General features: G+C 40.3%; 50 protein-coding genes, 2 tRNA genes and 1 pseudogene (2 of these 53 cut by a window edge). 7 read left to right on the plus strand and 46 right to left on the minus strand.

Annotation, left to right across the window (positions count from 1 at the left end; translation table 11 throughout):
- From HMPREF1532_RS19340 to HMPREF1532_RS19360, 5 genes and pseudogenes are all read left to right on the plus strand, one after another.
- A protein-coding gene (locus HMPREF1532_RS19340; protein WP_244266451.1) for a glycosyl hydrolase family 28 protein crosses the window boundary here: on the plus strand, positions 1-1,378 show its 3' portion. The gene continues 1,334 nt to the left of window position 1, outside the view; the window shows 1,378 of its 2,712 coding nt (coding positions 1,335-2,712); the start codon falls outside the window, past its left edge; it ends in the stop codon at positions 1,376-1,378.
- Between the two features lie 647 nt (positions 1,379-2,025).
- Positions 2,026-2,811 (plus strand): annotated as a pseudogene (locus HMPREF1532_RS21875) (helix-turn-helix domain-containing protein); the annotation flags it as partial.
- 137 nt (positions 2,812-2,948) lie between these two features.
- Positions 2,949-3,314, plus strand: a complete 366-nt coding sequence (locus HMPREF1532_RS19350) for a BlaI/MecI/CopY family transcriptional regulator (RefSeq protein ID WP_005934028.1) — start codon at positions 2,949-2,951, stop codon at positions 3,312-3,314.
- Between the two features lie 18 nt (positions 3,315-3,332).
- On the plus strand, positions 3,333-5,369 hold the full coding sequence (locus HMPREF1532_RS19355) for a M56 family metallopeptidase (protein WP_005934032.1): 2,037 nt from the start codon (positions 3,333-3,335) through the stop codon (positions 5,367-5,369).
- Positions 5,370-5,513: 144 nt separating this feature from the next.
- Entirely contained in the window at positions 5,514-7,397 is a 1,884-nt protein-coding gene (locus tag HMPREF1532_RS19360; RefSeq protein WP_005934034.1) for a TlpA family protein disulfide reductase, read from the plus strand.
- A gap of 286 nt (positions 7,398-7,683) precedes the next feature.
- On the opposite strand, the gene HMPREF1532_RS19365 is transcribed toward HMPREF1532_RS19360, so the two are convergent.
- The 10 genes from HMPREF1532_RS19365 to HMPREF1532_RS19410 all read right to left on the minus strand — a co-directional run bounded on the left by HMPREF1532_RS19365 (position 7,684) and on the right by HMPREF1532_RS19410 (position 17,318).
- Positions 7,684-8,790: an Mrp/NBP35 family ATP-binding protein gene (locus HMPREF1532_RS19365; protein ID WP_005934037.1), complete on the minus strand. Its 1,107-nt coding sequence runs from the start codon at positions 8,788-8,790 to the stop codon at positions 7,684-7,686.
- A gap of 150 nt (positions 8,791-8,940) precedes the next feature.
- Positions 8,941-9,699: a tRNA (guanosine(46)-N7)-methyltransferase TrmB gene (gene trmB, locus HMPREF1532_RS19370; protein WP_005934039.1), complete on the minus strand. Its 759-nt coding sequence runs from the start codon at positions 9,697-9,699 to the stop codon at positions 8,941-8,943.
- 152 nt (positions 9,700-9,851) lie between these two features.
- On the minus strand, positions 9,852-10,466 hold the full coding sequence (locus tag HMPREF1532_RS19375; protein WP_005934041.1) for a DUF975 family protein: 615 nt from the start codon (positions 10,464-10,466) through the stop codon (positions 9,852-9,854).
- A gap of 31 nt (positions 10,467-10,497) precedes the next feature.
- Complete coding sequence (locus tag HMPREF1532_RS19380; RefSeq protein ID WP_005934043.1) at positions 10,498-11,517, minus strand: branched-chain amino acid aminotransferase; 1,020 nt, start codon at positions 11,515-11,517, stop codon at positions 10,498-10,500.
- A 49-nt stretch (positions 11,518-11,566) separates the two neighbouring features.
- On the minus strand, positions 11,567-11,776 hold the full coding sequence (gene xseB / locus HMPREF1532_RS19385; RefSeq protein WP_005934046.1) for an exodeoxyribonuclease VII small subunit: 210 nt from the start codon (positions 11,774-11,776) through the stop codon (positions 11,567-11,569).
- Positions 11,777-11,783: 7 nt separating this feature from the next.
- A complete protein-coding gene (xseA, locus tag HMPREF1532_RS19390) occupies positions 11,784-13,040 on the minus strand; it encodes an exodeoxyribonuclease VII large subunit (RefSeq protein WP_005934050.1) in 1,257 nt (418 codons plus the stop codon).
- A complete protein-coding gene (locus HMPREF1532_RS19395; RefSeq protein ID WP_005934052.1) occupies positions 13,037-14,389 on the minus strand; it encodes a S8 family peptidase in 1,353 nt (450 codons plus the stop codon). Before HMPREF1532_RS19395 ends, xseA begins: the two co-directional genes overlap by 4 nt.
- 22 nt (positions 14,390-14,411) lie before the next feature.
- Complete coding sequence (mnmA, locus tag HMPREF1532_RS19400) at positions 14,412-15,497, minus strand: tRNA 2-thiouridine(34) synthase MnmA (protein WP_005934054.1); 1,086 nt, start codon at positions 15,495-15,497, stop codon at positions 14,412-14,414.
- 101 nt (positions 15,498-15,598) lie between these two features.
- On the minus strand, positions 15,599-16,588 hold the full coding sequence (locus HMPREF1532_RS19405) for an agmatine deiminase family protein (RefSeq protein ID WP_005934057.1): 990 nt from the start codon (positions 16,586-16,588) through the stop codon (positions 15,599-15,601).
- Positions 16,589-16,601: 13 nt separating this feature from the next.
- Complete coding sequence (locus tag HMPREF1532_RS19410; protein WP_005934060.1) at positions 16,602-17,318, minus strand: hypothetical protein; 717 nt, start codon at positions 17,316-17,318, stop codon at positions 16,602-16,604.
- A gap of 586 nt (positions 17,319-17,904) precedes the next feature.
- Here HMPREF1532_RS19410 and HMPREF1532_RS19415 point away from each other — a divergent pair.
- Complete coding sequence (locus HMPREF1532_RS19415; protein WP_005934064.1) at positions 17,905-18,783, plus strand: exodeoxyribonuclease X C-terminal domain-containing protein; 879 nt, start codon at positions 17,905-17,907, stop codon at positions 18,781-18,783.
- Between the two features lie 114 nt (positions 18,784-18,897).
- Here HMPREF1532_RS19415 and ispF read toward each other — a convergent pair whose 3' ends face one another.
- From ispF to HMPREF1532_RS19445, 6 genes are all read right to left on the minus strand, one after another.
- The gene (gene ispF, locus HMPREF1532_RS19420; protein ID WP_005934067.1) at positions 18,898-19,377 is read right to left on the minus strand and encodes a 2-C-methyl-D-erythritol 2,4-cyclodiphosphate synthase; all 480 of its coding nucleotides are present in this window, start codon (positions 19,375-19,377) and stop codon (positions 18,898-18,900) included.
- Positions 19,378-19,455: 78 nt separating this feature from the next.
- Entirely contained in the window at positions 19,456-20,646 is a 1,191-nt protein-coding gene (porV, locus tag HMPREF1532_RS19425) for a type IX secretion system outer membrane channel protein PorV (protein ID WP_005934069.1), read from the minus strand.
- Positions 20,647-20,691: 45 nt separating this feature from the next.
- On the minus strand, positions 20,692-24,432 hold the full coding sequence (porU, locus tag HMPREF1532_RS19430; protein WP_005934071.1) for a type IX secretion system sortase PorU: 3,741 nt from the start codon (positions 24,430-24,432) through the stop codon (positions 20,692-20,694).
- Positions 24,433-24,513: 81 nt separating this feature from the next.
- Complete coding sequence (locus tag HMPREF1532_RS19435; protein ID WP_005934072.1) at positions 24,514-25,128, minus strand: fumarylacetoacetate hydrolase family protein; 615 nt, start codon at positions 25,126-25,128, stop codon at positions 24,514-24,516.
- Positions 25,128-25,790: a redox-sensing transcriptional repressor Rex gene (locus HMPREF1532_RS19440; protein WP_025819308.1), complete on the minus strand. Its 663-nt coding sequence runs from the start codon at positions 25,788-25,790 to the stop codon at positions 25,128-25,130. Before HMPREF1532_RS19440 ends, HMPREF1532_RS19435 begins: the two co-directional genes overlap by 1 nt.
- Positions 25,791-25,891: 101 nt before the next feature.
- The gene (locus tag HMPREF1532_RS19445) at positions 25,892-28,525 is read right to left on the minus strand and encodes a DUF5686 and carboxypeptidase regulatory-like domain-containing protein (protein WP_005934077.1); all 2,634 of its coding nucleotides are present in this window, start codon (positions 28,523-28,525) and stop codon (positions 25,892-25,894) included.
- 238 nt (positions 28,526-28,763) lie between these two features.
- Here HMPREF1532_RS19445 and HMPREF1532_RS19450 point away from each other — a divergent pair, with 238 nt between their 5' ends.
- Positions 28,764-29,114, plus strand: a complete 351-nt coding sequence (locus HMPREF1532_RS19450) for a translation initiation factor (protein WP_005934079.1) — start codon at positions 28,764-28,766, stop codon at positions 29,112-29,114.
- A 115-nt stretch (positions 29,115-29,229) separates the two neighbouring features.
- Here HMPREF1532_RS19450 and tsf read toward each other — a convergent pair whose 3' ends face one another.
- From tsf to HMPREF1532_RS19600, 30 genes are all read right to left on the minus strand, one after another.
- Positions 29,230-30,054 (minus strand): translation elongation factor Ts, encoded by an 825-nt coding sequence (gene tsf / locus HMPREF1532_RS19455; RefSeq protein ID WP_005934082.1) that lies wholly within the window; start codon positions 30,052-30,054, stop codon positions 29,230-29,232.
- 144 nt (positions 30,055-30,198) lie between these two features.
- Positions 30,199-31,035: a 30S ribosomal protein S2 gene (rpsB, locus tag HMPREF1532_RS19460; protein WP_005934084.1), complete on the minus strand. Its 837-nt coding sequence runs from the start codon at positions 31,033-31,035 to the stop codon at positions 30,199-30,201.
- A 123-nt stretch (positions 31,036-31,158) separates the two neighbouring features.
- Complete coding sequence (rpsI, locus tag HMPREF1532_RS19465; RefSeq protein ID WP_005934085.1) at positions 31,159-31,545, minus strand: 30S ribosomal protein S9; 387 nt, start codon at positions 31,543-31,545, stop codon at positions 31,159-31,161.
- Between the two features lie 6 nt (positions 31,546-31,551).
- Positions 31,552-32,013: a 50S ribosomal protein L13 gene (rplM, locus tag HMPREF1532_RS19470; RefSeq protein ID WP_005934089.1), complete on the minus strand. Its 462-nt coding sequence runs from the start codon at positions 32,011-32,013 to the stop codon at positions 31,552-31,554.
- 315 nt (positions 32,014-32,328) lie between these two features.
- Positions 32,329-32,820: a DUF4488 domain-containing protein gene (locus HMPREF1532_RS19475; RefSeq protein WP_005934092.1), complete on the minus strand. Its 492-nt coding sequence runs from the start codon at positions 32,818-32,820 to the stop codon at positions 32,329-32,331.
- 144 nt (positions 32,821-32,964) lie between these two features.
- Positions 32,965-34,368, minus strand: coding sequence for an asparagine--tRNA ligase (gene asnS, locus HMPREF1532_RS19480; protein ID WP_005934095.1), 1,404 nt, complete (start codon positions 34,366-34,368; stop codon positions 32,965-32,967).
- A 115-nt stretch (positions 34,369-34,483) separates the two neighbouring features.
- Positions 34,484-35,905: a pseudouridine synthase gene (locus HMPREF1532_RS19485; RefSeq protein ID WP_005934098.1), complete on the minus strand. Its 1,422-nt coding sequence runs from the start codon at positions 35,903-35,905 to the stop codon at positions 34,484-34,486.
- Between the two features lie 56 nt (positions 35,906-35,961).
- Positions 35,962-37,308 carry an adenylosuccinate lyase gene (gene purB / locus HMPREF1532_RS19490; RefSeq protein ID WP_005934100.1) on the minus strand — a complete coding sequence of 449 codons (1,347 nt, stop codon included), beginning with the start codon at positions 37,306-37,308 and terminating at the stop codon, positions 35,962-35,964.
- 150 nt (positions 37,309-37,458) lie between these two features.
- Positions 37,459-37,533: transfer RNA gene (locus tag HMPREF1532_RS19495), tRNA-Val, on the minus strand.
- A 32-nt stretch (positions 37,534-37,565) separates the two neighbouring features.
- Positions 37,566-37,640 (minus strand) — tRNA-Val (locus tag HMPREF1532_RS19500).
- 150 nt (positions 37,641-37,790) lie between these two features.
- Positions 37,791-38,669, minus strand: coding sequence for an N-acetylmuramoyl-L-alanine amidase (locus HMPREF1532_RS20600; protein WP_005934102.1), 879 nt, complete (start codon positions 38,667-38,669; stop codon positions 37,791-37,793).
- Positions 38,670-38,692: 23 nt separating this feature from the next.
- Complete coding sequence (locus HMPREF1532_RS19510; protein WP_005934104.1) at positions 38,693-39,043, minus strand: hypothetical protein; 351 nt, start codon at positions 39,041-39,043, stop codon at positions 38,693-38,695.
- Between the two features lie 9 nt (positions 39,044-39,052).
- Positions 39,053-39,532 carry an HU family DNA-binding protein gene (locus HMPREF1532_RS19515; RefSeq protein WP_005934105.1) on the minus strand — a complete coding sequence of 160 codons (480 nt, stop codon included), beginning with the start codon at positions 39,530-39,532 and terminating at the stop codon, positions 39,053-39,055.
- Between the two features lie 847 nt (positions 39,533-40,379).
- A complete protein-coding gene (locus HMPREF1532_RS19520) occupies positions 40,380-41,648 on the minus strand; it encodes a DegT/DnrJ/EryC1/StrS family aminotransferase (protein WP_005934109.1) in 1,269 nt (422 codons plus the stop codon).
- 12 nt (positions 41,649-41,660) lie between these two features.
- Positions 41,661-42,248: an acetyltransferase gene (locus HMPREF1532_RS19525; RefSeq protein WP_005934111.1), complete on the minus strand. Its 588-nt coding sequence runs from the start codon at positions 42,246-42,248 to the stop codon at positions 41,661-41,663.
- Complete coding sequence (locus HMPREF1532_RS19530) at positions 42,248-42,856, minus strand: sugar transferase (protein WP_005934114.1); 609 nt, start codon at positions 42,854-42,856, stop codon at positions 42,248-42,250. The genes HMPREF1532_RS19525 and HMPREF1532_RS19530 overlap by 1 nt, the downstream gene beginning before the upstream one ends.
- A 9-nt stretch (positions 42,857-42,865) precedes the next feature.
- Positions 42,866-44,020 carry a glycosyltransferase family 4 protein gene (locus HMPREF1532_RS19535; protein ID WP_005934117.1) on the minus strand — a complete coding sequence of 385 codons (1,155 nt, stop codon included), beginning with the start codon at positions 44,018-44,020 and terminating at the stop codon, positions 42,866-42,868.
- A gap of 102 nt (positions 44,021-44,122) precedes the next feature.
- Positions 44,123-45,100 (minus strand): acyltransferase family protein, encoded by a 978-nt coding sequence (locus HMPREF1532_RS19540; protein WP_005934120.1) that lies wholly within the window; start codon positions 45,098-45,100, stop codon positions 44,123-44,125.
- Between the two features lie 526 nt (positions 45,101-45,626).
- The gene (locus HMPREF1532_RS19545; RefSeq protein ID WP_005934122.1) at positions 45,627-46,568 is read right to left on the minus strand and encodes a glycosyltransferase family 2 protein; all 942 of its coding nucleotides are present in this window, start codon (positions 46,566-46,568) and stop codon (positions 45,627-45,629) included.
- Positions 46,569-47,111: an acyltransferase gene (locus HMPREF1532_RS19550; RefSeq protein WP_167556089.1), complete on the minus strand. Its 543-nt coding sequence runs from the start codon at positions 47,109-47,111 to the stop codon at positions 46,569-46,571.
- A gap of 44 nt (positions 47,112-47,155) precedes the next feature.
- Positions 47,156-48,145 carry a glycosyltransferase family 10 domain-containing protein gene (locus HMPREF1532_RS19555; protein ID WP_005934126.1) on the minus strand — a complete coding sequence of 330 codons (990 nt, stop codon included), beginning with the start codon at positions 48,143-48,145 and terminating at the stop codon, positions 47,156-47,158.
- Between the two features lie 201 nt (positions 48,146-48,346).
- Positions 48,347-49,450 (minus strand): EpsG family protein, encoded by a 1,104-nt coding sequence (locus tag HMPREF1532_RS19560; protein WP_005934129.1) that lies wholly within the window; start codon positions 49,448-49,450, stop codon positions 48,347-48,349.
- Entirely contained in the window at positions 49,450-50,355 is a 906-nt protein-coding gene (locus HMPREF1532_RS21945; RefSeq protein WP_005934131.1) for a DapH/DapD/GlmU-related protein, read from the minus strand. Before HMPREF1532_RS21945 ends, HMPREF1532_RS19560 begins: the two co-directional genes overlap by 1 nt.
- On the minus strand, positions 50,352-51,659 hold the full coding sequence (locus HMPREF1532_RS19570; protein ID WP_025820028.1) for a glycosyltransferase: 1,308 nt from the start codon (positions 51,657-51,659) through the stop codon (positions 50,352-50,354). Before HMPREF1532_RS19570 ends, HMPREF1532_RS21945 begins: the two co-directional genes overlap by 4 nt.
- Before the next feature lie 2 nt (positions 51,660-51,661).
- Positions 51,662-52,654 (minus strand): hypothetical protein, encoded by a 993-nt coding sequence (locus HMPREF1532_RS20610; protein ID WP_005934135.1) that lies wholly within the window; start codon positions 52,652-52,654, stop codon positions 51,662-51,664.
- Between the two features lie 4 nt (positions 52,655-52,658).
- Positions 52,659-54,164 (minus strand): oligosaccharide flippase family protein, encoded by a 1,506-nt coding sequence (locus HMPREF1532_RS19580; protein WP_005934137.1) that lies wholly within the window; start codon positions 54,162-54,164, stop codon positions 52,659-52,661.
- 112 nt (positions 54,165-54,276) lie between these two features.
- The gene (locus HMPREF1532_RS19585; RefSeq protein WP_025820021.1) at positions 54,277-55,041 is read right to left on the minus strand and encodes a polysaccharide deacetylase family protein; all 765 of its coding nucleotides are present in this window, start codon (positions 55,039-55,041) and stop codon (positions 54,277-54,279) included.
- Between the two features lies 1 nt (position 55,042).
- Positions 55,043-56,104, minus strand: coding sequence for a nucleotidyltransferase family protein (locus tag HMPREF1532_RS19590; protein WP_005934141.1), 1,062 nt, complete (start codon positions 56,102-56,104; stop codon positions 55,043-55,045).
- A 66-nt stretch (positions 56,105-56,170) separates the two neighbouring features.
- Complete coding sequence (locus HMPREF1532_RS19595) at positions 56,171-56,908, minus strand: DapH/DapD/GlmU-related protein (RefSeq protein WP_005934144.1); 738 nt, start codon at positions 56,906-56,908, stop codon at positions 56,171-56,173.
- Positions 56,905-57,671, minus strand: partial view of an ATP-grasp domain-containing protein gene (locus HMPREF1532_RS19600; protein ID WP_167556091.1) — the 3' portion only. 361 nt of this gene lie beyond the right edge of the window; 767 of the gene's 1,128 nt are visible here — the last part of the coding sequence; its start codon lies beyond the right edge, outside the window; its stop codon occupies positions 56,905-56,907. Before HMPREF1532_RS19600 ends, HMPREF1532_RS19595 begins: the two co-directional genes overlap by 4 nt.

The following is a 57,671-nucleotide window of genomic DNA, read 5'->3' on the forward strand; positions in this document are numbered from 1 at the left end:
GGAAGAGGGTGCACAATTATTAGGAAGCCGTACTATTCAAGACTATCGTGATGCATTCCCCGAAGCCGGTGCTATCGAAACCAGCGCTTTGGTATTCGGTAAAAATATTGAAAATGTAAAAGTAATAGGGCCGGGGTTAATTGACGGACGTGGAACTGCCCCCGACTTCCAATTCGGCAATAGCAAAGGCGATCGTCCTAAAGTACTTCATTTTGTTAATTGTAAAGACGTGGTTGTAGAGAATGTAACCTTACAAAACTCTGCTTTTTGGACAGCTCATTTCCTGCTATGTGACGGAGTAAAAATAAAAGGAGTAAAAATCTACAGCCATTCAAATTGGAATAATGACGGATTGGACATTGACTCCAGAAATGTAGAAATCGAAGATTGCTATATTGACTGTGACGATGACGGCATATGCATGAAAAGCGACCGAGGAATTTTCGTAGAAAATGTTACCGTAAAAAATTGTACAATACGGACTAATTGCAATGCAATAAAATTAGGAACTGCAGGAAAAACCGGATTCAAAAACATCACATATACCGATTGTGTAATAGAAAAAGCCAGTGAAGACAATTTCCGTAAACACTATGAAAGTGACAAGCTTGCCTGGTGCGGCATAACTCTCCAAGGACCTTCAACTATCTCCGGTATAGCCTTGGAATCAGTAAATGGAGGAGTATTAGACGGTGTCACGATATCAAATATCCAAATGAAAGATGTACATACGGCTATTTTCCTCCGATTAGGAAAACGTGAAGGTTCCGCAAAAATGAGTGAACTGAAAAACGTAGTAATTTCAGATATCAAAGCCACTTGCGTCAGTAAAGTAGCCAGTTCAATTGTAGGTGTACCGGGAGGAATTATCGATAATGTATTAATCAAAAATGTAGAGATCACCTTACCCGGTGGCGGTACAATAAACGATGCCAATGCAAGTATTCCGGAAATGATTGATGCCTATCCGGAATCCAACATGTTTGGAAAAGCATTGCCGGCTTATGGCTTTTATGTACGACATGCCAATAATGTGAAGTTCGAAAATGTAAAATTTAACTTGACAGGAGCTGATGTACGTCCGGATTATGTATTCGATGACGTAACCGGAGGAGAAATAACCGGCATATCTCCGATTGTTGAAGGTAAAGATTTCCAGATAACATTCCAAAACGGATCTTTGAATATTCTGCCTAATGTAGAAAATTATATAAAGGTAGACGTCATTGATATTTCCGGAAAAACAATTTATTCTACAAGACAGAACGGTAATACCACAAATAATAATATCAATATTGACCTGCCGGAACGCGGCATATATATCATCTCTATCCAAACCGATAAAGGTAATATTGTGCGCAAGGTAATATACCAATAAGCTATAAAGCTCCTTGTTAAAATCCTCATGAGAATAAAAGTCATGGTAAATTCTCATGAGGGTTTAAACTTTAAGTAAACAGAATACTCATGAAAAAATATATCCAAACTTTACTATTGCTATTTCTTTTATGCTCTGTAAAAGATATATTTGCCTCCCCGGCCAAACAGGTAAACAGTTGGAATAACTTATCCAGCAGTTCAACTACCGGTATCTTTCAAAACGGAACTCAAACACTTACAGACCTTAATCAAGCACTATACATCAACATCTCTTCCAGTAACTATACTCCAAAAGCAGCATACAGTTTCTTTCATAATAAAAAGTTACTGCATAGTTTTTATATCATGACTCTTCCCCTATGGTATCCGATAATGGCAGCATACATTATTTATACGTTATTCGTATTAAGTGTTATCATTGGAATACTTCGTTATGCCAAGCAAAAATACGAACCGAAAATGTCTATTGGCAAACTATCAGATATGCCTTATCAACAACCACAAGCTGCCATTATCTTACCGCAACCAACCATTACAGAAAAACCGTCTGCCTTTTTGGAGAAGGCTTCCGACCCTATGCTTAAAAGTAATATAACCATAAAAGAACCTATCAGCACAAACTTCAAAAGTGAATATCCAAAAGCCGAAATTACAGTTTTAATAATTAGCAGCAATAAGGGCATTCCAGACACACTAAAAAATATGCTATCCGATGAATACACAATTTTTACCGCCCCAAATAGCGAGGAAGGACTATCTATGGTGAAACAGGAACCCCCAAATCTGATAATTATAGACATTACAGTACCTAACATTAATGGAATTATCCTAACCGAACAAATAAAAAACAACAAGTACACAGTACATATTCCATTAATCGTTCTATCCGACCAGAATACAACCGATGAAAAGATAAAAGCCATCGAATCAGGAGCAGATGCTTATATCTCCACACCTTTCAATAACGAATACTTAAGAGTCTTAGTCAAACAACTTATCAAAAGACAAAAAGATCTGAAGCAATACTATACGAGTTCTGCCAGTGCGTTCGACTTCAGTCATGGGCAGTTACTATCCAAAGAAGACAAGGAGTATCTGCAAACTGCCACAGAAATAATTAATGATAATATGGACAACATATCGTTCGGTCCCACAGAATTGGCTGCCGCCATGCAGACAAGCAGCCGAAACATGTATCGCAAATTCAAAAACCTGAATCAGCTGCCTCCAAAAGATTTTATAAAAGAACAAAAAATCAATTATGCAGCCAAACTATTACTCACCACAACTTTAACAATACAAGAGGTTATGTATCAAACGGCTTTCACAAACCGCTCTCACTTTTATAGAGCATTTGCCAAACGCTACAACCAGACTCCAAAGGAATACAGGGAGACCAATAAGCAGAAAGACAACTCTTTATCTAACTGAAAAAGGAAACATTACACAAAAACAAACTTTCGTCCGGACATATACTTCTCCCCTATTTGCATTATTTAACCCATTGACTATTGTTTAATTACGAAACTTTCGTAGATTTGCATCATAATCGTAATTAAACAAACTCCATGGAAAAGCTAACTATACAAGAAGAAGAAGTGATGATTTACATCTGGGAACTGGAAAACTGTTTTGTAAAAGAGATAGTGGCCAAATTCGAACCACCTGCTCCTCCTTATACTACCATTGCATCGATAGTAAAAAACCTTGAGCGAAAAGGGTATGTAACGGCTCGGCGCGTAGGCAATACCTATCAATACACTCCCGCCATACGGGAAAGCGAATACAAACGAAGTTTTATGAGCGGAGTAGTACGGAATTACTTTGAGAATTCCTATAAAGAGATGGTTTCCTTTTTTGCCAAAGACCAGAAAATCTCGACCAGCGACTTGAAAGAGATCATCGACATGATTGAAAAAGGTAAAGAAGAATAACGAATAAACAGTAAAATCATGACTCCGGAACTTGCATATTTTCTGAAAATCAACGTAGGCATTGCACTATTCTACGCCTTTTACCGGTTGTTCTTGTACAAGGATACCTTTTTTCATTGGCGGCGGACGGCACTACTCTGCTTTTTCGGGGTTTCACTCCTCTACCCGATGCTCAATCTGCAAGAATGGGTGAAAGCACACGAGCCTATGGTAGCAATGGCCGACCTTTATGCCACGACACTGCTTCCGGAAATTGTATTTGATGAAGTGACGATAACCGCCGGTATCAATTGGCAAGACATAACGCTCACATCGCTAAAGGTGATTTATCTGTGTGGAGTAATCCTCTTCTCCATTCGTTTCATAGTACAGCTAATCAGTATCATCCGTTTAAGGATACGATGTAAAGCAATGCAAATACAAGGTGTACGTATATATGCCCTGAATAAAGCAAGCGGTCCATTCTCCTTTTTCCATTGGATCTTCATTCATCCGGAATCACATACGGAAGAAGAATTGGCCGAAGTACTGGTACACGAACTTACCCATGCCCGGCAAATACACTCGGCGGACGTAGTATTCGGAGAATGGATGTGCATCGCTTGTTGGTTCAATCCTTTTGCCTGGCTCATGAAACGCGAAATACGAAACAATCTGGAATACATGGCCGACCAGCATGTATTACAAACAGGATATGATCATAAAACATACCAGTATCACTTGTTGGGACTGGCTCATCATAAGGCTGCAGCAACTCTTTATAATAGTTTCAATGTTTTACCACTCAAAAACCGAATTACAATGATGAATAAAAAAAGAACGAAAGAGATAGGAAGAACCAAATATCTGATGTTTCTTCCACTGGCTGCCCTGCTGATGATAATCAGTAACATCGAGGCAGTGGCCCGGACAACAAAGGATTTTGCCAAAGATGTGATACAGGCTGTTGAAGAGAAAACAGGGCAAACAGGCGAAACGCTACAACCTGTTGCCGCAGAAACCTCCGAACCGACAACTCCGACAACAACTCCCCTCCAGGAAAAGAAAGTGGAATACAAAGGAGTAGTAGTTGACGACACTGGAAAAGGACTGGCTAACGCCACATTAGGAGCAGAAATTCTGAATGACGGGACTTTTCAGAAAATAAATATTCCGAATACAAAAACAGACGCCAATGGTAATTTTTCTTTCACTGCAATAGAGGGCATCACCACGATTACCATTGACAATAAAGACATTTCTGCTTCTATGAATATCAAAAACCAAGACCGTCTCAATCTGAAGATAGTGCTTCTAAGTGCAGCTGCCAGAAAGAAAATGGAGGAAAATTTGGAGGTATTCGACATTGTTGAAAAAATGCCTGTTTTTCCCGGAGGGCAAACGGCTCTGATGGAATATATAAGCCAAAACCTGCGTTATCCTGCAAAAGCACATCAGGAAAGAATCCAAGGACGGGTTATCGCCGGTTTTGTTGTAGAAAAAGACGGATCGATCAGTACGCCGACAATTGTACGATCTGTCAGTCCGGAAGTGGATGCAGAGGCCATACGGGTATTATCGACCATGCCTAAATGGACTCCCGGCACTCAAAGAGGAAAAGAAGTACGTGTCCGTTATACCGTTCCCATCCTCTTCAAACTGAGCGAACCGGAAGCGGAAGAAATAAAAAACAGCAAACTGGACGAAGTTGTCGTAGTAGCGTATGCCGCTGACGAAAACACAGCTACAGATGCATCGGATACTATTCTCGAGAATGCAGAAGAAATGCCTAAATACCCCGGTGGAACCGAAGGTCTGATGCGCTATCTGGCCAAAAACATCAAATACCCGGTCGATGCCCAGAAAAGTAAAACGCAAGGACGCGTGGTCGTACAGATCATAGTCGATAAGGAGGGCCGTGTTACCAGTCCGAGGATCGCGCAAAGCGTGTCACCCTCGTTGGACGCAGAAGCAATACGCGTAGTAACAGGCATGCCACGTTGGGAACCCGGGAAAAATAAAGGAGAAGCGGTAGCCGTGCAATACACGCTCCCTATCAACTTCAAACTCCAGTAAAAAACTCTCTCTTACACTACATTAATTGAAAAAGGAAGAAGGGCCCATTACTTTATGGCGCACTTCTTCTTTTTTTATACACAAAACACAGATTCTAACTATATAATTCTTATTTTTGTATATAACTCTATAAATGAATATACCATGAAACAATTAGCGCTCATTGCCTGCTTTCTACTAAATGTGGCATATACGCAAGCCCAAGAAAAAATGATTGAACAGCCTCCCTTTTCCGATTGGAGCTCTACAAGTATCGAAGTAGACAAAGTGGCACTGAGCGACACAGCCACCGTATTGCACATCAAAGCGTTCTACCGCCCCAAAAACTGGATAAGAATAGCATCCGGTAGTTTTCTGAAAGGAGATGACGGAGAATTATACCCTCTTCGCTACGGCATAGGCATTGCTCCCGACCAGGAATTCTGGATGCCGGAATCCGGACAGGCAGAATTTAAACTCGTCTTCCCACCCTTGCCCGAAACGGTCACCTCCATTGATTTCTCGGAAGGCGATACAGAAGGTGCTTTCAAAATCTGGGGTATCCGACTGGACGGTGAACTTCCCAAACTAAAGTTGCCGGCAGAAGCAACAGTACGCGTCAAGAAGTTATCGTCCCTCCCCATCCCTGCCATCCAAAAAGGAAAAGCCCTGTTAGAAGGTTGCTTCCTCAATTATCACCCAGGAGCATCCTCTGACTTTACCATTTACCTCTCCGGGGCCCTGAACCTGAATCAGAAAGTAAAGATAAAAATAAAAGATGACGGCAGTTTTTCTGAAGAGATACCGGTATTGACCACTACTCCTGCCATCATGTACACCGGATCCGGTGCCATCAGCCTCTTATTAGCTCCCGGAGAAAAAACAAATATCTTTATCAACCAACGTGAAATCTGTCGCCGCCAATCCAAGTTGCACAGAGAAAAGAAATCCGATGAAGCAAACGTTTACTACGGAGGATACTTAGCCGGATTATCGGCCGAAATCAATAAACTGAACTTCCAAACTGAAATAGATTCTGATTACCCGCTATTCATTCAAGAACTAAAAGATAAGAATGCAGAAGAAGTAAAGGCCTATATTCTAGAAAAACAGCAAAGCAAACTCCGGGAGATAGAAAATTTGAAAGCCACAAAAGCCTGTAAGGCAGTGCTTCACAATGCAGTGAATGCATCGGCAGCATCCCTCCTTATGTTCGTTCCTCAAATTGTACAACGTGTACATATCGTTAATTATAAGCTGGAAGGTGAAGCAAGTAAGGAGTATGTAAAGAACAATCCGGTGCAACTCCCGGATAATTTCTACGATCTATTAAAGGATTTCTCCAACCTCAACACTCCGGAAGCTCTCTATACCCCCCAATATGCACGCCTTACCGCAAGCCAGACATTCAGAAAAGCATTCGGCAAAGCACTCGGAACGGACAAAGGTATTTATTTCGACTTATCTATAGTAGCAAACGTACTCAACGGGATCAGTGAATTTACTCCCGCATCCGAGGAACAACTGGCACAGATTGCAGGTTTGGACAATCCGGCCTATCTGGAAACCGTGAAAGAGAAGAATACCGAACTTTTAGCTAAAATAGAACAGAATAAAAAGAAGACCGGATTCACCATCAATGAGGCGGGAGAAGTCAGTAATGAGGATTTGTTCGCTTCCATCATTTCCAAATATCGCGGACATACATTACTGGTGGATTTTTGGGCAACCTGGTGTGGTCCGTGCCGCACGGCAAATAAGGCAATGATCCCCATGAAAGAAGAGCTGAAAGACAAAGACATCGTTTATGTGTATCTCACGGGAGAGACCTCGCCAAAAGGGACATGGGAAAATATGATACCGGATATACACGGTGAGCACTTTCGGGTAACAGACGAACAGTGGAGTTATCTAATGGATTCATTCAGCATCAGAGGAGTGCCTACCTATCTTCTCGTCGACCGCGAAGGAAACATTACCTACAAAACAACCGGATTTCCCGGGACAGACAAGATGAAAGAAGAATTACTGAAAACACTTGATAAATAATAACGAAATTCCGCCTCTACAGGATGTATACTAATACAAACAGTAGAGGCGGAATTGTAAGTCTTCCATTAACGGACCACCGTCATAATGCCCGTGTCGGTTTGAATAACGCCCGCATTAGTTTCAATACGTTGAAACTAATTGTTCCATACAGACGAAACGGTTCGTTTCATACTATAGAAACCATCCGTTTCATACTGATGGAACCGAACGTTTCAATAAATTGAAACCATGCATTGCCTTACTCGCAAAAGTAACGGGAAAGCATCTCATTCCCTTTTCGGGATTACTTGTGCATTTCTACAATCTGAGTAGGAGCTTTCTCTACATTCCTGCGATCTACCTGCCGGACTACAGCAGCCGCCAATGATAGGAAAGCGCGACCGGTCATCGTATTTTCATCCAATGCAACAGGAGTACCCTTATCACCGTTTTCACAGATACTCTGTACGATAGGTATCTGCCCTAACAAAGGTACATTCATCTCTTCTGCCAACTTCTTGGCGCCCTCACGGCCGAAAATATAATATTTATTATCCGGCAGTTCGGCAGGAGTAAACCAAGCCATGTTCTCCACCAAACCCAAAATCGGTACATTTACCTTGTCATTGGTAAACATATTGATACCTTTGCGGGCATCTGCCAAAGCAACCGCCTGCGGAGTACTAACCACTACAGCACCGGTCATGGCCAATGTCTGTACCACAGTCAGATGGATATCACTCGTACCCGGCGGCAAATCGATAAGGAAATAATCCAGTTCTCCCCAGGCAGCATCGCCAATAAGCTGTTTCAATGCATTACTGGCCATCCCCCCACGCCACAAAGTAGCCTGATCCGGGTCGACAAAAAAGCCTATGGAAAGAAGTTTCACCCCATACTTTTCTACAGGAATGATCATATCACGCCCGTCTATCTTCTCGGCATACGGACGGGCGTCTTCCACCTGAAACATTTTCGGCATAGAAGGACCGAAAATATCGGCATCCAGCAATCCCACTTTATAGCCTAACTTGGCAAGAGCCACAGCCAGATTGGCCGCTACGGTAGATTTCCCCACCCCTCCTTTTCCGGAAGAAATACCAATAATATTTTTTACCTGCGGCAATAACTTCCCGACTTCCGGACGCGCCGCCTGAACTGTTTTCACACTGATATTACCTACGATTTCCACTTCTTTGCCTACATGAGTAAGGATAGCCGTTTCGGCAGCCTTAACCACCGACTTCATAAACGGATCGGTAGGTTTCTCAAAAATAAGGGAAAAAGAAACTTTCATTCCCTCGATACGGATGTCATCCTCCACCATACCGGCTTCAACAAGATTCTTTCCGGTACCGGGATAACGCACTGTTGCCAATGCATCTAATATTAACTTTGGATAAAGTGCCATAATTATTTACGATTTGACGATTTACAATTTGACGATTGATAAATGATGACCGATGATTTATGATTTGGCGATTGATGATTTGACGATTGATAACTTAGAGATCATCATTTATCAATCGCAAAACCGTAAATCGTCAAATCGTAAATCCCTTTACTTGCTGGTTTGCAATCCGCTCCGCTTGCTACGGTTATAGCTACGATACGAATCAAGCTCTATTTCAATGTCCGGCTCATGCAATTCTCCTGCTTGGGGAAGCCGGAACTTGATATACTTTATACTTAAACCACGATCGAGCCACTGTTGTTCATAATAAGTTTTAATGCCTAAGATATCATCTACAAGATCGGAATGATAAAGATCCTCCGTAATAAATTCTACCGGGAAACGGTTTTCCTCAATCATGTAGCGGGTATAAGTAAACATAAAGTTGCTGTCTGTTTTCAGATGAATAATGCCGTCCGGCTTAAGGAAGCGGCGATAGCGTTCCATGAAGTATGTGGAGGTCAATCGCTTGGTCGCTTTCTTCATCTGCGGATCAGAAAAAGTCAACCAAATTTCACTCACCTCTTCCGGAGCAAAGAAGCGGTCTATAATCTCGATATTTGTACGCAAAAAGGCTACATTCTTCATTCCCGATCGCAAGGCATCGGTGGCTCCGGTCCACATACGCGCCCCTTTAATATCGACACCGATGAAATTTTTATCGGGAAACATCTGTGCCAGTCCTACGGTATACTCTCCCCGACCACAGCCCAATTCAAGCACAATCGGACGGTCATTGCCGAAAAACTTTTCATGCCACTTGCCTTTCATATCAAAAGCCACATTGTCCGCCACCGAATAAGGATACTCAAACACATGCGGATAACTTGCCATATCGGCAAATTTCTCTAATTTCCCTTTTCCCATATAATAATTGCAATTAGATTGCAAAGTTACTTACTTTCGGCGGAAACGGCAAAAATAAATGGAGTACAGATTTCTCCATACTCCATTATTAAGGATATAAGAACCTGCTTTAGTTTCTCTCAGAACACAAAAACAGGTCGAAAAGTATTATCTTAGATTTCCACCGTACCCTCTACAATGACTTCTTCTACTGCCTGTGCTTTCAAATCTTCATAGAAAGCAGCATGAGCTGCCTGCATGTAAGGCTGCAAAAAGAAGTATCCGATACCCAATGTGAAAAGACACAGGATGGCCCAGCCGATAAAGCTAAGATCGAGCAAGAACAGCTTCATCTTGTTGCCTTCCATCATGGCCATACTTTTCTCAATAGCGCCATTATTAGCCAATTCGGGTTGATCTTTCAAGATAAAATCGGTCATTGCATACGAATAATACTTGATAATACCCGGAATAACCAGCAACAAGGTCCACAACACTGTATAAATGGCTTGAAGCAATTTTGTGCCGATGATACGTCCATAGTCGCTGAATCCATCAAACAGTCCTCCGATATTCACATCACTGCCTCTGAATACATCCAATATCACAATGGCATAACCATAAGCTATCGGCAACGTTAACAGAAGGATCAATATTCCGACTACCGGAATGGCAGACAATCCACCAACCACTGCACTGTAAATTAAGGTAGCAATCGCCGCCATCACCCATTTATCAGTAAGAGCAGCACGCGCTTCTGCACGTAATTCTGAATTTTGTTTCAACATAAGATATAAGATTAATAATGATTAATAAAAGTTATTCCACTACAGTTACCCAATTGTGTGTATCCGGCTCATCACCATACTGGATAGCACGCAGCTTATTATACAACTTCGTACAAACCGGGCCCGGCTTGCCATCCTTCGAGATAACATAAGAATGATCATTTTCCGGATCATCGATACGTTGTATCGGACTGATTACGGCAGCCGTACCGCAAGCACCCGCTTCTTCGAATGTCGCCAGCTCCTCTTCGGGCACCGGGCGGCGTTCCACTTTCAGCCCCATATCTTCCGCCAACTGCATCAAGCTCTTATTGGTAATGGAAGGCAGAATGGATGTAGACAACGGAGTGATATAGGTATTGTTCTTTATACCGAAGAAATTGGCCGCACCACACTCGTCCATATACTTCTTTTCTTTTGCATCCAAATAGAATTCAGCAGAATAACCGGCTTTGTGAGCCTCCTGGCTGGCACGCAGACTGGCAGCATAATTACCCCCCACCTTAAAAGTTCCTGTTCCCAACGGAGCAGCCCGGTCATATTTTCGGGTAATGACATACGGAGTAGTGGCAAATCCTCCTTTGAAATAAGGACCTACCGGAGTGACGAAAATAACAAAAAGATATTCGTCGGCAGGACGTACACCGACTTGTGCTCCGGTACCGATCAGTAACGGACGGATATAAAGAGAGGCCCCCGTCTCATAAGGCGGAATAAAACGCTCGTTCAGTTTTACCGCTTTCAGAACTGCCTCTTTGAAACGTTCGGTAGGAAGTTCCGGCATTAGAATTCCCCGGCAGGTAGATTGCAAACGCGCGGCGTTTTCTTCAAGACGGAAAATACGGACTTTACCATCTTTGCCACGAAAGGCTTTCAGCCCTTCAAAAGCTTCCTGACCATAGTGCAGACAGGTAGCTGCCATATGCAGATTAAGAATTTCGCTGCTGCTTATTTCCAGTTCGCCCCATGCGCCATCGCGGAAATTAATTCTCACGTTGTAATCTGTCTTCATATATCCGAATGACAAATTAGACCAATCTATTTCTTTCATATTATTAAGTAATTAGTTAAATTCTCCTATCAGACAACAAAAATAACTTTTATTCTTTAGATTGTTGCCTTTCCTGCAACAATTTTTCGACTTCATGATCAGCTTTCGTCAGTTTCTCTGTACAAAAGGCTATAATTTCATTGGCCTCCTTTATCTTTTCTGCCAACACATCTATTTCCAGTTCATTATTGTCAATCTGACGGACAATCTTTTCCAAGCGTTCCATTGCTTGAGAGTAGGTTTCTTTTTTTGCAGACATCTTTTTGTTATTTACGATTGGACGATTTACGATTTACGATTGAAGTCAGTTCTCCTTTGTGCAGACGGGTAACGATTTCATCCCCCGGAACAATCCCGGACAGGTCGGTTACGGGAACTCCGTTTTTCAAAGTGATGCTGTAACCGCGAGCCAGAAGCTTATCGGGCGATGCATCGGCAATACGTTGCTGCAACAACTCTAACTTATGCCGGTGGCGAGAAAGCATTGTCACCGAGCTTTGCATCAAATCTTTGTGTACAGTTAGTAAACGCAGGCGGGCATCCGACAATCTCCTGACAACAAGAGACGGAATGCGTGCCTGACAAGAAGAGATCCTCCGATACTCCCTTTCAAGAAAAGAAGAAACACCTTCTTGAATACGAGCGGACAAATATTCCAACCGGCCGGCAGCCTCCTCCATACAATTTATTAATAATTCGGCAGCAGCTGTCGGGGTTTTCACCCGGGTATGCGCCACAGAATCGAGCACAGTATCATCACGTTCGTGACCGATACCGGTAATGATAGGCAATGGAAATTGCGCACAGGCTGCAGCCAAAAGATAGGTATCGAAACCGGATAAATCGGACGTGGCCCCCCCTCCCCGGATGATAACAACCACATCGAAATCATTCAACCGCCTGTTGACACGATCGAGCGCATCCAAAACAGAGCTTTCTATCTGGGCACCTTGCATCAAGGCCGGAAATAACTCCGTATAAAAAAAGAATCCCCGGGAATTGTGTTGCAACTGATGGCAAAAGTCTCCATAACCGGCAGCAGTAGCCGAAGATATGACGGCTATACGCTGTGGCAATACAGGCATCTCGAGTTCTTTGTTCAGTGTCAGTACCCCTTCCGCTTCCAATTGCTGTAAAATCTCCCGCCGACGCAGAGCCATATCTCCCAATGTATATGTGGGGTCAATATCCTGTACAGTCAGGCTATATCCATACAATTCATGAAATTGCACGGTCACTTTCACCAACACCTTTATACCGGAAGTAAACAGTTGCCCGGTAGCCTCTTCAAAATAAGGTTTCAACAGGCGGTATACATTATTCCAGATAGTTCCCCGGGCTTTAGCTATCAGATTATTGCTGCGCGGATCTTTCTGCACGAATTCCAGATAACAATGTCCGGTAGCATTAGATCGTACATCACTCAACTCCGCCTGTATCCAATATTCATCGGGCAAGCATTGTTCCAGACTCCGCCGTACCAATGCATTGAGATCCAAAAGGGTCAGTGCTTCCTGTTTCATTTTGCCGATTGATAAGCCTTCCACATATCAGGAATCCCATATCCGTAAATATTATCGGGAGAATCGGCCCGATCACCCGAACGCCGTACCAGTTCTATCAGTTCTTTCGCCGTCAGATCAGGCAACGCTTGCCACAAGCAAGCCACCATGCCACACATGATCGGTGAAGAAAATGACGTACCGTTGGCCCCTCTCACTATTCCATCCGTCCCCATTACGTCCGAACCCAATCCGACTGCCATCACATCCGGTTTCACACGACCGTCCGCCGTATTTCCGATAGATGAAAAAGGAGCCAACACGCCTTGCTTGTTAATGGCACCTACGGTCAGCACATTTTCCGCATCACCCGGAGGAGTAGTCTTTTTCCAAGAACCGGAACCGGCATTCCCGGCACTGCATACTATAACCATGCCTTTATCCGCCGCTTTCGCAGCCTGACGGGACATCAAGGCAAATTTTCCATCCAAATCACAATAACGGTAATCTTTCGATGGATCATCAAAAGCATAATATCCTAATGAAGTATTCACTACATCCACTCCCACGCTATCTGCAAACTCGAGTGCGGCCGCCCAATAATCCTGTTCTACCAAATGCTCCGAATACTCATCTTCACTGCGCAGCAGCCAGAATGAAGCTTCAGGTGCCGTACCGACCATCACATGAGGCTGATTCATACCGATGCACGAAAGCACACTCATACCATGACTGCTTTCGGCATAAATGTCGGCATCAGGATTCACAAAATCTTTCACTCCTAACACACGGATATTTCTCATTGCCGCTATGCTGTCCGCATTATGAAAACCGGCATCGATGACGGCAATCGTCATGCCTTGCCCCTTAAATCCGGCATCATGTAACTTGTTTCCGTTACTAATCTCTATCTGACGCCGTGCGGGGCCATACACTTCTTCTATCCATAAAGGCGTATTGATCAATGAATCCCGTTTGGTAGCCATCGCCGGCTGCTCCGGATCAGGAGCAGTCCAGACCTTCTCCGTAGTACGGACAAAAGGCAGTTGGGCTATTTTATCTATCAATGTCGTATCATTGCACGACACAGTAACGAAATTGTCCCACTTGCCCGTGGTCACAATCTTCACTCCTTTTTTACGAATAGCGTCCACATATTTCCGACACACCGGTAAGTCTGTAGAGTCTATTGCCAGCCCTTGCTTCTGGCGACGCTCAATTGCTTTTTTCGAAAGAAACTCTTCAGGACGATCCAAAGCATAATCTGTAACAGCCTTGTCTGTCAGGTTAATACGATATTTCAACGTGTCCTGTTGCGCCGATGCCCCGATAGCAGAAAGCAGTAAAGCGGCAAATATTAATTTCTTCATATTGTTATATATCAGCTTTTTATTAAAAATCCTTATTCTCTTCCATAACCAGTCCGATTCCCCGTTGTGAAGCGATAAACGCTCCGCCAATCACCCGGCGATCGTCATAAAACACAGCCGACTGTCCCGGAGTAATGGCCGAAGCCTCTGTCCGGAACTTCACAAAAAGCCGTCCGTCCGTCAATCTTCTCACCCGGCAAGGAATAGGACGGCTGCGATAACGGATACGTACCGCCAAGTTTTCACAGGCCAAAACCTCCTGTTCATCAATCAAATGATCCTGCTCGACAATCATATATTCCGTGCGCAGTTGTTCTACATCCCCTAACATTACTGTATTTTTTTGCGGATTTATCTTCAGCACATACGCCGGTTTGCCCAGAGCAATCTCAAGTCCCTTGCGTTGCCCGATGGTATAATACGGGAAACCTTTGTGTTGCCCCAATTTCACCCCTTCGGCATTCACAAACCACCCCGGGCCGATTTCCGTATCCAATTCCGGACATTGTTCACGCAGGAAGTCCCGATAATCTCCTTTGATAAAACAGACTTCCATACTTTCTCCCTCTTTCGCCTTTGCTTCGTATCCCTTATCATGGAGGTAATCACGCACTTTCAGCTTTGTATAATTTCCCAATGGGAAAATGCAGCGCCTCAACACCTCTTGTCCCAGTCTCCAAAGAAAATAAGACTGGTCTTTCTTTTCATCATCCCCTGCCACAATGTATACATTCCCATTCCGTTCTTCCAAACGGGAATAATGCCCGGTAGCAATCCAACCGCAATTCAGCCGGTCTGCCCACTCCGTCAACACACGGAATTTGAACAACGGATTACACATGACACATGGATTGGGAGTCCGTCCCTGGCGATATTCATCAATGAAGTTTCTTACGATTGTATCTTTGAAAGGTATACGTTCATCAGCTACATAGTGTTCGATTCCCATCCGGGCCGCCAACTCTCTGGCATCCTGCGGTTCATCTCCCCAAACCCGCATGGTTACTCCCACTATCTCGTATCCCTGCTCTTGCAACATCAAGCAGGTGGCAGTGCTGTCTATGCCGCCACTCATGCCCACTAATACCCGCTTATTCGATTCTTTCATTCCACATCTGATTATTGCATTCGTGCAAATGTACAATATTCCCATCAGATAGCCATACGGAGTAGAAAAAAGAGTAAAAATGGCATTCACATATACTCTTATTAATCACTTAAACACTTCATATAGTATTCAACAACACCTGGATTTCTCTCTGCAAAACGAACAATGTCATATTTACACATGTATCTAATATCTTCATCCGTAAAAACAATCTCTTCTTCAAGTTCTGATCTATTAAGCAAATTTAGAAAACGGATATGGTTCTGATCTACTTTCCTGCACCAAGTAATACAATTTAACCCACCTCCATCAGCTACAAGAGCTTCTATATCCACCTGCTCTATATAACAATCGGGATAAAGCTGTTTTATCTGTGATAATGCCTGTTCATCTTCTTTTATATTCAATTTAGGAAGGATCATAAGTTTACCTACTGTGAGGAAGTTTATATATGCCCAGTTACGAGAATCTCCATCTTTTACTTCATAATGCAAAGACTCAACCTTAAACACCTTTGAAAGCCTTCTACTACATTCTTCATAATATTCAGTATCGTAGTCATCGTAATTAGTAATAAGCACAGAGTCACCGGATATTGGTTTTACTATTCCATCGGAATGCCCATATATTTCCGACCGGTCCCATGGAAGAAAAACAACCTCGCATTCAAATAATTTTTCAATTTTACTCCCAAGAGAAGATGGTGACATATCTGGATTTTCTTGAAAAACCTTTTCCGTCATGATTACTTTATCACCTACCTTTACAATATTTCCTCCATCCATGATTATATTCGTATTTGTAGTTTTCAAGCCCAAACGCATACAAACTTCCTGAGAATCTGTTATGAACCTCTTGTCTGATTTCCTTTTAAGAAGATAATCCGGATAGTAGCGATAACAAAGAAAACGATCCTCGTCTATCTGAACAGGCATATAATCTCTACACCATATATCATTAGTACATGGTATTATATCGTATGCTACATTATTTTTCTTAAGAACAGTAACCAAATCAATATATATTTTCGGATATTCTTTTTCCAGCCATGAAGAAAAATATACTACATTAGTTTCATAATCCGCTATCATCTTCTACTTTGTCTTAATTCGTTTTGATTTTAAATAACCATTTTCTTGTATCTTGATAATGACCAGACGGTGTTTTATCTTCAGCATTCTTATCATCACACACGTCCTTTATATACTTGCCATTCACTTCTATAAATCGTGCCACGTTTTTCCGGACATTTATTTCTATCTTCTCTAATTCTATCTCATCGCCGTCTTCCCATGATACATTAAATCCTCCGTCAAATATTGAAAACTGCGAATATATCGCTTCATAAAGATGTGTAGGATAAGTTATTATTTTATTTTTATCCATCCATTCTTTATTTTTATATCTCTCCTTTTTTTTACCACTATCATCCACTCTGAATTCTCTTACAAGAGCCGACAGTCTTACAGCATTCTTTTCATTTTCGCCTTTCTCAAAAGTGATATCTATGCCTGAAACATGATTGTGTAATACACCTAATGGAAAAATAGGCTTATCCTCCTTAAGACTGTTACGATGATAAACTATATAATCTTTTACCCCATTTTCTCGTTCCTCGTGACAGTAAATCTCCACACAAGTCGGATGTATCTTTACCATATCTTCCCCTTTCATTACCAAAAAGTAACCACTAAGTATGGCCTGAGCTATTTTCCAGAATTCTTTTGGAGCTAAATTTCCTGCGATATTTTCGTTCTCAATTACCTCCTGTCTAAAAACATCGTCAATGCTAAAATTTATAAGTTTTTCTTTTAATTCCATATTATAATCATATTATTTAATATATTAATTAATAACAATTTACGTACAAAAATACAACCTATTTTTGAAATTCAATACTCCATAACATTTTTATTCACTTCCAACTATTCAAGTGGTATGCGACACTCCAAGACAGGGTATGCCCGGTGCTCACCGCCCGTATGCCTAATGCTTACGCCCCGTATACCCGGTACTTGGGAGATATTTGCAAAAAGACCGAAAAGCGGGATGTGCCTTCACCCTATATCACCGATGAATAGGGAGCTTGATGAAAAAAGGTGAAGCCGGTGAAAGGGGCAAAAAATATACAGAAAAGACATTCTGAAGAATAAAAAACATTCACCGGAAAAAAGATGCTACATCTTTTTTTGAAACCTGCACATCTTCCTGTTGAAACCTGTTACATCTTTTTTTGAAAGGTGCTATGTGTTTTTGAAAAAGATGCTACGTCTTCAAGCAGACAGGAGTTACTAATTGATGGAGGTATATGGATTTTGATTGACACTGTCACAACTTATTTTTTCACGATTACAAAGTTGGATTATTCGAAAGAAAACCTTATATTTGAAAATAATAAATCTCATATATGGCCAATCCAAGACTACCGGGAATATCCGAAACCGAAGAAACCCTCTTGTACGCCAAACTAAATGAGTACAACCGGGGTAGAATATCCTTCAAAGAAGCAGGTGCTTATCTTATCGTGCTACCACGGTCCGGACATAGTAATTACTCCTTATGGGTTTATTCGCCGGAACCGGAAAAACAATCCATATTATTCATACACGATCTGTCTCCGGATATTTATGAGGCATTACGAATGGCCAGTACCATGTTTTATTTCTCAAAGCGTTGCCTGCTTATTGTGGATTATAACCTCAAAAGGATGCAGAGCAACGGAGACGATCTCATCCCATTCGGAAAATATCGCGGCCACTATCTGCACGAAATTTTGAAAGTAGATCCCGCCTATCTAAGTTGGATCGCTTATAAGTACACCCCAAAAATCCCCAAGCAGGAACGTTTTGTAGAAATTGCCAAAGTTTATCATTCGGTACATCTGGATCTGATGCAACGAAAAGCCAGACAGAAACAGGAAGCAGGACGATTTTTAGGAAATATAGGAGAGAAAGTAACAGATCTCACTTTGAAAGTTCTCAAAGTAAGGATAGAAGACGATCCGTACAAAACCCGGGTGAACGGAACTACCGTATTGTTCTATGTCCGGCAAATCGTAACATTGGCAGATCCGTCAGCAAACCGGGTAGTCATCCGGTTTACAAGCAAAAGCCCAAGCCAAGAATCGTGTCAAGTGCCAGCTACCGAACGCGAATACAAAGTGAATGAACTGATACATATTGCTTCGGCACGGGTGGCACGGATTTATGAATTACACGGCATGAAATATACCCGCTTAAGCCATGTAAAACTTCAGGAAATCAACAGTTATGCTAACCGTTTTTAGAGCATTTACTGAATATACTTACTTCAAGGCAGTCTCTTAATCCCATTTATTTTGGCAATATCCCTTTTTAGCGAATGGGGCGGTTAGTGACCGTCCTATAAATGAAAAGAAATATTATACTTTCTCGATCAATACGGTAGCATAAGCGGAAATCCCCTCCTCACGGCCGGTAAAGCCGAGTTTTTCTGTAGTAGTAGCTTTAATGGAAACATCGTCGGTATCTGTTCCCATCACCTCAGCCAGTTTCTCCTGAATAGCGGGGATATGAGCCTTCAACTTAGGACGCTCGGCACAAATGGTAGCATCGATATTACCGACACGGTATCCCTTTGTAGCAATCAGACCAACCGTTCTTTTTAATAATATCTTACTGTCAACATCCTTAAACTCACCGGCAGTATCAGGAAAATGGAAACCAATGTCACGCATATTGGCAGCTCCCAACAGAGCATCACAAATAGCATGAATCAGTACATCCGCATCCGAATGTCCCAGCAAACCTTTTTCGTGTTCCAAACGGATCCCTCCTAACCACAGCTCACGACCTTCCACCAACTGATGGACATCAAAACCGAAACCTACACGTATCTTCATTTTTATTCATTAATTATCTGAAACAATAAGGCAGACCAAACCGATCTGCCTCCTATATTCATATCCGGCCTTATTTTATTAACGCCGGCGTCCAAACAAATCTCTGATGCCGTCAAGATCAAATCCCAATGTGAAGCGCAATGTCTGGTCGAGCGGGTTACTCTGTGCCGTAGATATCAGATAAGCAGCATCCAACGAGAACACACTCATCTTGAAGCCGGCACCGAAAGAGAAGTACTTACGGTTACCTTTGTTTTCGTGTTCATAATGATAACCACCGCGAACAGAGAACTGATTGTGATAAGTATACTCCACACCCAACGACCATTGGATTTCCTGAAGTTCTTCTTTAAAACCACCGGGGGCATCACTGAAAGACTTGAAAATTCCCTTGATCGGAGAAATATCATTGTATCCTTCTGCATCCAACCAATCATTATATCCTGATGTGTCTTCCGCACCGGTTGCCGCTTGATATTGTTCTTTGGTAGGGCGTGTAGGCACCATCAGTTTATTCAAGTCCAGACTGAATGCAATCGTATTATAGTCATCAATCGGAGCAAGCAATGAACCGCCTAAACGGAAATTAGTAGGTAAGAATTGACTGTGGGCTCCACTGTCATAAGAGATCTTCGTACCGATATTGGAAAGATTCAATCCGAATGAAAGCATGCACTCGCGCTGGGCAAGCATGATATAATTCGTATAATAAAACGCAATATCAGCCGCAAACGCAGAACCCGGAGACACTTCTTCGTCCTGCTTATAAGCCAAATCGGAATAGATATAACGAAGGGCAACAGCCGCAGAAAAGCGCTCGGACAACATGCGCGAATAAGCCACGTCTACTGCCATTTCATAAGGGCTGATATTGTAACCGCCGGTACCGTCAGAGCCTTGTCCTACCGGTACTTCACCCAAAGAAAAATAACGGAGCGAACCACTGATAGCCTGATAATCACCGATACGATAATATCCGGCCAGATAGGCCAAGTCGATATCACTTACCAATTTGCGTAACCAAGGAGTATAAGAGATCGATACCCCTGCACGACCGATAGTAAACGGATACTTGGCAGGGTTCCAAAACTGTGAGTTATTATCCGGATCGGTAGCGGCGCCGACATCCCCCATACCACCACCGCGAGAATCGGGAGCGATACCGAGAGAATTGACACCTGTGTTAATTGGATTGAACTCATCTTTCTGCGCCCATGTACTGACAGAGAAAGCAAAGAACAGTAAAAATGTTATAAATATTTTCTTCATAATCAATCTTATGGATGTGTAGATATAAACCGGATTTTCACTGATTTATTGTGCCAGAATGACTATTTTCTCGGTTTTGGTACTCTCCTTACTACCACCGGAAGTGATGGAAGCACGGTACAGATAAATACCCGGTGACAATCGCTGACCGCCATTACTGCACAGATCCCAATCGACATAATAATAGCTACCGGCAGAAATTCCCTGTTCGGTATGTACCCAAAGCTCACTACCGGCAAAGTCACAGACGGCAATACGTACGTCAAGCTCCGAGCCCGGACGATCATGAGAAAGAATAAACGTCGTACTCTCACGAGCCGGACTCTTACTGCACATTATAGAAAGCAATCCGGGACGCAATCCGTTCACGACTTCAAAGTCAAGTGTCTGTACGGAGGAGTTATTCATAATATCCCAGGCACGGAAAGTCAAAGTATGCTTACCCTCAGACAAAGCAGGAATAGAATACGCAACCGTACCTTTGGTATAACTGCCGGCTACCGGAGTATAATAGTCATTCAGAGAATAGGTTATTTTTCCATCGATACAAAGAGAAAGATCATGTCCGATACCATTACCCACCGTATTGATACCATCTTCATCTTCCAACTCTGCAACGAAATAAGGAGTCTCGTTCACCTGCCCCCCCCATGGGAAATCAGGAGTATTCAGATAAACCATCATCTTAGGCCCTTCGCCTCCGGAAGGCAGATCATCCGCCGTTCCACCAACGAGGAAGTTACTGAAAACTCCGCCGGCCTCACGCTTGTTCGTATCACACGCATAAAAATTCAGCAATCCTTGCTCATTGGAATAATTAATATCCAATGGTACCGGGAAGGTCAATTCAAAACGACCGTTACGTACGGAATCCATTCCCGAAAAAAGAACTTTCATATGATCGGTGTAAGTAACCGCCCCTTTACCAACACCATCAAGAGTTGAAACCGTTTCTTTGCTGTCATAAACCAACGGATGAACAGTACCGGTGAAGTCATCGGCCGGTTCACCCTCGGGGGTAAGGATATGCCCCTTGACTGTTACTTTGGCACCGGCTTTCACATAGGGCCATTCATCGGACAAAGGGCCGTCAAGTTCATCGACTTCGACCTTATAATCGGGATAGGAAGGTATCAAGGCAGGATCACCTATCAAACAAAAGTTCAACTTATTACTACCACTGCTAACATAACTATTCGTAGTTTTAGACAAACGAGTAATATCACCTAATCGTAAACGCTTATTTTCTTTATAAGAAAAGAAATGTTTTATAAATTCCTCGTTCAAACTATCATTCGGACCATCAAAGACGACACGTGAAGTAGAAAATAACGCAATAGCCCCACCTTTTTTATTTAAGAAAGCTAATTCTCCGGCAGTAGTTTCAGCAGCATCAAAACGCGTAAACTCACACGAAGCAGTAAACCATATCGGCAGACGGGGAGAAGAAAGCTTAACAATATCAGCAGAAGTCAAAAGATTTTCCGCTGACCAAGAAGTAGTACCACTATGTCCCGTATAATTAACAAGCAACATCCCCTGTTCGAACAATTGCAACAAACGCTTCGTAGCTTGAGGGTAGCTATGTCCCGTAGCCGATGATTCACGTTTATAAGCATCAGCTAAAATACGTTCCGCACGCATAATCGGATTAGTTGCATGCACCAAATCAGCTAAATCACAGGCTTGCGTCATAAATCCATTATTATCATCTCCGGCAGCATCATCAGCCACAAAACATGCTGTACGTTTCCAAGTACCTGTATTTTTATTATTTATATAATCAATTGTCTTATCAACAGCAATGATAGCTTCATCCACAGTACGCACAGGAAAACGGCCTATACCAATATCCAATAAATTAGTAGCTAAAGAAGTACCATCATTATCATCAAGAAATCCGAAATAATCATCAGTCATAAATGATTGCGTTTCATCTACAGAATTCTCAAATTGGTAACACAACAAAAAATCAGAAGGCTTGTAACTTCTCCAATTGGAAGTTATCATCCGGTTATCATAACTACAATCACCGAATAACAACAAATACCTTATACGGTGTTCATCTGCCGCAGTCCCTCTGTCATAAAGCATCTTCATCAATCGCCGGTAAGCCGTAGCATCCGGTGTGCCGGATGAAAACTCGTTGTATACCTGTGAAGATTTTACTACCTCGACCGTTAGTCCGCTTTTTTCACGATGTGCTTGCGCCAGACGCTCTGCCTGCTGTACAAAAGCAGTTCTATCGGGCACAATGATCACCATATCTATTTCATTAAGAGCATGTAGATTCTGATTCGGTATCTCTCCCATACTTTCTACCCCACTAAAAGAACCCGATGTATTTACTGCCACAAATTCGCGCAAAGTACTACTTGCCGGAATAGTAAATGTATAAGTATCTCCATTCAAGGTTCCTTTCATCTGCTTATACCCGACAGGTGAAGTAACATCCCACACAACTGTAGAAGAATTAGCACCGGAAATAACAAATGTACTCTCTTTATTTTTAGAATCTTCCGAACGGAACACAAGATATGCTCCATTCATCTGTAGTCGGCGCTTATAATTTAACACAATATAATTCAATCTTCCCGGAATACCGGCAGAACGATTGTGAGTTAGCGTCACCGTTGTAGATTCCGTTTTACTTCCTGTCCATTCATGATCAAAAATTCCTTCGGCTGCTTTTTTATAATACGCATTAGGATCCTTCGAACCAATCCCTTCAATGGTTTGCGTTCCAATATTCTTCCCATTGATAGCAACATTCAACGTAGTATTCACATCCGTTGATTTTGCTGTAAATGCCACCTTGATACGTCCATCCCCATCCGTTATACCGGGAAGTTTAAAAGAATAGCTCTGCGAATTTCCCAACGAATAATCATAAGAGTCATACAGCTCCCGCCCGGAACCCGACCAAGAATAAGCATCATTTTCATGCAAGGCAAAAGCATCAAAAGTCTCGATTCGATTTGCATCGCTACCGTCTGTACCGTCCTCTACCGGAAACTCAGCAGGAGCTTCGTCACTTTCCGTCAAGAAATAATAGGCATAATCCGAATAGAAATTCTTTATGCGCCCGAACGTATTACCGTTCTTCTGCCAGTGCAGAGTCCCACGGGCATAAAAAAGCACCCCGTCTCCACCACGGTATAAAGGCACTTCCGGAAGATCATCCGCCGGATGCTCGGAGAAACGATTCGATAACAGGTAACCTCCATATCCATAAAGCCGCACTTTATCAGGATTGGAAAAACCCATTCCTCTAAGCTCTGCACTTGTAATACGATATACTCCCGAATCGGAGACACGTATCTTCACGAACCTCCCGGAAGAAAGCACAGACTTTTCCGTTGTTTTTGCTACAGTATAATTTGCACGGGCAGCCACCGGAACCGGCGTAGAAATAACCGATAATTTAAAAGAGTTGATACGTTGATAGACGCCTCCTCGATGCACGACAGGCACAAATCGGACACTCAGTATTCCCTCATATGCAGCCACTCCGACAGAAGTTTCCGCTTGCGGATAATCCGGCAAATTCACTTTCTTCCGAGTCAGTTCAGCAGCAGCTTCCGGATCGAGATCCACAAATTCCGGGAATTCAATCTTCACATGATAAGTATAAAAACGGAAATCATCGGGCAGAGGTATGCTTTCCACAACCTCCGGGAGAGTCTGGGCAGCAGGTAATTCCTGCCAGTTCAACGTTATAAAACGGTTCTGTGCCGAAACCGGAAAAACAACGAATAATAAAAGAATATAAAGTACCCTGTGCATAAGCAATAGATTAATACGCTAATATGCCGGTTGCGATACGGAATCACGCCACAGCCAATCACCGATCGGCGAACAGACACATTATCTGATATAAAAGTCGAGCAGCTTATCTCCTTCAAGGTATCCTTCCAAATGTTGTCCTACACTGACGGGGCCTACGCCTTCAGGAGTGCCTGTAAACAACAGGTCACCAATTTTCAGCGTTACAAAGCGGCTGACATACGCAATAATATCATCCACATGAAACAACATCTCCGCCGTACAGCCTTTCTGGACTTCCTGCCCATCAATCGTCAGATTAAAATGCAATTGCTGAATATCAGCAAAACGTTCTACCGGAACAAAAGTACCGATTGCCGCCGAACTATCGAATCCTTTACAGAGTTCCCATGGTCCGCCAGTTTCTCGGAAACGGCGCTGTAAATCACGGGCAGTAAAATCAATTCCGACTGTCACCGCATCATAATAACGATGCGCAAAACGGGGAGCAATGTTCTTCCCTAAGCGGTTAATGCGTACTACCAATTCAGTTTCATAATGCACCTCATCTGAAAAGTCGGGAATAAAGAAAGGTTTACCGTCTTTCAATATTGCCGAATCGGGCTTCATGAAGATAACCGGCTCTTTGTTTATTAACGTATGCCCCAACTCTTTATTGTGCTGGGCATAGTTCATTCCTACAGCTATAATCTTCATTATTTAAATTCGTTAAAATTCAATCGGTTAAACATGACCGCCAGATGAGCGTAAAGCGAAGTATTTTGCACTACAATATTCTCCGGTACCCGGATACGGAAAGGAGTAAAATTCCAAATAGCCTTAATGCCACCGGCAACCATTGTATCAGTAATGCACTGTGCAATTTCAATGGGAACAGTCAGCACCCCTATATGCACATCGTACTCCTGCATTTTCTTTACAAATTCATCAGAATGAAAAACAGGAATACCATTCAGGCTGGTTCCTACCAAAGCGGGATTCACATCAAAAGCCGCTACAATCTCGAGACCGAAATGCTTAAGACCGGAATCCTGCAACAGAGCACCGCCCAGACTACCGACCCCGAAAAGAAAAGCCTTATGTATATCTGTAAAGCCAAGAAAGTGTTCCAATACGGCTATTAAAGTATCTACTTCATACCCCACACGCGTACGCCCGGAGATGTTTACATAAGATAAGTCTTTTGCGATTTGCGAAGCGTCTACATTGATTTCCTTGGATATCTGCGTGGAAGACACATAACGTTCTCCTCTCTGTTTCAGCAGCTTGACATTAGACAAGTACCACGGCAATCTACGTAAAGTAGGTTCCGGTACCCTCATATTATCTTTATGCTGTATCTGACGATCCATTGTCACTTCTTTCATGCTTTTAGATTAGAGATTGGCAAATTTACATTATTTTTTCTGAAATACAACATGGATGTCACAGAAGCTTAACATAATTTCTACATAGAAGGTCAGTATTCTCTCAACATTGACAATGGAATACTTACGGAAACTCCGACGGAACGGAACTTCAAATCATCAAAGCCGGCGAATACCCCGATACGTGCCATCTCGTAAAGCCCGGCCGAATAGCCCACTTCCGTATAAACTTTCCTGTCATATACCGCCACAGAGCGAAGATGCAAAGCCTCATCAAAGTTTTTCTTCTTCAGAAAAGGCAATTGTTTCAACAATAAATACGGAGTATACCAGGATATATTCGTCTGTACCCAACGGGTATCGGTAGAATAAGCATAATTATCCAATAAGGCAAACCCCGTATCGAATGTTCTTTCCGTAAACGGAAGAGCTGTTGTTGCAAAATGCTTAAAATCGGGAAATTGCATTCCGGCAGCCTTCCAAAAAGCTCCCGCATTCACATACCAATTGAAACGATTGAACATACCGAACCCGATACGCTGCTTCGCAGAAAATTCAGTTAAATGATAAGAAGGAGACAGCTTTACCCCTCCCATTGAAAAAGCACGATCGTAACGGAATGTGAAAGTAGGAAAACGGGACTCTTCATAGATCTTCTTTCCATGTACCATCCTATAGTAATGTGTCGGCGTGTACTCCAACATAAAAGAAGCTTTCAGCAACTCATTTTCCGGCATTGGCACAAAAAAGCGATTGGCAGGAATGTTAGGTTCCGCTTTCCGTTTGAACCAACTCTTCGATATATAATTCTCCAGCATTTTACGTTGCTCCCATGCAAACGAAGCGGAAAAAAGCAATCCGTTAGCAAGTTCTATCTCATGCCCGGCAGACAGGAAATGTTTATCATACAATTTCACCTCATTACGTCCAAAGAGAGAAGAAGCGATCGCATTTATCAACCGGCTTTCCCCGCTTTCCTCATTATAGTCAGCAGACAGGACACCTCCCGAAAACGTGAGTTGTCCCCTATGGCGCGGAGCATAATCCAGTATCAGCTTTCCCTGTCCCACCGGTGCCTTACGGGCTGTTGTATAATATAAGGAAAGAACCAAGCGCAAAGTCACCGTCCGAGACAATTTAATCCCTGCTTCCAACTTTGCTCCCAACCAGAATCCATCAACAAAATTATATTCCGGGATATACGAAGGCAATCCGTAACAACTGATCCAGGCTTTCTTATTCCTTGTCCGGTATGTATCCCCCACCCAAAATGCCTGCATGATTTTCCCACCGGCCGACCTCGTTTTTGCACTATCTTTCTGAAGAGAATCTTTAGAAACGGTCAGTTTTTCTTTATGGATATAGCTCTGTACCTCTTCCGGCTTCAAAGGCACACTACGTACAGCCACCCAGTAAAGAGAATCTTTCTTATCCGCAAGCGAATCAGTCTTCACATTCCAACGGTTCCTCTCTGCCCTCCGCTCATATTTATGTTCCGGTTTTAATGTATCTGCGTTCTCAATCGACTTTTCCATTAACTTCGATAACTTATAAGCTTCACGCATCGTCAAGTCCTCTTTACCCGCCAAGCTCTCTATCTGTTTTTGCAACTTCTGCTGTCTTCTCACCTGCCTGGAAACCGGTACTGTAGCACCAGCGACAACTTTAGCTATCATTTCTTCTTTCTTCTTCTTTATCTCCAGTTTATCATTTACCTCCACACGAGCATAATGAACCGCTGCCAGATAAGAAGCTTCCGCCTTGAGCCCCATCATATCGATCGAACACTCCATACTGGTGGAAGTGGCAAGAAAAACGGAAGGTTGCACTTCTTTGCAGGTCACTTTTATTGTGGCTCTCATTCCGCTCTGGCGGACAGAGAGATCGGCAGCAGACACACACCAAAGGCCTTCGACGATGTATAAATCGCCAGCTATCAATTTCGGATTATCTTTTCGAGGAATCACCTTGACTTTATTAATCAGGTGTTCTCCTTCGGCATAACAACCTTCCAATTTAAAACGATAATAAGAAAAAGCCCCTTTACTCAACGGAGAAATTTTATCAAAAACAGTAGGCTCATAAAGATTAATCGTGGTCAGCCCTAATCGTATTTGAATTTCATCGGGAAAAGTATTACTATAAGCCTTTACCCTGTTTTCCCATACATCCGGGGCTTTAAAAATCACCTCACGCTGCTCCTCCAGCAGAAACAATTTACCTAATAATTTTTTAGATTCTTTCCTTACTTCCTTGGAGAGTTTCAATACGGCAGGGATGTTCTTCACCTTTCCCGTACCTTTCAGATAGGTTCCGGCAGTAAACCCTTTCACTTGAGTCCGGTAATAAGGTGCATTGGCTATGGCTCTCCGCATCACTGCATACGCAGGATCTTCCGCCCCTTTCACCACATTTACTTCATTCAGCGAATAAATGCGTTCAGCCAATACGATATTCTTTTCCACCCCCCGGGCCGATAATTGTATGGACAAACTTTGCCCTGTATATCCCAATGAAGAAACCTCACAAGTATAATGCCCCGGTTTCAACTCTGTCTGAAAACAGCCATTATCATCGGTAGTAAATCCCCATTTCAGCTCTTTCAGATAAAGGGCGGCATAAGGTACCGCTTCTCCTTTCTCATCAGTTACCCGCCCTTTAAAAGTTTGCGCAATGGAAGACAAAGTCCAAAAGCACAAAACTACAAACCACACATATCGCTTCATCCTATTCTATCTTAAATTATCATCATTGCCTTAAAGGAAAAATACAGGCAACCTCTTAATAAAGGCGTTCCATATCTTATCATTAAGTATTAGACGACAAAAAGTGCAAATAATTGCAAGATTCACTGCAAAATATTATTTTTGACCATTTAATAAAGAATCCGTTTATATTTTCTTCACCGAAAACAATCCGGCCTCTTTCATTGAAATCAAAAATAAGAACTAAAAAACAAGAAACATGAAGAATAATAACGATTGGAAGGAACGGTTGAACGTTGTCTATTCCACTAACCCGAATTTCAATTACGAGACGGACGATGATGAAGAGCAGGGCACCCCCGCCCCCGCCCAACAAAACTTACGGGTACAGCTCGATCGTAAAAACCGGGGTGGAAAGGTAGTAACACTCATTACCGGCTTCGTTGGTACCGACAATGACCTGAAAGATCTTGGCAAGTTTCTCAAAACCAAATGCGGTGTAGGCGGTGCAGCCAAAGACGGAGAAATCATTGTACAAGGCGACTTTAAACAAAAAATACTGGAGCTCCTTAAAAAAGAAGGCTACACCCAAACCAAACCCATCGGATAGTGCTTCCCAAGCGGGGAAATCGCCACACGATGAGAACAGGTTGCTAAAAGCATAAAAAACGGCCGCTACGAAAACAAATTCGAGCGGCCGTCTTTATTATATTTTAATTACCGAATTATTCAGCTCTTAAAGTGAAACGTTTGAATGCAGTTACAGTCAAATCTTTGTCTACTGACTTCAGATATTCTGCAACAGTCATCTTACCGTCCTGGATATATTCCTGTTTCAGCAAACATACTTCCTTGTAGAACTTACTGATACGACCCATAGCGATCTTTTCAATCATGTTCTCAGGTTTACCTTCCTGACGAGCCTTGTCAGCAGCAATTTCTTTTTCTTTTTCCAATACATCAGCAGGTACACCGGCTTCATCAACAGCGATCGGATTCATAGCAGCAACCTGCATAGCAATCTCATGACCTACTTTTGCATCTACCACCTTATTCAAAACAACCATTGTACAAAGGAAATTCTTGTTCTGATGGTTATAAGTAGCGATAGCAGGACCTTCCAAAGTCATATAGCCATCCAATTCCATTTTTTCGCCTGTGATACCGCTTCTATCTGTTACAGCCTGAGCAATAGTAGCGTCACCCATCGGAAGAGCCTTAACTTCTTCCAGAGTCTTACACTTATTTGCTACTGCAGCATCCAGAATATCTTGAGTCAGCTTAATAAAGTCAGCGTTCTGAGCAACGAAGTCAGTCTCGCATTTCAAAGCGATTATAGCGCCAAAGCCATCGGCAACCTTTACAAGTACACAACCTTCAGAAGCTTCACGATCCGAACGTTTTGCAGCAACTGCCTGTCCCTTTTCACGAATAATCTTCATTGCACCGTCGAAATCGCCATCAGCTTCAGTCAACGCATTCTTACAGTCCATCATACCAGCTCCGGTCATTTTGCGCAGCTTGGTTATATCAGCCATTGTTACAGCCATAATATTTTTCTATTTTAAGTTCGTTTATAAAAAAAGTAGTCAAGTATTAAGTAGTTAAGTAGTCAAGTAGAAATGTTGGCTACAAAAAGTAGAAGTATTGCTACTTACTACTTAACTACTTACTACTTGACTACTTACAGTATATTAAGCTTCTTCGTCTTCCTTAATGAAAGCAGCAGCTTTAGCTGCATTGATTGCTTCTTCGTCAGACTTGTCGAGTCTTGCCTTAGTCGATCTCTTCTTGCCTTTAGTAGCAGGAGCTTCACCGGCAGCTTCCATATCGATTTTTTCAGCTTTTCTTTCTTCCAGGCCTTCCTGCATAGCAGCGCAACAAGCATCAAGAATCACCTCGATTGACTTAGTAGCGTCATCATTAGCCGGAATTACGAAATCTACGTTTGAAGGATCAGAATTAGTATCAACGATACCAAATACAGGAATACCCAAACGGTTAGCTTCGCGAACAGCGATATTTTCTTTCATTACGTCGATCACGAACAATGCAGACGGCAGACGAGTCAGGTCGGCGATAGAACCCAAAGTCTTGTCCAGCTTGGCACGCTGACGAGAAATCTGAAGAATTTCTCTCTTAGACAGATTTGAGTAAGTACCATCGTTAGTCAACTTGTCGATAGTAGCCATCTTCTTCACAGCCTTACGGATAGTAGGGAAGTTAGTCAACATACCACCCGGCCAGCGTTCGATTACATAAGGCATATTTACAGATGCAGCTTTATCAGCTACAACTTGTTTAGCTTGTTTTTTAGTAGCAACAAAAAGGACTTTCTTGCCTGATTTTGCAATTTGTTTCAAAGCTTCCGCAGCTTCGTCAACTTTTGCAACTGTTTTGTGGAGGTCAATGATGTGAATACCATTGCGTTCCATGAAAATGTAAGGAGCCATTGCAGGGTTCCACTTTCTTTTAAGGTGTCCGAAGTGGCAACCGGCTTCCAATAATGTATCAAAATTTGTTCTTGACATCTTGTTTTTCTTTTAATCGTTTACTTTCTTTTTTGTTTTTCTAAACCAACCGCCGGGTAGCCTTAAGAATAAATAAAGAGTCCCGGTAGTTTAGATACTAAACATGTTCCGTCAGGCAGCACATTAACGCTTACTGAACTGGAATCTTCTACGAGCTTTCGGCTGACCCGGTTTCTTACGTTCAACAGAACGCGGATCACGTGTCATGAATCCTTCAGCACGGAGAGCAGCTTTATCTTCAGCATTCATCTTAACCAATGCACGGGCAATAGCCAAACGCAATGCCTGAGACTGACCAGTGAAACCACCGCCACACAAGTTTACTTTGATGTCATACTTCTCAGCAACACCCAACTTGCTCAACGGTTGTTTAACCACATACTGAAGAATAGTTGATGGAAAGTACTCTGCAAGGTCTCTCTTGTTAATAGTAATCTTTCCTGTACCTTCGCTTACGAATACACGTGCAATAGCACGTTTACGTCTGCCTAATGCATTTACTACTTCCATTATCTCTTATTTAAGTAAGTTTATATCAATTGATTTCGGGTTCTGTGCATCATGTTTGTGTTCGCTACCAGCGTATACATACATATTGCTCAGCAATTTAGCTCCCAGTCTGTTCTTCGGAAGCATGCCCTTCACTACTTTTCTCAGCAATCTATCTTCGCCGTTAGGCTTAGCGATCATACGGGCAGGAGTCACCTCTCTCTGACCACCGGGATAACCTGTATATGACAAATAAACTCTGTCATTCCATTTGTTACCGCTTAATTTAACTTTGTCTGCATTGATGATAATAACGTTATCACCGCAGTCTACATGAGGAGTAAAGTTTGGTTTATACTTCCCTCTCAACAGTTTCGCAACTTTTGCGCCCAGACGACCTAATGTTTGGTCTGTGGCATCAACGATAACCCATTCTTTGGTTACAGTTGCCTTGTTTGCAGAAATGGTCTTGTAACTTAAAGTATCCACTCTTAATTCATTTTTTAAATGTTACTACTAAAAATTTTCTCACCACTCATTAACCTTCCCCGGACAAAGGAAGATTAACTTGCTATGAATTAATCTCTTATCCTTTTGAGATAATAATCGGCTTGCAAAAGTACGGCTTTTCTTTGAATTGGCAAACATTTTCTACCTTTTTTTAGATTTATCGGATTGACACACAAAGAAGAAGAGCGAAAAGAAAAAACGAACAGAGGGCCGATAAACAAAAAAACTCCATCCGGGCAAGAATGATCCGTTGCCCGGACAGAGAAATGTATACCAAAAACTTATCCGCCCCCCCTATCTCACAATATCCTCCGGAAATACCGCCGGCATTTCCACACGCTTCCATGTTTCATGAAACCAGGAATTCAGTTCATTGCCGTTTAAATCTTTCGCTATAAAATACTTCAAATGCAATAGTTCGTCATCTTCAATTTCAAATTCAAGGATATTATCCTTATTATCCAACATAGGCAGATGAATATTTTTCTCAATGCTCTCTTTATAGGAACTCCCTGTCACTTGCTTATAAGTACCATATCCCGTAATGATAGCACTCTGCCCCGGAATAATGGTAAAATTCACAATCCGTCCATCATCACTCAAGACCTTGAATGTATTACTGGGTTTCAACACTCCCGGAACATCCGGAACCTCCGACACATAATGACACAACTGCCAGATTCCTTTCAGATTGGCAGGCTGAAACTTCGCTTTTTTCTGAGCCATAGCACCTGTTACCGCAAACAGCATCACTGTCAGCATGGTAAAAAAATAGAGTTTTCTCATCGCCGTATTGTTTTAGTTAACATTCTCAAGGCCTGTCGCTTACAAATATAAAGAAATCTTTTGAGGTTATAACAATTGTAAGGCAATAAAAAAAGCCTGCATCTCAAAAAAATGCAGGCTTTTATATTATTTCAGGGTAATTCGTTAGAATTCCGCATTGCGTGGCGTACGCGGGAACGGAATAACATCGCGAATATTAGCCATACCTGTCACGAAAAGCAACAAGCGCTCGAATCCAAGCCCGAAACCGGAATGAGGACAAGTACCGAACTTACGCGTATCCAAATACCACCACATATCTTTCATCGGGATATGAAGCTCTTCAATACGTGTCACTAACTTGTCATAATCCGCTTCACGTTCCGAACCGCCAATTATTTCACCAATTTTCGGGAACAGCACATCCATAGCACGAACCGTCTTTCCATCTTCATTCTGCTTCATATAGAAAGCCTTGATCTCTTTCGGATAATCCGTCAGAATCACCGGACGCTTGAAATGCTCTTCCACCAAATAACGTTCATGCTCCGAAGCCAAATCCACTCCCCAATAAACAGGGAATTCAAATTTATGTCCTTTTGCTACGGCATCCTCCAGTATCTTAATACCCTCAGTATAAGGCAAACGTACGAAATCTTCTTTCAGTACGCCCTGCAAACGTTCTATCAACCCCTTATCGAACATGTCATTCAGGAACTTCACATCATCGGCACAGTTATCCAAAGCCCATTTCACACAGTATTTGATAAACTCTTCCGCCAAATCCATGTTATCCGTAATATCATTGAATGCCACTTCCGGCTCAATCATCCAGAACTCGGCAAGATGACGGGGGGTATTTGAATTTTCCGCACGGAATGTCGGCCCGAACGTATAAATGGCTCCTAAAGCCGTTGCCGCCAATTCACCCTCCAACTGTCCGGATACTGTCAGACTTGCCTGTTTCCCAAAAAAGTCATCATCATAAATGATAGAACCGTTCTCATCCTTTTTCAGATCATACAGGTTCTTGGTAGTAACCTGAAACATCTGCCCGGCACCTTCACAGTCCGAAGCCGTGATAATCGGAGTATGGAAATAGAAAAAGCCTCTCTCATGGAAGAACCGGTGAATAGCGATCGCCATATTATGACGGATACGGAACACGGCACCAAATGTATTGGTACGGGGACGTAAGTGAGCTATCTCCCGGAGGAACTCCATAGAATGCCCTTTTTTCTGCAACGGATACGTATTATCACAAGTACCCAGCACCTCGATTTCACGAGCCTGCACTTCCACTTTCTGACCGGAACCGACCGATTCCACCATTACCCCATTCACGCTCAAACAAGCGCCTGTAGTAATAAGCTTCAGCATCTCTTCGTCAAAGTTGGCCAGGTCTACTACCACCTGCACATTATTTATTGTAGAACCGTCATTCAGTGCGATAAAGTTTACTTGTTTGCTACCTCTGCGGGTACGAACCCATCCTTTCACATTGACCATCGCGCCAAAATCCTCGCGCTTCATCAGGTCGACAATTTTTGTTCTACTAATCTTTTCCATAACTATTTTATATACATTATTATAGAGTAGTAGTCAAGTAGGGAGTAGTTAACTACTTACTACTTACTACTTAACCACTTACTACTTGACTACTCGTTACTTAAGTTCTTTTCCGTTACTCAAATGATCCCATACGGAGGAAATTCACTTCCTGTTCCGTCAGATAACGCCATTCACCACGACGCAGTCCTTTTTTAGTGAGACCGGCAAAGAATACACGGTCAAGCTTAACCACCTTGTATCCCAATGATTCGAATATACGACGAACGATACGGTTTTTACCGGAGTGAATCTCGATACCTACTTGGTCACGTTTATTCTCATCCGCGTAGCTGATAGCATCTGCATGAATCTCACCGTCTTCCAGTTGTATCCCTGCCGCAATCTGATCCATATCCGCCTTCGTCAAATTCTTATCCAGATAAACGTGATATATTTTCTTTTTCAAAAACTTCGGATGCGTCAGTTTAGAAGCCAGATCCCCGTCATTGGTCAGCAACAACACCCCTGTCGTATTACGGTCTAAACGACCTACCGGATAAATACGCTCATTACAAGCTCCTTTCACAAGGTCCATCACAGTTAGACGCGCTTGAGGATCATCAGAAGTAGTCACACAATCTTTCGGTTTGTTCAACAAAACGTATACTTTACGCTCGATGCTTACCGGTTCATCATGGAATTTCACCACATCAGAACGTTTGATCTTAGTACCCAATTCCGTTACCACTTCACCATTTACCGAAACAACTCCTGCCGTGATAAACTCATCAGCTTCCCGTCGTGAACAAACTCCGGCATTGGCCAAAAACTTATTCAAACGAATCGGTTCGTTAGGGTCTACAAACTGCTCCTTATATTCTATCTGCTTCTTCTTACTGTATTTCGCATTGGGATCATAATCACCGGTACGGCGTTGCGGACGGGCAAATCCTTGAGGACGTCCCTCGCCGCCATTGTTAAAACGCGGACGGTACGGACGATCACCACCCTCGCGATTATAAGAAGGACGCTGCGGACGGTCACCATACGAACGGCGTTCGCCACCTTCATTATTATTGAAACGCGGACGGTACGGACGGTCCCCCCCTTCGCGATTATAGGAAGGACGCTGAGGACGATCACCATATGAACGACGTTCGCCACCTTCATTATTATTGAAACGCGGGCGATACGGACGATCACCGCCTTCACGATTGTAGGAAGGACGTTGCGGACGATCACCATAAGACGGACGATCACCATACGAACGCTGCGGGCGCTCACCACTTTCATTGTTATTATAACGCGGACGATACGGACGATCACCGCCTTCACGATTGTAAGAAGGACGCTGAGGACGATCACCATACGAACGACGTTCGCCTCCTTCACTATTAGGATTAAATCTCGGGCGATACGGACGATCGCCACCTTCACGATTGTAAGAAGGGCGATTGTACCCACCTTCCCTGTTGTAAGACCTGTTACCATCACGGCCGGCGCCTGTGTTCTCTTCATTAGAGCTGTCACGCCATTCTTCGTTTTCTGTACTCATTACTTTATTCGAATAAAAATTAAACATTGGCCTCACGGCCGGTATTTAGAGATTTCTCAGAGTCCCGTATAAGTATGCGGGGTAATTACTCTTAATTCTTTCTTTATATCTTCGCTAACATCCAAACCTTCGATAAACTCTTTGATAGAGCTTTCCGTTATCGCCTGATTGGTTCTTGTCAATGCTTTCAACGCTTCATACGGATGCGGATAAGCCTCCCGGCGCAAAACAGTCTGAATCGCTTCGGCAACTACACTCCAACAGTTATCCAGATCACGATAAATAGCTGCTTCATTCAGCAATAACTTACGTAATCCTTTCAAAGAACTCTGAATAGCAATAACGATGTGTCCGAAAGGAACACCGACATTACGCAACACAGTCGAATCCGTTAAGTCACGTTGCAAGCGCGATACCGGCAACTTTACCGCCAAATGTTCCAGAATAGCATTAGCTATACCCAAATTTCCCTCCGCGTTCTCAAAATCGATCGGATTTACTTTATGCGGCATAGCGCTCGACCCCACCTCACCGGCTTTGATCTTCTGCTTGAAGTACTCCATAGAGATGTACTGCCAGAAATCACGGTTCATATCGATCATGATCGTATTGATCCGTTTCATTGCATCAAAAATAGCCGATAAGTTATCGTAATTTGAAATCTGCGTAGTATACTCTTCGCGTTCCAGACCAAGTTTCTCAGCCACAAAACGATTACCAAATGCCTTCCAGTCATATTCCGGGTAAGCCACACGATGCGCATTGTAATTACCTGTCGCCCCACCGAATTTAGCAGTAACAGGACAGGCTTTCAAAGTAGCCAATTGCCGCTCCATGCGATAAGCAAACACCATCACTTCTTTACCCAACCGCGTTGGAGAAGCCGGTTGTCCATGCGTTTTCGCAAGCATCGGAATATTTTCCCACTCTGCAGCATATGTTTTCAGTTGAGCGATCAATTCTTCAATCTGGGGATAATACACTTTTTCCAACGCCTCCTTGATCGAAAGCGGAATAGAGGTATTATTAATATCCTGCGATGTCAGGCCGAAATGAATAAATTCCTTGTATTCATCCAATCCGCCCAACTTATCAAATTCCTCTTTAAGGAAATACTCCACCGCTTTCACATCGTGATTGGTCACACTTTCTATTTCTTTAATGCGCTGGGCATCTGTTTCAGAAAAGTTACGATAGATAGCACGTAAAGCTTCAAATACACTTTTGTCGATTCCTTTGAGTTGTGGTAGAGGCAATTCACACAGAGTGATGAAATATTCCACTTCTACCTGCACGCGGTATTTTATCAGTGCGTATTCAGAAAAATAGTCAGCCAAAGCTTCTGCTTTGCCTCTGTATCGGCCATCAATAGGAGAAATGGCCGTTAATAAATCAAGTTCCATATGTCGTTCAGATAATTATCAGTTTGCAAAATTAGCTCTTTTTCTTGATTTATAATGCACAAAGAGGATAGAAAGTTTATATAAAAGAGGTAAGAAAACAAAAATGCCTCACAATAAATATTGCAAGGCACCTTTTTATTCATTTTTTTGTGGGCGTTGACGGATTCGAACCGCCGACCCTCTGCTTGTAAGGCAGATGCTCTGAACCAGCTGAGCTAAACGCCCTTTTATTGGCGGAAGTGTTTCGATTTTTATAGTGGGCGTTGACGGATTCGAACCGCCGACCCTCTGCTTGTAAGGCAGATGCTCTGAACCAGCTGAGCTAAACGCCCGTACACTTCCGTTTCAAAAGCGATGCAAAGGTACAGCTTATTTTGAGACTGCCAAAACTTTTGATGATTATTTTTTCACTTTTTTATTCACAAAGACAAAAACTCACTGATTATCAACAATAAAAATCTTTCTAAAAAATAAGATGCATACTACACAAATTCCAGCCAACAATCCCAATTTCCCCATCCTCCTCTCTTTTTCTCCTGCTTATCCACCCGATCCTCCGTTTTCACACGTGTATACTCCGCCACCTGCAATGAATCGGTTTTCATAACAGCACCATCAAATTTCTCCTCTTGCAATCTCTTTCCGTCCCTGTCTACAGTCCTTTTTGTTACAGAAAGCAACTTCTTTCGTGGTGATACTCTTTCCTTAAGTCCAACCATTTCCGCAGTATCCTCCGTCCACACAAAAATCGTTTCCTCCACATGTTCATTCATCCTTTCCTGTATTTTCCGCAATCTCTTTTGTACACCGGAAAATTTCTCAGTTTCGGTCTCCAACACAGCGGTATCTATTTCCGTACGATGATTTTCCATACACTCGGTAGTCCCGCAAGCCCAAAAGAAAAGCGAAAGGCTCCAGACCATCAACCACTTTTTCACATCAAAACAGGGGCAGGACTTTATAAACTCACCCGGTTCTATAATCCCATTCCCATTCAAATCCGGCGAAGTATCCCGGTGACCCATCACCGTCACAATCCGATACCGCAACTTCAACTCTTCCACAAGCCCCTTCATCGATTTTTTCTGCTCATCCGTCCGTGTATCGGCAGGATTCCCGTTCGTATCCAGTCCTCCGATATAACAAATGCCTATACTTCGCCCGTTCCATCCCAAGCAATGCGCACCCGCCACTTCCACCTCTCTCCCCTTTTCCACGGTTCCATCCAGCCGGACTACATAATGATAACCTATCCCGTCCATCCCCCGGGCACGATGCCAACGGTCTATATCCGCAACACTAAAATCCATTCCGGCTTTCGTAGCCGAACAATGTATAATCACAGAATCGATCTTTCTCATAACCATAAATCCTTTCTTTCAAATCAATAATCCGATGGAGGAATACGTTTCACACATCCTCTTATATCACACTTTTTTATTTCCGATTCTTTCTGTATCAACTCTACTTCATGACAGCGAATCATCCAACCGATCTTCTCCTCCTGTTCTTTCCGCAACTCCGCATAAAGTCCGTTGATTTTCTCTTCACGCTGTTCCAGGCGCTCCTCAAACCAGTCCACCGTTTTCCTGCGGTTCTCTGCTTCCATACTATTTATCGATGCCTCCTCCTTCCGGACATCCATCTTACGGAAAGTCACAAACCGCACCAGCCACTTAATGGCCTCCAACCCGCCAAGGGCAGTGATGAAGGCCATAATTGTAGTCAGTTGCATCTATCTGCGTTATGCAGCCGGGTCTTCCCCTTCCCCGTCGCCACCGGAAGGAGCATCGGTGCCTTCATCGTTCAGTCTATCCAGATCTTTAAACATCAGTCCATCCGTACGAGTAGACGATGCGCCCGCATTAAGACGTATATCCTTGTTTGCACGAAAACAGATGCGCAATCCGGTAATGTCACTTGCTGTAAAATCTTCCGCCTTATCCGTCCCTTTACTTTGTGCCGACAGATAGAAATAACCTATTCCGTCAATATTTACCGAGCGTCCTCCTAAAAGAATTTTACGCATCAATGTCCGAAAGTCTTTCAGTACACTGATTGTCTCACCTTCACTCACACCAGAGTTTCCACTGATTTCCTGTGCCACCTCTTTCAGAGTTGCCGGAGTGTCATACTTATACGAAATAATAGGATACGTTCTCTTAACTGAATCTTGATTTGTCGGATCACTCAACCGTGAAACTCTTTTAAATCTAATTGCCATAATTTTCTTTTTTGTTAAATAAATACTAATGATTATTACCTTGCTAACGTTAACATTGCAAAGGTGCGACATTCCCATCGGAGACAAAAAGACAAGTCACAGCATCGTCTTGATACGATTTAGCATAGTAAAAGAGACAATTACAGGACAAGCAAAGGAGAAAGGGAAGGTAATAAAGGAGATCTTTCCATGTTTCCGGACGAGTACCACCCAAAATTGTACCATAGAGATATAATAACAAGAAAGCCGGAACTGCATACTAACAGCTCCGGCCTTTTTTCCTGATTTATATAACACTTATTCAATTAACGCTTCACTCATAAATATGCAGGATTATTCCCATTTTAATAACGGATATGAAAAATAAATCTTTCATATAAAATAGAATACCAATATGACTCTTAAGATTTCAAAAATCAAAGATAGCCAAACTCCTCCATAAAGCAGAGAAATTTGGCTATTGATAGCTACATTTGAGATGAAAAGAATGTAGCAATCATTATTTCAAAAAGGATACACCTAAATCTAAATAAAAAGCCCTCCTTTAATGTAATAGGTCACGCCAGACCTTATAAAGGAGGGCTACACAAACAAACAATAATATTAAGCAGAATTACCATGATTCTCATCAGAATAATCCGGCATTCCTTACGTCATCTAAATCTTTATTAGTAAGGAAGAAAGCATTGAACGAATTCAATGTTTGGTTTTATGTAGTCGTTTTCTTCTTCCAAACAAAATAGGGCACACAGAAGAAAAAGAAAAGTCCTTTCAGCAAATTCAAAAAAGTACTCATCCGCTAATCCGTTACACAAAGAGCCACAAAATCACTTAATAGAAATATCCGTCACGACGTCACGATAGCTTCCTTAATTGATTCCACGATGTAACGTACATTATCATCTGTCACATAAGGACCAGCCGGCAGACAGAAACCTACCTTAAAAATATCTTCTTCTACACCATTAGTGTAACAAGGAGCTTCTGCATAGACCGGTTGTTTATGCATCGGTTTCCAAACCGGTCTGGTTTCGACCATCTTCGAGAGCATAAATACACGCAATGCTTCCACATTCTCATTGGGCTGACAATCCGTTGTAGCGCTATCCACTACCTTAATCACACCGGCAGCTCCTCCCACAGCAGTCTTAATAACTTCCTTATAGGCCTTCTCTTGACCAACAATCTTTACATCTGAATCAAGGATAGCAGTACACAACCAAAAATTAGCATCATAGCGTGAATCCACAGGCTGCTTGTGGATATGCACACCTACTACATCTTTCAACAACTCCTCATACAAAGCTTGCACATGCTTGTGATGAGCAATATGCGCATCTGCTACAGTCATCTGACCACGACCAATACCGGCACAGATATTACTCATGCGATAATTATAACCGATCGCTGTATGTTCATAATAAGGATAAGCATCGCGCGCTTGGGTAGCATACCACATAACGGTATTCTTATCTTCAGCATTTTGGCAAATCAAAGCACCGCCGCCCGATGTAGTAATCATCTTGTTACCGTTAAATGACAGTACACCAAACTTGCCGAAAGTACCTAACACTTTGCCGTCAAACTTACTGCCAAAGCCTTCTGCAGCATCCTCTATAACCGGAATATCGTACCGGTTTGCAATCTCCATAATCTTCTCGCAATCATAAGGCATACCATAAAGTGCTACAGGCACAATCGCCTTAGGTTTCTTGCCAGTCTTAGCGATACGGTCTTTGATAGCCTCTTCAAGAAGTACAGGATCCATATTCCAAGTATCCATTTCAGACCCCACGAACACCGGCCTTGCACCAAGGTAAGTAATCGGATGCGACGAAGCACAGAAAGTAAACGACTGCACTATTACCTCATCTCCAGCCTGAACGCCACAAGCTATCAGTGCAAGATGTACAGCAGCCGTACCCGCCGAGAGTGCAACAACCTCACTTTTACCTCCAACAAAATTTTTGAGATCATTTTCAAATGCATTCACGTTCGGTCCCAAAGGTACTACCCAGTTAGTATCAAATGCTTCTTTCACATATTTCTGTTCAATGCCCTCCTCGCTCATGTGGGCAAGGCAGAGATAAATCGTCTTTTTAGGAATGTCAGCCATTGTTTTATATTTTTATTTAGTTGTTCCTACTATTTTGCAAGGTACACCATATGCCCTACTATTATCTGGAATATCTTTAACAATCACACTGCCAGCACCGATAAAACAATTTTTACCGATCCTGACACCTTGAATAACAGTTGAGCCAACACCAACCCAAGTTCCTTCGCCCACACACACATCGCCACTAATCGTACAGCCAGGTGCTATATGGACATAGTCACCAATCACACACTCATGGTCTATACTCGCTTTCGTGTTGATAATGCAATGCTTACCAATCTTTACTTCTGTTTGAACAATAGCACCTTGCATTACCACCGTACCCTCTCCGATGATAGCAGTAGACGAAATGATTGCAGTAGAATGAATGATCGTAGTAAACGCACAATCAAGTCGTTCTGCGATCATCTTACGAATCTTACAATTACCGATACTGATAATAAAGGGAGACAACCCGGTAGCATCATGTAAAACTGGAGTTCCGTTTAATTCTTTAAGGTTGGGATTATCATCCACCAAGCCTTCAACTACTCCACCTTGTGTTTTTATAATATCAATAATCACCTTGGCGTGACCACTTGCTCCATATAAATACATTAGTTATTTCCATTAAAAGGTTCCATCGTGGCATTACCCTCTTGCGAAATTCCATCACGTACCAACACTTTTTTAATGGTAATGAGCACAACTTTAATATCGGTCATCAGTGTACAGTGATCAACGTACCACACATCCAAAGCAAATTTTTCACTCCATGACAACGAATTGCGGCCATGACACTGCGCCCAGCCGGAGATTCCGGGACGCACTTCGTGACGACGAGCCTGCTCTTTACTATATAGAGGTAAATATTGTACCAACAACGGGCGAGGCCCTATAAGGGACATATCGCCAACCAACACATTCCAGAATTGCGGTAATTCATCAATACTTGTAGAACGTACAAATTTCCCTACTTTCGTTAACCGCATCTCATCGGGCAGAAGATTACCGTTGACATCACACTCATCGGTCATGGTTTTGAACTTTACGATCTTAAATATCTTACCTCCTTTACCAGGGCGTTCTTGGAAGAAAAATGCTCCAGCCCCCTTATTCACAAAATGAAGCCAAATAGTGACAATCAACAATATCGGCCAAATGGAAACTAAAACAATAAAGACTATACAGAAATCAATCAGTCTCTTAAAAAAGCGTTTATACATGAATTAAAATTAAACTATATTCTTATAAAATTCTAGAAATTTACTCCAAAGCATGTTTTGCTCAAAACGCTTTTCTATAGAAATACGTGTTGTATTACAATAATTGTGATAAAGAACCTTATCTTCTACCATTAATTTCATTTTTTCATAAAGATTGTTGGCATTCTTAGGTTCCATCAATAAACCATTTTCCATTGTATCTACCACATTATTACAACCAATAATATCAGAACTTATAACAGGTACTCCCATACTGCCAGCTTCCATTAGAACCAAGCCAAAACCTTCGCGATAAGAAGGTAAAAGCAAACATTGCGAAGCCGCCAAAAAAGGCTTTACATCAGATTGTTTACCACAATAAACAATCCCTTCTTTATTCCCCCTGATAACTTCTGCCGTATATGTTTCTACAGGGTTGAGTTCATCTTCAAAAGCACCTAATATCATTAAACGAATTTGAGGATTTTCTTTTCGATAACAAGTAAATGCATTAATCATCTCATTTACCCCTTTATCTTTCACTATACGCCCCATATAAATAAACAAAAATTCATCCTCACTGATGCCATATTGAGATCGCAATTTATTTCTCTCTTCTATACTATATATAGAAGCATCAAACAAATTCGTATTAATACCATTACAACTACCAGAACCAATCACTAAGCTTTTTTTTGTAGAACAAATACCATCATTCCCCAATGCATCTTTTACACCTTCACTAACACACAATACATGTGTTGCACAAGAGCAAGTTAACCTCTCCATTAGCACTAGAATCTTTTTCTTAATGCCAGTACATCCTTGATAACGGAGACCGTGGCACATATAAATACGCGTTCTTACACCTATTAGTTTTGCGGCAATCATAGAGAGTAAAGCGCCTTTAGGAGTATTTCCATGTACCGCGTCCGGTTTCACTTTCAAGAAATAAGAAATAAATGCCAAAAGGCTATTAATATCTTTAAAGAGTGAAATCTCACGTTTCATAGGAATTTCATATACATGAATTCCCTCAATAAGACCTTCATTAATTAATTCTGTTGGACTTTCCTCATTAGAAGAAACAAATGTCAAGTCAAAATACCTTGACATATAGTTAAGCTGACCTCTAAAAAGTATCATTGATTGAGCAACCGTAGTTACCCATACTAACTTTTTCATGATTTTATACTTTAAGGATAATTCTTTAATTAATCACAACTGTCGCAATCATGGCATTCACTCATCATATTATTCAAAAAATACTGAAGATTTTTATAATATTTACTTAACTTTTTTTTGCAACCAACAAATATTCACCATCATCATTAGTTTATTCGTCAACCATTTAATTATGGGTGTACAAATCAATATACGTACTTTATCAATTAAAATACATACGATATAACATACGATCATAAAACTCACCATACTCAAACAAGCTGCAACTGATGGCAAATTATTATTTATCCTTTCTACAAAATCAAAGAAATAATATCCCCTGAATGGCCCCATGTGAATTATATATACTGATAATACAGATACTGAAATCCAATTGACAACATTCGACTGTATTTTCCATTGCCGCGCCCAATTAAAAAAAAGAAAAGTTGCAAGCATTACAGCCGGACTATTATACCGCATCGAAAATATTATTGCAAATGGTGGAAAGACAACTTTTATAGCATGCATTACAACCATTAGTATACTGAATATTACCCAGCCACCCATACCAGAAATAACACACTTATATTCAGAAATATACATACCAATATAGTAGATTAAAAAGAAATGAATAGCACTATATACATCTTGTGATATTTCAGGAGATTGATGTATATAGCCTATATATACATCAATAAGTAAAAGTCCCATAAGCGATGCTTTCCTCTGCTTACTGTTCTGTTTTTCAAATGCCACATTCAATACAGGAGCTACCAAAAACAATGCAAGATAAGCAGTCAAAAACCAATACCCCGATTCTGTCAATGCAAAAACCGTTTTTTTGAGAATATCAACTGCTGAAGCATTAAGAAACAATGTAGCTAACGTGGTAAGAATTATCATATAAAACGCACACTGTGTATATAAGTTAAGGAATCCTCTCCACGATTGTTTGATACGAAAATAACCGCTTATCATTACAAAGCAGTTCACAGCCACAATACTCATACACATCAAAAGCACCCTGAAACTATTTATCAAACTAAAATCTGCAGCATGTAAGGATGGATAACATGCTTGCAACACATGAGTGGTCATTACCCCAAACGTACATAAATATGCGAAGAAGCTCAAAATTTGATTTTCTAGTCTTTGAAATCATACCATTATTCTGTATTCTAACTCTATAATATGTCTCTACAATAGCATCATTTGCACTAATATGACAATATCATTAGTATCCCGTTAAAATTTGAAATATCCATTTTACAGCATTGAATATGAGAAAATTATAGCTAATCCACAAGTAAACGGACTTGAATTTATACTTAACACTTTAATAAAAAAATTGAAAAATCATATTTTGTAAAGCATTGAAAACCAACAATACATATGAGCCCAATTTACTCATTTATCAACGTTTAGATTGTTATAGGACATTAGTGTGACAATATATAATATTAGAAAAGCACCTTTAACTTTGATACTTTTAGTTCCTGTTTAAATTTTGCTCAGTATTATTTTGAGAGTTATTTTTGAGGATGTTTTCTGTTTTTACGAGGAAGATAGCGAGCTATCTGACTAGTACAAACAGGATTACAACTGATTCAACATATTGCCAAACTCATTTTCGTAGAATCAAAACAAATTTTACTACGATCATCGGACATTGATTAAAAATCCCAAATACCAATTTCAACTTTAATGAAAGTACAGAAGAACATTTAATCTTTTCCCAACTCTTTTGGAAACGTTCTCGAATTTCTCCTCTCTGTTCATTTGTCAACATATCGTTAGTATACAACAACATCAACGATTTACATAACTGTATATGTGAAGCATCTTCCAAATCCGTTTCTCCTTTTTTGTGAAAATAGTTTATTCGTTCCTCATAGGCGTCAAAGTAACGTAAATCAGGTTTTTTCTTATTTATTCCCATGATACTATCTGGATTATAAGTATAATAGTATAATGGACGGTTAGTAACAACTATCTTTTTAGCCTGATAGTACAATTTCCACGTTGTCCAATCATCTTCGTTGATGAGCCCTATAGGCATTCGTATTTTCTCAAAAAAGTTAGCTTTATACACCTTACCACACATGATAATCTTTGCTACTTCAGAGGTAAAAATATCATGGTTATCATACATTCGACATGTTTCCTTTTCATCAAATGACGGGAAAATAGTTTTTTCACCACGTATAAAATCGCACTGCACAATTTCCGCATTCTCTGTGACAATATACCCCATTAATATTTTTAGATAGTCGGGATGCCAAAAGTCATCACCATCCAAAAAAGATACATACTCGCCACTCATGATATCAAGACCTGCATTACGAGCAGAAGATAATCCGCCGTTCTCTTTATGAATTACTTTGATTCGCTTTTCCTTCTTTGCATATGTATCACATATCTCACCACTATGATCAGGAGAACCATCATCAACCAAGATGAGCTCCCAATTTACATATGATTGATGCCGAACACTCTCAATGCAATTAGCTAAATACCTCTCTACCCCATAACAAGGAACTATAATTGAAACTAAAGGTATGTTCATTTATACTATTTTCCTAATTAATTTTGCAGGATTACCTGCCCATATTTCACCTGCTGGTATATTCTTAGTAACAACACTACCTGCACCAATAACTGCTTCATCACCAATCATAACTCCCTTTAGTATAATAGAGTGCCCCCCAATAAAAACCCGTTTTCCTATAATTATAGGTTCAGAGGGAACATCTATATTTCCACAGAGTCTTTTTTCCGCATTAGAAGAATGAAAATCCGTATCATAAATTTTCACACCTCCACCAATGCAGGCCCTCTCACCTATCTCTATGTAATTAGAAGCATAAACAGTAGTATTACTCATACTAACACCATCATGCAAAATAAGACTAGCATTATCACCTACAATGAGTATAGTCTTGGTATCACCACCAATAGGATCAGAAATGCGACTGGAATTAATACTCACATCATTACCAAGGACAATACAGCCTCCTATACCTTTTCTGAAAAATATTGAGCCACAACATGTAAAACGCTTACCATACTGAATTCCGCGCAACATCATGTTTATCCTATTAATAAGCATTGTCCAATGTGTTAACAGCCGTCTTTTTATTCTGTATATCAACATTATTTTGTACGTTTAGATGAAAGGAAGACTCCCTTCCTCAGGCGGGTAAATTGATTCATGCCCTTTTTATAATATTTATATATTTTCATTTCAAAAAACTCATGCCGAAGTTTCATCGCTTCCATTGCTTGTGTAGGTTGAGATTGTGAGCGTCTTTTAGCCTTTGCTAAAGGTTGGTCAAAGATACTATAAAGAAAATCTGCCAATTCGGTTACATCAGCATTCGGTTGTATTATGGGTTCATTGAGCATTGTTAAATATAACCTGTCGTCTGCATCAATCTCCTTTATACGTTCAACCATCTCCTCAAAGGACTGATAATCATGAGCATTTATAAATGCCTTAGGATTGAAATCTTCTGCTATACGAGGATCACCATAATAAATGGGGACTACCCCCGCAGCAAAGGCTTCCACTATTTTCTCCGTAGCATAACCATCGTGAGAACAATTTTCAAAAGCAATATTAAACTTATACTTTGAAAGGAATGTTTTTTTATCCTTTATTGCACCACCTATATTGTTTTTGTATCTCCCTCCTGAAGCTATATATTTATATTGGTTCAATAATTCATAAAATATTGCACGAGTATCATTTGCAAAGCAATTTGACACTACAAAACTACAAAAACCACGTCCTTTGATATCATCAGATATTATAGATTTTCTATTCAACAATTCCTTATAATCTAACTTATATTGCATCATATTATATAATGGAATGCGAACATAGCGATCACCAAACTTTAATCGGTCAAAACCTATGGCATAATCACACTCATTGAAGTCAGGTGTTTGACATTCTCCTGTAAAAAATATACGTATACAATTATATTTCAAATGTTCATAACCAAAACCAGAATATATTACATAATCAGGCTCATCACTAATATCGATCTCATATCTTTGCTTCAATACTTCAAGAAATTCATTGCGTCCTTTATCAAAGCCATCAAAAAAGTCTACAAATTTAATTTTCACTTTTTTCATTTATATAGTTTTTTCTTATAGTATACAGACAGTTATCCATCGCATATTTTCTATATTTACTTAACATTCTTATTTATAATTATAATTTATATTTATAACATATATCTTCAATATGAAATTACTATTTGGCTAACTTTACGAAACATTTGTGTACTCCCCCCCTCATTTCCCCATCTACATCGTGTTGTTTCACAAGTAGGATTAATAAAGAGGTAAATTATCATTCCAAATAAATGTATATGGTTCGTACTCTGCAGAAAAACTAAGTATCAACAAGATTATAATAAGTATTGTATAAATAGATTTCCTATTACTTCCAAAACACATATCAATTGCATAGGGAAGCAGCAAAACTATATACAAATGAAAATATTGACTGATTCGTACCATTGATCCATTATTGGTAATCAAAGGAGCAAAAAAGGTGAAACAAGGCAACATAATATACAATTTAGTCAAGAACTTTTGTTTAGACAAATCGGTTTTTCTAAACGCATAAAGACAAAACAGTGAAATCATTTCCATCAATAATGTAAATATCATGCCGCCACCTTGTATTTCTCCCTCTCCATAAATTCTGTATTTCTCATTTCCAGAAGTTTCTGCTAACAATACAATAATTGGACCAGAAAACACAATAACAACCGGAATTAAGATAAATGCCAAAACATGAAGGGTTCTAAGATATTTTCCTTTCAATAAATCTATAGCTGGAATAAGCAAAAACAACAATGTAGTCATATGTATCATTGCTCCTAGACACACACACATGGCACATTTCTTTTTATCTTTGTTAACATAGAACATAAATGCCCAAACTGTAAGACCTAACGCAATTTCTTTACGTACACCAGACATAGCAATCATATTAAACAAAGCTACATACAAAACAAAGATGAATATCAATTGCCAAAAATCTTCAGTGTACTTATTTAAAAGTTTACCAAATGGAACAAAAAAGATAAGTGCAGAAATAAACAACATAAACGAAAAGTTTGGCCATAGTACATAAATCAATTTGTTGTAAACAACAAAGCCAACATCTTCCGTTCCTGCCATTTCTATATATCTTTCCTTCATCGCTTGCCAAATAGATGCCCAATATTCCGTCCCAGCACTTTTAAACATATAATAATAATTGATAGTATCAGAACCTACAGATAGCCCTCTTAAGCAAGATTCCATCGTGAATAATATCATTACAAAAACAATATAGTTCTTTCGTCTTTTGGGGGTATTCCCCTTAGATGAGAAAAACCATCCTCCTAAAAATATAGCGAATAAAAGTAGAACCTTTATATCCATTACTTTTTTTCCATCTTAGAAGCAGGATTGCCCACCCAAGTTTCACCAGCAGGAATATTCTTGGTAACAACGGCACCAGTACCTATAATTGCCCCCTTGCCTACATGAATATAACCACGAAGAGAACTATTAGGAGAAATCCATACATTATCCTCAATTATATTGCCTCCAGAGAGATTCACACATCCTGTAATCTCAACATTTTCACCAATCACATTATTATGGGCTATGTGGCAAAGATTGTTTATTTTAGTGTGGCTTCCTATTATGGTATCAGAGAGCGCACCACGGTCAATACAAGTATTAGAGCCTATTTCTACATCATCACCGATAACAAGGTCTCCTATCTGAGGAAAATGAAAACGGTTCCCCCCAGCATCTTTTTCAAAGCCAAAGCCTTCACCACCAAGTACAGCTCCAGCCTTTACATGACAGTTATTCCCCATCTTCACACAACCATAGATACGAACATTACTGTCAATAATACATCCATCACCTATAGTTGCTTGACCAATAACGCAATAAGGACCAATATATACATTTTCACCAATAATAGCATCTCTGTCCACCACCGCAGTTGCATGGATACCAGCTTCTTGTCTTTCAACAAAAAAATAATTACCAATTTGCGCCAAACACATTTTAGGATTTCTAACTACAATCAACACTTTATCCCTAATTGGGACAATACTATCATCCACAAGTAGTACACAAGCCCTACTCCTTTCTGCTATCACTTGTTTATTTTCTTTGGTAGGATTTATCCAATCAAGAGAATGTTCGTTGATTCTAGCCATATCTGCGAGATTGTCGATATAGACTCCTGTTGGATCCCCTATAACATCTATAACTGTATCTCCAAGAAATTGAAGAATATTCTTTAACTCTATTCGGTTTATCTTCATTCTCCCAATGGATTATAAATAAGTTCTTTAGGAATAGGTGTTCCATAACGAAAATGTGCAACGATAGCACGAAAGTTATTCATAACAACATCACTAATACGCTTACCATCATTCCTAAAATCTATTAATTCCTTAGCATTTTTACAAAGTTCAGAAGCCTTTTTCTCATCATCTAAGAGCAACAACATCTTCTCTGCAAGTTGCTTAACATTCTCCATATCAGCTATCAGTACACACTCCTTTTCTTCGTTGAGCGTAGGTGTACCTGCAGTTTTATATACCACTACTGGCATTTCATAATACATAGCTTGAAACGTAGTAGATGCTATATAATCAAGTTTATAAGGGAGAACAGCAAAACGAGATTTTTGAAGATGCTGAAACATATCATTTTGATTCTCAAAAAAAGGAGTAACAATTACATTGTTTTCCAGATAATTGTCTGCAATTATTTTGTCATATATTATTTTGTCCTCTATATTAGGCGTACCTATCAGATTAAGCTTAGCTTTGGGATGCGACTTTACAACAATTACCATTGCTTGTAATACATCAGTAAAACCTTTAGCAGGGATCATACTATTAGCGAAATTTACAAAATCGAATTCCTTATCTTGTATAGGGATTACTTCATGAAAAGTAGTACCGAAACTCCAATAGAAGTTATAAGCTGTTTTGTTATACTCACGATACAACTGATAATACATTTTTGTAGTAACAGACACATAGTCGAGAGTTTCAAAAATGAGTCGTTCCACATACGCATTTTTAACATCAACTACACCATATTTTTCACGGTCTGGATTGTTATAAATAGTCTGTGCTTTCATAATAACAGGATATTCCTTTTCTAACCCCAAAACCGTCCCTGAATAATAAGCATTTTCTGCTCCCATCAAAGCAACAATATCAGGATGTATTTTGCGAACAATCTGACGAATAGTAGGTCGCATTGGATTCAGTGCGTGCCAAATAGACGGGCTCTTTATGAGATGTTTCAGGAGCGTTGCCCTATCACAACGAACAAAGTAGTACTTTATTCCCTCCGCCTCAAAATGTACAACACTCTTTTTTAAACCTCCATGAGCAGAAATGACTGTTAGTTCCACATCGTCACGCATTTTCATGTTATCAATGAAATTAGTATCCCATGCAGCAATGTCGCGATATACTCCACTCTTAGTCTTCATACCCAAAAAATGACGCATGAAATTATACATTCTCCTATTATCCAAAGGCAAATATGATCGCACCATTGGATTTGAGAAATGACAGATGAGAACAACCTTAAGTTTACTATCCATAGTTAATTTCTTCTTCTAATAGGACGTATATATTTTCGATACAAACCTCCAAAATGATCGTAGAGCACTGATTTCAAATATACTTTAATCCAGTTGTTATTATGAAGGCAACGATAATTAAAGAATGACATATCAAAATCATTATCAATATAAACATCATCACAATAAGTGATTGAATCCATTTGAAATGTTTTTCGATTTCCATACTCTTTATAGAACTTACTATTGATATTGACTTGGTTATTGGCACCACCCTCCAAACCTATATTAGACACCATATTAATATTAGGATAAATTGTACATTTTTTGAATCGACGTACAAGGAAGCTAATCTGCACATCATAGGTATTATATCTACAACCTTTACGTATACTCCTCTTGTAATTTTTAAATAAACGGTTGCCGAGTAACCATTCTATTGATGTTCTGTAACCATTACGAAGACTTCCATCTTTTATAGCTTCCTCATAAGTTTCTAATTCATAATCATATAGATTCTGAGTTCTTTTCCAAAACCCCATAAAATAAGTCGCTGCAGGAAACATTGTAAAAAAATACGATTTATCCCCATACGTCTGCCCATAGTTTACAGCACCTACATAACCAACCCTTTCGTCATCTTTGTATTTTTCAAGCATATCTTGTACAAAAAAAAACGCAGACTCATTACCTAGCCCATCATCTTCTACAAAAATGACACGATCCTCTGTTTCGAATACCCAATTCCAAGCTGTAGGACCGGATTTTGAACATCCGAGATTCTTATCATGTATTAAATAGTGTTTTTCACATTCCCAATCTACATTTTTTATTATTTTTAGAACAGCCTCACGTTTTTCTATATCATTCTGACATCCATCACGAGGTCCATCAACAGCAATATAAAGTTTTGCCGGACGAACCTTACGGATAGATTCAAAAACACGCTGAGTTTGTAGAGGCCTATTAAACACCATAAACAAAACAGGTGTTGTTAATTGCTCATTAAAATCCATATTGCTATTTTTTACAAAAAAATTTCCGAATTGGGAAAAGAACGAACTCTTTTTCTTCTTTATTCATTACAAAGAAAAATAAAGACGTAATCATTATTACACAATAAATAATACCTTTTATTCCAATACTTAACCATCCACCAATGCAAACAAAATGATTTAAAGCAAAGCATACAACAAGACACAGAATAAAAGCAGGAAGAAATACCACAAAAGTCTCTTTAAAAAACTTACATATATCGATATGTAATACGTTTTTATAAATAATATCAAGAACTATTGTTCTTATTAAATAAGCCATACAGATGGAGAAACACAAGCCCACTGCACCAAAAAAAATCGACAATGGTATACCCAAAACTACATTTGCCACAGCCATTGAAATAAAAGCATAGGAACGTTCCCTTAATTTATTCTTTGCATAGAGGGTTTGATCTCCTATCTCCTGTGGTAATTGGAGTATAGAAGGAATAATAATAAACAATGTGCATAAATAAGAAAGAGAAAAATCCTCACCAACCCACAACTGAATAAACTCAAAGCCCACACAACAAAAGCCTAATACCACAAATGAGACAAGCATAAGTTGTATACGCCCAATCTTAATCATTAAAGGAAGGACATCGCCATCTTTTGCAACAATACGGGAAACTCGAGGAAGAAACATGCCACTCAATGCACTCGAAAATGTAAACACATACCCTTCCAATGTACTGGCAATACCAAATATGGCGATAGCAGCTGAACCAGAAAAAGCCCCAAGAATTGTCGGACCTAAGGTAAATATGCAGCGTTGACAAAATGACATAATTGTTACCCATCCAGAAAACCCTACAATTTGCCGAAATTCTTCTCTATTCTTATATATGAAATCTATCTTTTGTGAAGTATATCGTTTTATAAAATAGAGCTTCATTGCTATCATAATAATGCCTGCCAATGCATTTACTAATATCAAGGCATAAAGCCCGTATCCTACAAATAAACAAAACGACATTGCTCCAACAACAATTAATTTATGAATTACATCACATAATTTTAACTGCACAAATTTCTCATGTGCAGAAAGAATTCCATTAATCGGAATAAACGGAAAAGAAAAAACGGCAAAAAATGCAGCCATAGCATATACTATTTTGAATTTCTCCATTTCTATAGGCGTCAATTCTTGATAAATTTGAGCAATAAAGAAATAAACAGTAGTCAATACTATCAGTAACACAATGTCAATATAGAAATATAATTTGTACACCATACCGAGACATTGATTTGCTTTATCCTGTCTGCCTTCTGCAAGATATTTTGATAAAAATCTATTAATAGAAACTCCTAAGCCAAAATCAAATACAAACAATGATATCACAGACATAGCCAATGTATAAAGCCCATAATCTCCCTTTCCAATTATTCGTATCATCCACGGTGTATAAAGTAGACCTGCTATCATATTTATCGCAATAGACAAATACGAAATGACTGCTCCTAATTTTATCTGATGTGTAGAATTCATAAAATAATTAAAAAACACTATTTAGCAAAGATTCTAATACACTTTATTCAAGATGTAACAAATAAACAAACCAACATAATCTTCTTCCTGTTTTGTTATTACATATTTCGTTCTATTCATCCTCGTCGTCAATACTCTTCATTCCTTTACGATGTAATCCTTCGACCTGTTCTCTATCCAAACGAGCAGCCTGATCAAAAAACGCTTTTGTTAAACGTTTTCGTGGAGATAAAACTTCTTCACTCCAATTAGCATCGTGGGTGAGCACTTGTAAATGCCGTACATTTGGATTCTCCAACATTTCTCCCAGTACATCAAACCTCCAATAGCCAAGGCTATCCCCACAATAATCAAAATGCTCTCTAAAAAAAGATGAATACACATTAATGAGCCCCCCATAAGTTCGCGCCAAACATCTTTGTGTAAAAGAGGTAGTATTATGGAAAGAATATACATCTATCTTAACATTCAATACAGTTTCAAAGTAAATTTTATCTAACTCTATATACTCATTAAGTTGATTCTCATTATCAATACCATAATAATGGCTATCAAAGTGAAGACCGACATTGTGCCCAAGTGATTTTATCTTATTAAACACCTTAGTATAATGAGGATCAAACAAATTATAGTAAGGACTGTGCATTTGAAAGAAGTAAGTAGCTTTTGCTCCCAACGAATACTCAATCTCAGCCATTTTCAAAGCAATGTCGGGCTCAAACTCTACATCATGACGCCAAAGTACATCTTTCCTTTCTTCTAAAAAATCGTCAGTATAGGAGATAAAATAAAAACCCCTGTCAATCGCTAATGCAACCAATCGCTGGTAGTTTTTAAGCGTAAAATAATCAAACTGATATTTCTCTTTATTTGTCATACTACAACGCATTTATCATTTTTAAATATTCGGACCATTCACCCATATCCTTCCATGCACCTTCACTCACAGGAAAACAACCAACGCGACCGCCTTGCTCCTTAACCTTCTCCATCAAATGAGTTATATGGAAAAATTCTCCCTTTGGGATTTTTTCAATCAAATCAGGGTTAAGCAAATAAACACCAGTATTAATCATATATGTCTGTTCAGGCTTTTCCTTTAATCCAACCATAAGACCATCATCTCCTGTCTCAATAACTCCGTAAGGAATACAGATACTTTTCACCGCTGTCACTATAGTTATGTCATTCTCATTCTTTTGGTGATAATCATATACATCACGATAATCTTGATCAATAAGAATATCACAGTTACTAACAAAAAATGGAGTAGCTATTTTACCTTTCAAAAGTGATACACTACCAATAGTACCAAGAGGCTTTGTCTCTTCTAAAAACTCTATCTGATATTTATGAGGAAGTTGATCTAAATAAAAACGCATCATATCACTCTTGTAGTTGACAGACATATAGAATCGTTTACTCCCAATTCCCTCGAACTGCTCCATAATTTCTTCAAGTATGGTCCTATCACCGACAGGAACAAGGGGTTTAGGAATGACATTCGTTATCGGTTTTAAACGAGTACCTTTTCCTCCTGCCATAATAACAACAGGAAGATTAATCTTTTCGCGATACTGTTGCTCGGAATGCTTAAAGAAATCATTCCAAAAGTAAACATCTGCAAGATTACCATCTTCATCCACCACAGGCATACATTCTGAACGTAGATTCAGCATTTTCTGTCGTATGTCTTCATTCGATTCGTTAGGTGATACAAACTGCTTCTTGGTACTAATAATGGATATTATAGGATTATTTAAGTCAACACCATTAATGATCGCACGCTGAATATCACCAATAGTCAGAATACTAACAAACTTATCATCATCAAATACTAATAATAATTTTACTTTCTTTTCATCCATCTCTTTGAGAGATTGAATGATAGATAAAGAAATTTGTACTGAACGGTTCTCTATCTCTGGAGTTAATTTCATAATATATATTTAATCGTTTAAAGTAGCAAGTCGCATCAGAACAAACTAATGCCTCCATCTATGCAACTATACAATATGATTTGTGCAAGGTAGTGATTGTATCAATTTTTCCATTTGCGCAATACTCAATTCTGTAATGTCAGAATTAAATAAATCGAAGTTTTTCTTTATAAATTCAATTGGCAAATTCCACCATTGAGTTTTCTGTAATCTCAAGGCAAGTTCCTCTGAACATCTACGCTTAATGATTTTTGCAGGTACACCACCTACAATCGTATACGGAGCTACATTTTTAGTAACAACTGCACCCGCAGCAACCACAGCTCCATCTCCAACTTTCACATCACGGCAAATTACCGCATTACATCCAATCCATACATCATTACCAATGATACATTCTGTTTCAAAACGATTATATCCTTGTTTTTGACCTTTTTCTATTATTCCAAATTGAGGCGCATACAAAAATGCATGTTGAGAAATACGATTATAATCATGATCTGCTCCACCAACGCCTACATTCCATGAAATAGAACAGAACTTACCTATTTTAGCATTCCAACAAGTAAAGTTACGACCGACATAAGTAAAATCTCCTATCTCTGTATCGAAAATCATGGCCGTCCGCTGTAAGTCCACACGTCTCCCTATCACACATCTTTCAACTTGACTAAAGTCTCGAATTAAAGAATCTTGACCAAGAGAAGTATTTTTCACACGTGCCGAAAAAATCTTCACCCCATCAGACAGTTGAAGGTTTTCTATTTCTGCATTTTCTGCTATAAAATAGTTACATTTGCTCACTGAAGCTCAATCTTTAAATTATCAATTATATTATCAAGAATTATTTTACAATTTTCAAGATTATTACTCTTCACAAATATCTCCCCAATAGCATCATTACTATTCGTAAATGTATGTACCTCATCTCCATTACGAATAAATAAGTTTATCTCAGAATCTTTAAAATGAGGAATAGAAATTGACTTGACAGTTCCAGAATTACTACTTCTTACCATTTCTGATTTCGCAGCGAAAGGAATGACAGATCTTCTTGCAAAAACATCACGAGGATCTTTACCAAGTGCTGTCAGTATAATCATCTCATAATAATTCAAGCCCCAAAACATACTGGTTATATCAGTAAGTCCATTCGCGCCTCCTCGACCCGTAAGTTCTATTATATAAGCCCTGTTGTCGCGTTCAATAAAATCAATATTGACGGCACAGTTATCTAGTCCTAATGCTTTTATAGCATTACGGGCCTGCCTATCAACATCGACAGACAACTCTTCATTCATCTTATAGGGCATATAGTGTCCTATAGGAACTGCAGTCTTACACATTATTGTCTCATCTCCATGAGGAAGAATAAATAACACTTCGCCATGAAAAACGAAAGCCTGTGCTCCGAATTCTATCCCCTCAATAAACTCTTCTATGATACAATAATCCTTATGAGTAAACGACATTACCTCACGATATGATGATTCAAGATCAGATACTTCTCGGACAACACAAATACCTCTGCTACCTTGAAGATCTGTAGCCTTAAGTATAACAGGGA

The sequence above is a fragment of the Bacteroides salyersiae WAL 10018 = DSM 18765 = JCM 12988 genome, from assembly GCF_000381365.1.
Classification (GTDB): domain Bacteria; phylum Bacteroidota; class Bacteroidia; order Bacteroidales; family Bacteroidaceae; genus Bacteroides; species Bacteroides salyersiae.

Coding starts and splice junctions, on each gene's coding strand:
- ispF (WP_005934067.1), bottom strand. CDS start 19,377: ATGAAGATACGTGTAGGTTTCGGTTTTGATGTCCATCAGTTGGTGGAA.
- HMPREF1532_RS19405 (WP_005934057.1), bottom strand. CDS start 16,588: ATGATAGCGGATTATGAAACTAATGTAGTATATTTTTCTTCATGGCTG.
- HMPREF1532_RS19585 (WP_025820021.1), bottom strand. CDS start 55,041: ATGACAAATAAAGAGAAATATCAGTTTGATTATTTTACGCTTAAAAAC.
- rpsB (WP_005934084.1), bottom strand. CDS start 31,035: ATGTCAAGAACAAATTTTGATACATTATTGGAAGCCGGTTGCCACTTC.
- asnS (WP_005934095.1), bottom strand. CDS start 34,368: ATGGAAAAGATTAGTAGAACAAAAATTGTCGACCTGATGAAGCGCGAG.
- HMPREF1532_RS19450 (WP_005934079.1), top strand. CDS start 28,764: ATGAAGAATAATAACGATTGGAAGGAACGGTTGAACGTTGTCTATTCC.
- HMPREF1532_RS19510 (WP_005934104.1), bottom strand. CDS start 39,043: ATGCAACTGACTACAATTATGGCCTTCATCACTGCCCTTGGCGGGTTG.
- HMPREF1532_RS19590 (WP_005934141.1), bottom strand. CDS start 56,104: ATGAAATTAACTCCAGAGATAGAGAACCGTTCAGTACAAATTTCTTTA.
- HMPREF1532_RS19435 (WP_005934072.1), bottom strand. CDS start 25,128: ATGAAGATTATAGCTGTAGGAATGAACTATGCCCAGCACAATAAAGAG.
- tsf (WP_005934082.1), bottom strand. CDS start 30,054: ATGGCTGTAACAATGGCTGATATAACCAAGCTGCGCAAAATGACCGGA.
- HMPREF1532_RS19410 (WP_005934060.1), bottom strand. CDS start 17,318: ATGGAATTAAAAGAAAAACTTATAAATTTTAGCATTGACGATGTTTTT.
- xseA (WP_005934050.1), bottom strand. CDS start 13,040: ATGAAACAGGAAGCACTGACCCTTTTGGATCTCAATGCATTGGTACGG.
- trmB (WP_005934039.1), bottom strand. CDS start 9,699: ATGGGAAAAGGGAAATTAGAGAAATTTGCCGATATGGCAAGTTATCCG.
- HMPREF1532_RS19365 (WP_005934037.1), bottom strand. CDS start 8,790: ATGGCACTTTATCCAAAGTTAATATTAGATGCATTGGCAACAGTGCGT.
- HMPREF1532_RS19395 (WP_005934052.1), bottom strand. CDS start 14,389: ATGAAGAAATTAATATTTGCCGCTTTACTGCTTTCTGCTATCGGGGCA.
- HMPREF1532_RS20610 (WP_005934135.1), bottom strand. CDS start 52,654: ATGGATTTTAATGAGCAATTAACAACACCTGTTTTGTTTATGGTGTTT.
- HMPREF1532_RS19485 (WP_005934098.1), bottom strand. CDS start 35,905: ATGAGTACAGAAAACGAAGAATGGCGTGACAGCTCTAATGAAGAGAAC.
- HMPREF1532_RS19535 (WP_005934117.1), bottom strand. CDS start 44,020: ATGAAAAAGTTAGTATGGGTAACTACGGTTGCTCAATCAATGATACTT.
- purB (WP_005934100.1), bottom strand. CDS start 37,308: ATGGAACTTGATTTATTAACGGCCATTTCTCCTATTGATGGCCGATAC.
- HMPREF1532_RS19475 (WP_005934092.1), bottom strand. CDS start 32,820: ATGAGAAAACTCTATTTTTTTACCATGCTGACAGTGATGCTGTTTGCG.
- HMPREF1532_RS19580 (WP_005934137.1), bottom strand. CDS start 54,164: ATGAATTCTACACATCAGATAAAATTAGGAGCAGTCATTTCGTATTTG.
- HMPREF1532_RS19555 (WP_005934126.1), bottom strand. CDS start 48,145: ATGAAAAAAGTGAAAATTAAATTTGTAGACTTTTTTGATGGCTTTGAT.
- HMPREF1532_RS19550 (WP_167556089.1), bottom strand. CDS start 47,111: ATGCTTATTAATAGGATAAACATGATGTTGCGCGGAATTCAGTATGGT.
- porU (WP_005934071.1), bottom strand. CDS start 24,432: ATGCACAGGGTACTTTATATTCTTTTATTATTCGTTGTTTTTCCGGTT.
- HMPREF1532_RS19540 (WP_005934120.1), bottom strand. CDS start 45,100: ATGACCACTCATGTGTTGCAAGCATGTTATCCATCCTTACATGCTGCA.
- HMPREF1532_RS19545 (WP_005934122.1), bottom strand. CDS start 46,568: ATGAACATACCTTTAGTTTCAATTATAGTTCCTTGTTATGGGGTAGAG.
- HMPREF1532_RS19380 (WP_005934043.1), bottom strand. CDS start 11,517: ATGAAAGAAATAGATTGGTCTAATTTGTCATTCGGATATATGAAGACA.
- HMPREF1532_RS19375 (WP_005934041.1), bottom strand. CDS start 10,466: ATGTTGAAACAAAATTCAGAATTACGTGCAGAAGCGCGTGCTGCTCTT.
- porV (WP_005934069.1), bottom strand. CDS start 20,646: ATGAAGAAAATATTTATAACATTTTTACTGTTCTTTGCTTTCTCTGTC.
- HMPREF1532_RS19570 (WP_025820028.1), bottom strand. CDS start 51,659: ATGGATAGTAAACTTAAGGTTGTTCTCATCTGTCATTTCTCAAATCCA.
- HMPREF1532_RS19560 (WP_005934129.1), bottom strand. CDS start 49,450: ATGGATATAAAGGTTCTACTTTTATTCGCTATATTTTTAGGAGGATGG.
- xseB (WP_005934046.1), bottom strand. CDS start 11,776: ATGTCTGCAAAAAAAGAAACCTACTCTCAAGCAATGGAACGCTTGGAA.
- HMPREF1532_RS19515 (WP_005934105.1), bottom strand. CDS start 39,532: ATGGCAATTAGATTTAAAAGAGTTTCACGGTTGAGTGATCCGACAAAT.
- HMPREF1532_RS19415 (WP_005934064.1), top strand. CDS start 17,905: ATGGCCAATCCAAGACTACCGGGAATATCCGAAACCGAAGAAACCCTC.
- HMPREF1532_RS19530 (WP_005934114.1), bottom strand. CDS start 42,856: ATGTATAAACGCTTTTTTAAGAGACTGATTGATTTCTGTATAGTCTTT.
- mnmA (WP_005934054.1), bottom strand. CDS start 15,497: ATGAAAGAATCGAATAAGCGGGTATTAGTGGGCATGAGTGGCGGCATA.
- HMPREF1532_RS19445 (WP_005934077.1), bottom strand. CDS start 28,525: ATGAAGCGATATGTGTGGTTTGTAGTTTTGTGCTTTTGGACTTTGTCT.
- HMPREF1532_RS19350 (WP_005934028.1), top strand. CDS start 2,949: ATGGAAAAGCTAACTATACAAGAAGAAGAAGTGATGATTTACATCTGG.
- HMPREF1532_RS19520 (WP_005934109.1), bottom strand. CDS start 41,648: ATGGCTGACATTCCTAAAAAGACGATTTATCTCTGCCTTGCCCACATG.
- HMPREF1532_RS19355 (WP_005934032.1), top strand. CDS start 3,333: ATGACTCCGGAACTTGCATATTTTCTGAAAATCAACGTAGGCATTGCA.
- rpsI (WP_005934085.1), bottom strand. CDS start 31,545: ATGGAAGTAGTAAATGCATTAGGCAGACGTAAACGTGCTATTGCACGT.
- HMPREF1532_RS21945 (WP_005934131.1), bottom strand. CDS start 50,355: ATGAAGATAAACCGAATAGAGTTAAAGAATATTCTTCAATTTCTTGGA.
- HMPREF1532_RS20600 (WP_005934102.1), bottom strand. CDS start 38,669: ATGAGAAAGATCGATTCTGTGATTATACATTGTTCGGCTACGAAAGCC.
- HMPREF1532_RS19525 (WP_005934111.1), bottom strand. CDS start 42,248: ATGTATTTATATGGAGCAAGTGGTCACGCCAAGGTGATTATTGATATT.
- HMPREF1532_RS19360 (WP_005934034.1), top strand. CDS start 5,514: ATGAAACAATTAGCGCTCATTGCCTGCTTTCTACTAAATGTGGCATAT.